We start from the raw sequence: 56811 nt of genomic DNA on the forward strand, positions 1-56811 counted from the left end.
GCCAGCTCGGGGGCACTCAGCGGATAGTGCGCACCCTGCTTCGTCAGCACCGGCAGACCCGCGTTGGGCATGCACGACAGCGGGATCCGCGCGTTGCGCGCCAGGTAGCGCAGGTGCTCGCTCATCTCCGCCGGACCCGTCGCACAGTTCAGACCGATCATGTCGATCCCCAGCGGCTCCAGCGCCGTCAGCGCCGCACCGATCTCCGAACCCAGCAGCATCGTGCCGGTCGCCTCCACCGTGACCTGGACGATCAGCGGGAGGTCTCCCATCCCGCACCAGTCCAGGGCCCGGCGGGCGCCGATGACGGCGGCCTTCGTCTGGAGGAGGTCCTGGGTGGTCTCGACGAGGAGGGCGTCCGCGCCGCCGCGGATCAGGCCCTCCGCGTTCTCCTGGTAGGCGGCGCGCAGACGGTCGTAGCCGATGTGCCCGAGGGTGGGGAGCTTGGTGCCCGGGCCCATGGAGCCCAGGACCCAGCGGGGCCGGCCGTCGTCCGCGGTGAAGGCGTCCGCCGACTCGCGGGCGATGCGGGCGCCGGCCTCGGAGAGCTCGTAGATCCGGTCCTCGACCCCGTACTCGGCGAGCGCGGACAGGTTCGTGCCGAAGGTGTTCGTCTCGACGCAGTCGACGCCGACCGCGAAGTAGGCGTCGTGCACCGAGCGGACGATGTCGGGGCGGGTGGAGTTGAGGACCTCGTTGCAGCCCTCCAGCCCCAGGAAGTCGTCCATGGTGGGGTCGGCCGCCTGGAGCATCGTCCCCATCGCCCCGTCCGCGACCACCACCCGGGTCGCGAACTCCTCCCTCAGTGACCGTCTCATCTCATCCCAGTCCCCTCAGGTGTTCGGACACTTCCTCTTCGCTCCGCGGGCCGTAGGCGGAACGCAGCCGGGCCAGGAGAGCCTCCCGGGTCAGCCGGTACTCCTGGGTGCCGGTGTGGTCGAGCACGGTCGCCGCGACCGCGCAGCCCAGCTGGGCCGCGTGCAGCTCGGGTACGCCCCAGGCCGTCCCGGCGAGGAACCCGGCCCGGAAGGCGTCGCCGACGCCGGTCGGGTCGGCCACGTCCGCGACGGGCACCGCCGGTACGGTCAGGTCTCCGCCACCGGCGGTGCGGAGGCGCACGCCGTCCTCGCCGCGGGTGGTGACCCACGAGCCGACCCGTTCCAGGACCTGTGCCTCGGTGAGCCCGGAGCGTTCGCAGAGCAGGGCGGACTCGTACTCGTTGGTGAACAGCCGGGTCGCCCCGTCGAGCAGTTCCAGCACCTCGTCCCGGCCGAGCCGGGCGAGCTGCTGGGAGGGGTCGGAGGCGAAGGGGACGCCCAGTTCCCGGCAGGCCCGGGTGTGGCGGAGCATGGCCTGCGGGTCGTCCGGGGAGACGAGCACCAGGTCGGGGCGGCCGGCGCGGGCGACGACGGCGTGCAGGTCGATCTCGCGCGCCTCGGCCATGGCGCCGGCGTAGAAGGTCGCGATCTGGTTCTGCTCCGCGTCGGTGGTGCAGACGAAGCGGGCCGTGTGGAGGGTGTCGCTGACGCGTACGGAGTCGGTGTCCACTCCGTGGTCCTTGAGCCACACCCGGTAGGGCTCGAAGTCCGCGCCCACCGCGCCCACCAGCAGGGGGCGCAGCCCCAGTACGCCGAGGCCGAAGGCGATGTTCGCCGCCACGCCGCCCCGCCGCACGTCCAGGTGGTCGGCGAGGAAGGACAGGGAGACCCGGTCCAGCCGGTCCGCCAGCAGCTGCTCGGCGAACCGGCCGGGGAAGGTCATCAGGTGATCGGTCGCGATGGAACCCGTGACAGCGATCCGCATGTCAGACCCCGGCTGCCTTGCGCAGGGCGTGCACGCGGTCGGTGCGCTCCCAGGTGAAGTCGGGGAGCTCGCGGCCGAAGTGGCCGTACGCGGCGGTCTGCGCGTAGATGGGGCGCAGCAGGTCCAGGTCGCGGACGATCGCGGCCGGGCGGAGGTCGAAGACGGCGGAGACCGCCTCCTGGATCCGCTCGTCGGGCAGGCTGCCGGTGCCGAAGGTCTCGACGAACAGGCCGACGGGCTCGGCCTTGCCGATCGCGTACGCGACCTGGACCTCGCAGCGGGCCGCGAGGCCGGCGGCGACGACGTTCTTGGCGACCCAGCGCATCGCGTACGCGGCCGAGCGGTCCACCTTCGACGGGTCCTTGCCGGAGAAGGCGCCGCCGCCGTGGCGGGCCATGCCCCCGTAGGTGTCGATGATGATCTTGCGGCCGGTCAGGCCGGCGTCGCCCATCGGGCCGCCGATCTCGAAGCGGCCGGTCGGGTTGACCAGCAGCCGGTAGCCGTCGGTGTCCAGCTTGATGCCGTCCTCGGCGAGCTGCTTCAGGACGTGCTCGACCACGTGGTCGCGGACGTCCGGGGTGAGCAGCCCTTCCAGGTCGATGTCCGCCGCGTGCTGGGTGGAGACGACCACGGTGTCGAGGCGGACCGCCCGGTTGCCGTCGTACTCGACGGTGACCTGGGTCTTGCCGTCGGGGCGCAGGTACGGGACCGTGCCCTCCTTGCGGACCTGGGTCAGGCGGCGGGAGAGCCGGTGCGCGAGGTGGATCGGCAGCGGCATCAGCTCGGGGGTCTCGTCGCAGGCGAAGCCGAACATCAGGCCCTGGTCGCCGGCGCCCTGGCGGTCGAGCTCGTCGTCCTCGCCCTCGACCCGGGACTCGTAGGCGGTGTCGACGCCCTGCGCGATGTCCGGGGACTGGGCGCCGATGGACACCGACACGCCGCAGGAGGCGCCGTCGAAGCCCTTCTTCGAGGAGTCGTAGCCGATGTCGAGGACGGCTCCCCGGACGAGTTCGGCGATCGGCGCGTAGGCGGTGGTCGTGACCTCGCCGGCGATGTGGACCTGGCCGGTGGTGATCAGGGTCTCCACGGCGACGCGGGAGGTCGGGTCCTCGCGCAGCAGGGCGTCGAGGATGGTGTCGCTGATCCGGTCGGCGATCTTGTCGGGGTGGCCCTCGGTGACCGACTCGGAGGTGAAGAGCCGCTTGCTCATGCCTTCACCTCGGCAGGGAAGAAGTGGGTGGCGATGGCGTCGAGGGTGCGGATCTCGTCGACCTCGAGGGTCTCCATCTGGATGGAGCGGCCGCTGTGCTGTTCGAGGAGGAAGACGAACTCGACGAAGGACAGGGAGTCGATCAGCCGGTTCTCGATGAGGTCCAGGTCGGGAGCGATGTCGTCCAGCTCCTCGTGGCGGGCGAGGAGCCAGTTCTTCACGAGCTGCAGGCCTTCGGACATGGTGTCTCTCCTTGGAGTGCTGTGTTCGGGTTGCGGGGTGTGCGCGGATCCGGCGGCCGGGTCCGGGAGTGCGGGCGGTGCGGGGGGCTGCGGCGGAGCGGGGTCCACCAGCGGGGCGGCGACCGCCACCGCGTAGTCCACGTCGTGGCTGATGGTGACGGTGATGCCGGAGATGCCGGAGTCGGCGGCCATGCCGGCCGCGGCCCCGCGCAGTTCCACGAGCGGCCAGCCGCCTTCGGAGCGCCGTACGACGATGTCCCGCCAGGGCAGGACCACGGCCCCGACGCGGAGGGTCTTGAAGGCCGCCTCCTTGGCCGCGATCCGCCCGCACAGGCTCAGTACGTCGAGCCGGGCGGAGGTGTGGCAGTCGGCGAGTTCGCCGGGGGTGAGCATGCGCTGGAAGAAGTCCTCGCCGTATGCGGCGAGCAGCCGGCGGACACGGTGGACGGACACGATGTCCATGCCGAGGTTCGCCCAGCCCAGGCCGCCCGCCGGCGGGGCGACGGGTCGGGTCTGCACGTCAGCTCGCCGGCCCCGCCGCGTTCGCGCTCAGGACGGCGGCGGTGGCCGCGCCCCAGCTGCCGTGGCGGCGGGTGAGCGCGGACAGCCAGCGCTCGAGGCCGAAGGCGACGCAGCTGGTGAAGGCCGGGCCCGCGCCGGAGGCGAGGGGGATGTCGCAGCGGTCGCCGAAGAAGTTGCGGTGGGTGTTGACGGAGGCGATGGCGAGGTCCTCGTAGAGGAACTCGTGCTTGACCGGGGTCAGTCGCTGGAGCACCGCCTTGGAGCTGCCCTTGTCGAAGAAGGGGTCGCAGGCGGCCTCCTTCGTCAGCGGCAGGTCCAGGGCCTCCGCGAAGGCGTGGATGCGCCGGGTGAAGCGGGCCAGGTGCTCCTCGGCGTGTTCACGGGTGCCGATGGCGACGATCTCCCGCATGCGGAAGCCGAGCTGGCGGCGCAGGCCCTCGTAGTGGGCCTCCTTGCGGAAGCACCAGCCGACCACGGTGACGAGCTCGTCGTCGGCGGCCGGGCGGCCCTGGTGGTCGATGTAGACGGCGTAACAGGAGGCGGAGGGCAGGCCGAGGGCGGCCGGCTCCAGCGCGTCGCAGGGGAAGCAGCCGGTGTCCGTGGAGAACTCGCTGGTCCCCCGGACGTCCAGGTTCAGCGGGGCGGCGACGACGGCCTGGTGGGGGAAGTTGTCGTAGTAGTCGAGCCGGGCCAGGTCGGCGGCCGGGAGCAGCGGGGGCATGGTCATCGGACGGGCCCCGGCGTGCACCCCCCAGCTCTCGAAGGTGTCGTCGAGGAGCCGCAGCAGCGCGGTGCCCTCGGGGCCGAGCGACGGCAGGCCCCGGGTTTCGGTGGTGGTGGGTGTCTTGACGGTCGTGACGCTCATGGGGGTTGTCACCTCTCGGGCGGCGGTGGGCCCTCTCAGACGACGGGCATGACGTCGTCCGTGAAGATCCCGGTCTTCAGGAAGAAGCCGAGCGGCTTGCGGATGGCCTTGCGCTCGTGGGGGCGGCGCCGTTCGTCGGCGACGAGCGCGTTGCGCAGGCCGATCGGGTCGGCGATGCCGGCGTCCCGGTACACGTGGGGGTTGTAGAGGGAGTTGATGCTGTAGACCACGTAGCGCTTGAGGTAGGCCTCGACCTCGGCGACGCGGGCGGCGGGAACGGCCTCCTTCATCCGGGTGAAGAGGAGGGAGACCAGCTCGCGGCCGAAGGCGATGTGGCGGGACTCGTCCTGGTGGTGGATGCGGTTGACCTCGCGGATGGTGTGGCACAGCGACTCGTCGCGCGCCATCCGCGTGTTGTAGTGGTCGACCAGCTCCTCGAAGAACAGGATCCGGGAGAAGACGAGGAAGTTCTCGACCTCGGGCTCCCAGGCGGAGTCGGCGCGCAGGGCGGTGGAGCCGTAGATCTTGTCGCCGTAGCGGCGGCAGAACTCGGCGAAGAACCACATGTGCTCGTTCTCCTCACCGATGAAGTGGTGGAAGAAGTCCGAGGGCACCTCGAAGCCGGGCATGTGGATGCGGCCGACGACCTCGATGAGCAGTTCGCGGATGCCGTGCACGTTGAGGCTGTAGAAGTTGATGCTCTCCCACTTCGAGAGGCGCTGGAGGGTCTCCTCGCCGAGCTCGTCGTAGAAGGGGGTCCCGTAGACGGTGAGCAGCTCGGGGGTCATCCACATGCGGCCCTCGTCGAGCTTCTCGGGCCAGTCGAACTGCTGGTACGGGTTGTAGTACTCCTCGATGGAACGGTGGCTCAGGCGCTCCAGGACTTCCAGGAACCGGTCGTTGACCGGCAGGGGGGCGCTGACGCCCATGGTGACTCCTCGGGGTGGTGGTGAAGGCGGGGGCGTGCGGGCCCCGGGGCCGGTGGGCCGGGCGCTACGGGCGGACCTCGTAGACCGCGTTGACCGGGGTCTCGGTCGCGCGGCGCCAGCGGGTGAAGCCGGCCTCTTCGGCGATGGCGCGGAAGGCCTGCTCGCCGGAGTGGTTGCCGAGCGCGTGGGGGCCGTGCTGGGCGACGGCCACGGGCAGGCACATCACGGCGGAGAGGGCCATGAACATGCGGGCGGCGGGGGTCTGGGTGTCGATGTCGTCGGGCGACACGTTGGACTCGACGAGCATCCAGGTGCCGTCGGCGTCCAGGGACTTGTGCACGTGCCGGGCGGCGGAGACCGGGTCGCCCATGTCGTGCAGGGCGTTGAAGAAGGTGACCAGGTCGTAGCCGGTGCCGGGGTAGTCGTCGGCGGAGGCGACCTCGAAGACGACGCGGTCGGAGAGGCCGGCCTCCTCGGCGAGGCCGCGGGCGATGGCGATGGCCTCTTCGGAGTAGTCGAAGCCGTGGACGGTCGCCTGGGGGAAGGCCTTGGCGATGAGCAGGGTGGTGTGGCCGACGCCGCAGCCCACGTCGGCGACGGTGCCGCCGGCGGCCAGCTTGCCGGTGACCCCGGTGAGGGAGGGCAGCCAGTCCGGGACGAGGCGGTGCTCGTAGGTGGGCTGGAAGAAGCTGCCCATGCCGGTGTCGAGGGCCGGGTCGTGGTCGGCCCAGCCCACGCCGTCGCCGGTGCGGTAGGCGTCGACGAGGAGGTCCTCGGTGCCGTAGAGGGCCTTGAGGGCGGTGAAGAACCCGGCGGCGAAGGTGATCGCGTTCGGGTCGGCCAGCACCGGGGCGTGGTCGGCGGGCAGGGTGTAGGCGCCGGTGGCCCGGTCGCGTTCGACGTAGCCGGCGCTCAGCTGGGCGTGCAGCCACTCCTCGGCGTAGCGGGGGTGGATCCCGGTGCGCTCGGCGAGGGCGGCCGGGGTGAGCGGGCCGGCCTCGGCGAGGGCGCGGTAGAGGCCGAGCCGTTCGCCGAGGGCGACGGTGAGGCCGCGTACGGCGGCGCCGGCGTCGCCGATGACGCGCTGGTGGAAGTCGTGGGTGGCGCTCATGCCGCTCTCACCTCGGTGGTCGGGAGGTCGCAGGTGAACAGGAAGGACCGCGGGACGCGCGGGACGCCGCGTGCGGGGACGGGGTAGGGCCAGCGGCCGAAGTCGGCGCCGTCCTCGCCGGGCTGGCGGACCTCGCGGACGTCCCAGCCGCATTCGGCGAGGAGTTGCTCGGGGGTCTCGGTGCCGAACAGCCAGGGGTTGCCGTCCTCTTCGAGGGACTTCAGGAAGGGGCGGGAGAGCGGGTTCTCCAGGGCGGCCTTGCTGATGACGTCGCCGAGCAGGACCGAGCCGGGCGCGGAGTGTCCGGCCAGGGTGGCGATCAGGTTGCGGACGGCGGCCTCGGGGAGGAAGAACAGGAGTCCCTCGACGACCCACAGCACGGGCTCGTCGGGGCGCCAGCCGGCCGCCGTGAGGGGGCCGGTCCAGTCCTGGGTGAGGTCGACGGCGACGGGGACGCGGGTGCGTCCGGCCGGCTGGGGCTCGTCGGCCAGCATGCCGGCCTTGGCCTCCAGGAGGGCGGGGCGGTCGAGTTCGTAGACGGTGACGCCGTCGGGCCAGGGCAGCCGGTAGAAGCGGGTGTCCATGCCGGCGGCGAGGAACACGACCTGGCGGATGCCGTGTTCCTGGACGGTGGCGACGATCTGCCGGTCCAGGTAGGTGGTGCGGATGGCGAGGAACGGCACGGTGCCGGCTCCGGCGTAGCGCTCCAGCAGCTCGAAGCCGATGGTGTCGGCGACGGTGCGGGCGTAGGGATCGGCGAACAGCCGGTCCTCGCGGTCGGTTTCCAGGGCCCGCGCTGCGGCGGTCCACTGGGCGGTGCGGGATACGGCCTCCACGGGAGGCTCCCTTCACTTCGGCGGACGGGGAGGGGGCGGGCGCGGTACGGGGCCCCGCGCCCGGCCGGGGCCAGGAAAGAGCCGGAAGAGACGGCCTAGGCCAGGGAGCTCGCGCGGACGACCGGGTCCTCCGCGGCGCAGGGGTGCGCCGGGGAGCAGGCGGCGGGCCGGCGCTGGAAGATGCTGTGCAGGACCATGCTGAAGACGACGTTCCCCTCGGCGTCGGACAGCGTGCACTTGGGCTGGACGACCCCGGTGGTGGGGTTGAACGGCGAGGGGCGCGAGCCGAGGATCTCGACGCGCGCCGTGAGCACGTCGCCGGGACGGACGGGCCGCAGGTAGCGGATCTCGTCGACGCCCGGCGATCCGGTACAGGCGCTGTAGGCGAGCAGTCCGTCGACGTAGCGGCGCATGAACATCGAGGCGCTGTGCCAGCCGCTGGCGATGAGGCCGCCGAACGGGGTCTGCGCGGCGAGCTCCGGGTCGGTGTGGAAGGGCTGCGGGTCGAAGCGCCTGCCGAACTCCAGTACTTCCTCCGTCGTGACGGTGATGGTTCCCAGCTCGTGGACGTCACCGGTCCGGAAGTCCTCGAAATAGCGCATCACGCGCCCCCCTTGACGTAGAGGAGTGGTTTTCCCTGGCGTGAACCAATCTACGAATCAGACGCTTATTTTGTCAACCCAAAAGAAGACCGCAGTGCCTGTTCAACGTCCTCCCAGAGGTCCTCCGGATCCTCGATGCCGACCGACATCCGCACCAGGCCCGGACCGATGCCGGCGCGCACGAGCGCGGCCTCGTCCAGCTCCCGGTGGGAGGTGCTGGCGGGGTGCGTGACCAGCGTCTCCACCCCGCCCAGCGACAGCGCGAGCCGGGCGAGGCGGACCCCCTCGGCGAAGGCGCGGCCCGCCTCCCGGCCGCCGTGCAGCTCGAAGGAGAGCAGCCCGCCGCCGCCGGAGAGCACCTTGCGGGCCATGGCGTACGAGGGGTGCGTTCTCAGCCACGGCCAGTGCACGGCCGCCACGGCGGGGTGCTCCGCCAGCCGCTGCGCGAGCAGGGCCGCGTTGGCACAGTGCTCGCGCATCCGCAGCGGCAGCGTCGCGATCCCGCGCAGGGTCAGCCAGACGGCGAACGGGTCGGCGCTGGCGCCGAGTTCGACCGTGCGCGGCCAGACCTCACGGCGCAGGGCGTCGTCCGCGAAGACGGCCGCCCCGCCGAGGACGTCGGAGTGCCCGGCGAGGTACTTGGTGGTGGAGTGGAGCACGATGTCGGCGCCGTGCTCGATCGGGCGGCACAGCACGGGCGAGGCCAGGGAGTTGTCCACGGCGCTGAGCACGCCCCGGCGCCGGGCCGCGGCCAGCAGCCCGGGCAGGTCGGGGACCTGTCCGGTGGGGTTGGCGATGGTCTCCAGGACGAGCAGCCGGGTGCGCGGCCCGGCCAGCGCCTCGAACTCCCCCGCGTCGTCCCCGGCGATGTGGTCGACCCGGATCCCGTAGCGCTCGGAGAGGTCCTTGAGGGCCGCGTACGTGCCCCCGTACAGGCAGCGCTGGGCGATCACCTGGTCGCCGGGGCGCAGCAGGGCGAGCAGCACCCCGCTGATGGCGCCCATCCCGGAGGCGAAGGCGATGGCCGAGGCCCCGCCCTCCAGGCCGGCGAGGGTGCGCTCCAGGGCGCGGACGGTGGGGTTGCCGCGGCGGCTGTAGACGTAGTCCCCGTCGGGGCCGGCCATGGCGCGCGCCAGGTCGTCGGCGGAGTCGAAGGCGAAGGCGGAGGACTGCACGAGGGGCACGGACAGCGGCCGGCTCCCGCGGACTTCGAGTTCGTGGGCCACGTGGACGGCGCGGGTGCGGATGTCCTTCATCGAGGGGTCTCCCTGTCTCGTTCGGGTACGGAAAAGGGGCCGCCCGACGTCCGGGGAGGACGTCGGGCGACCCCTGGGGCGTGCGCGGGGCCGTCCCCGTGCGTCAGACCCCCGCCGTCTGGCCCTTCGGCGCCGGGGCGTCGGCGGCCGGGGCGGCGGCAGCGGCGGCGACCGCCTTGTCGCCCTTCATGGCGAGGAGCGTGATCAGCGCGCCGGCGGCCGCGATGACGGCGGCGGCGATGAACGCGGAGCTGAACCCGTCGGTGAGGGCGGGCAGGTTGCCCAGTTCACCGGCGCCCTGGGTGGTGGCGAGGGCGGTCAGCGCGGCCAGGCCCAGGGCCGAGCCCACGTTGTAGGTGGTGTTGACGATGCCGGAGGCGAGGCCGGCCTGCTCCTGCGGGGCGCCGGACATCGAGGCGATCATCGCCGGGATGTAGGCGAGCGCCATGCCGAGCGCGGCGACGAGCGAGGCGGGCAGGACGTCGACCAGGAAGGTGCCGGTCGGCTCGACCGCGGAGAGCCACACCAGGCCGAGGGCGAGGGCCAGCAGGCCGGCGACGATCAGCGGCTTGGCGCCGAAGCGGCCCATGAGGCGGGCGGTGATGGCCGTCATGAAGATCATCAGCAGGATGGTCATCGGGAGCAGGGCCGCACCGGAGGCGAAGGCGCCGTAGCCGAGGACCTGCTGGAGGTAGAGGTTGAGGAAGTACCACATCGGGATCCAGGCGGCGCCCAGCAGGGTCATGGCCAGGTTGCCCGAGCCCAGGCGCGGGATCCGCCACACGCTGAGCGGCATGAGCGGCTCGCGGATGGTCTTCTGGACCACGAAGAACAGGACGAGGAGGACGGCGGCGCCGATCAGTTCCAGCACGGTGGCGGTCGAGCCCCAGCCGACCTCGGGGGCGCGGACGACGGCGAAGACGGCGAGCGCGAGCCCGGCGGTGACGGCGACGGCGCCGAGGACGTCCACGGAGCCGCGGCGGGACTGGACGGCGGGCAGCAGCTTCGTCAGGGCGAGGGTGACCACGCCGATCGGGACGTAGATGATGAAGCACCAGGGCCAGCTCACCCACTCGGTGAACACACCGCCGAGGAAGACGCCGGCGGTGCCGCCGGCCGGGGCGGCGGCACCGTAGAGGGCCATCGCCTTGCCGAGCTCCTTCGGGTTGTGCCCGAAGAGCATCATCAGGAGGGTCATGGCCGAGGGGGCGATCAGCGCGCCGCCGACGCCCTGGACGGCCCGGCCGACGATCTCCACGGAGGCGCTCTGCGCGGCGGCGGCGAGCACGGAGCCCACGATCATGACGACCCAGCCGGTGGCGAAGATCTTGCGCGCCCCGAACAGGTCGGAGAGCCGCCCGCCGAGCAGCAGTAATCCGCCGAAGACGATGACGTAGGCGTTGAAGACCCACTGGAGCTCGCCCTGGGAGAAGCCCAGGTCCTTCTGCATCTCGGGGAGCGCCACCCCGATGATCGAGGTGTCCATGATCACCATGAACTGAGCGGCGGCAAGCACCCCAAGTGCCCACCAGCGCCGGGGATTGACGGTTGACATTGCCCTGGCCCTTCCTCTGTCCTATACCCCCAGGGGGTACCTTCGTGAGGGAAGTTAGCATACCGGTGGGGGGTATGTAAGGCTGCCGTCAGGCGCTCGAGCGGGACTCGACCGGCGGGGTCCTCGCCCGTCACCCGCCCGGCCCTGCCCCGGGCGCGGGCGCGCTGCGGCGGGCCCGGCGAGGGGATATCAAGGACGTGAAGGTGAGCGCGCGGGCCCGGCGGTCGCCACCCCGCCCGGAGGAGTACGTCCCGTGGAGTTCGAGGTCAACGGCGTCCCGCACACGACGGACACGGACGACGACCCCGCCGCCGTGGAGGTGCTGCGCGACCGGCTCGGCCTCACCGGCACCAAGCTGGTCTGCGCGGGCGGCGTCTGCGGAGCCTGCACCGTCCAGGTCGACGGCGACCCCCGGGTCTCCTGCCTGACGCCCGCCGCCCTGCTGGCCGGACGCCGGGTCACGACCGCCGAGGGCCTGGCGGACCACCCTGTCGCCCGGGCCTTCGCCGGCCGCGACGCCCTCCAGTGCGGCTACTGCACCCCCGGGTTCGTCGTCGAGGCGGCCGCGTTCCACGACCGGTGGCGGGCCGGGCACGGGCGGACCGCGCCCGGCCGCGAGCGGATCGCCGACGCCCTGGCCGGCCACCTGTGCCGCTGCGGCGCCTACGAGCGGATCTTCGACGCGGTGGCCGCCGCCTGCGCGGGCGCGTACGACGGGGAACCGGACCCGGCGGCCCCGCCCCCGCGCGCCGAGGCCCCGGAGAAGGCCTGCGGCGCGGCCCGGTACACCACCGACCTGCGGCCCGAGGGGCTGCTGGAGGGGGTGGTCGTCCGCTCCCCGCACGCGCACGCCCTCGTCCGCTCAATCGACGCCGGCGACCTCCCGCTGGTGCGGCTGCTGCCGCCCGACGGGGTGGTGCGCTACGCCGGCCAGCCCGTGGCCGCCGTCGCGGCGCCGACCCGGGCGGCGGCGCGGGCGGCCGCCGCGAAGGTCGTCGTGGACTACGAGGTGCGCCCGGCCGCGCTCGACGTACGCGCCGCCCGGGCCGGCGAGGGCCCGCTGGTCTACCCGGACAGGGCGGCCCGCAAGCGGGCGCCCAGCTCCGGCGAGGGCGGCCTCGGGCTGCCCGCGAAGTGGGCGGGCAACCGGCGGGGCCCGGTGAGCGTGAACAAGCGCGGCGGGGAGGCCGTGCGCCGGATCCTCAAGGCCCGCGCCAAGACCCCCGACCGGCTCGTCGAAGGCCTGTACACGACCGCCGCCCAGAGCCACACCCCGCTCGAACCGCACACCGCGCTGGCCCACTGGAGCGAGGGCACCCTCCGGCTGGAGGTGTCCACCCAGGCCGTCCAGCGCGTCGCCCAGCTCGCCGCCGAACGCTGGGGCCTGCCCCCCGGACGGGTGGTGGCCGAAGCCCCGCACGTGGGCGGCGGCTTCGGCTCCAAGGTGGGGCTGACCACCGACGTCGTCGCCGCCGTCGAGCTCTCCCGGCTCTACGGCGCCCCCGTCCGCGTCTCGCTCGACCGGGACGAGGAGCTCACCGACGGCGGCTACCGGCCCGCCACCCGGATCCGGCTGGCGATGGCCGCCGACGCCGCCGGGGACCTGTCGGCACTGGCCGTCGACGCCGACAGCGACGGCGGGGTCTCCGTCGGCGGCTCCGTGGCCGCGCTGGCCCGGTTCATGTACGGCCGCTCCCCGCGCCGGCTCCGCGACTTCGACACCGTCACCAACCGGCCCCCCGGCGCCCCCTTCCGCGGCCCGGGCGGCCCCCCGCTGTGCTGGGCGCTGGAACAGGCCGTCGACGAGATGGCCCACCGGCTCGGCCACGACCCCATCGACCTGCGCCGCCAGTGGGACGGGAACCCCAAGCGCCGCGCCCTGTACGACTGGGCGGCCGCCCTGCCCGTGTGGACCGACGTCCGGCGCGGCGGCTCGGGCCGCTACCGGCGCGGCGTCGGCGTGGCGGCCGCCAACTGGCTCTACTTCGTCGACCCCGCCACCGAGGTCGAACTCACCGTCGAGGACGGGGCGGTCGTCGCCCGCTGCGCCGTCCAGGACATGGGCACCGGTGCCCGCAGCGTCCTGCGCCGGGCCGTCGCCGAGGGCCTCGGCATCGAGGAGGGCCGGGTCCGCGTGGAGATCGGCCGCAGCGGCCCCGTGCACGGCCCGACCTCCGGGGGCAGCCGCACCACCCCCTCGCTCGCCCCCGCCGCCCGGGACGCCGCCGACCGGCTGCGCGCCGCGCTCGGCGGCGGCGACGTCGCCTCCCGGCTGGACTCCGCCCACGGCACCCGCGTCACCGGCAGACGGCCGCGCGACCGGCGCGGCTTCGCCCTCCCCTTCACCCTGGGCGGCCTGGCGGTCGGCCGCGGGTTCACCGGATCGGTCCAGGTCGCCGAGGTCGAGGTGGACACCCGGCTGGGCCGGACGCGGGCGCTGCGCGTGTGGAGCGGCATCTCCGCCGGCCGGATCCACGAGGAACGCCTCGCCCGCAACCAGTGCGAGGGCGCGGTCGTCCAGGGCGTCGGCTACGCGCTGTACGAGGAGCGGCGCACGGATCCCCTGACCGGCCGGGTGCTGACCGAGAACCTGGAGGACTACCGGATCCCCGGCATCGGCGACACCCCCGAGATCACGGTCCACTTCCACCAGGAGGGCTTCGAGCACGTGCCCGGCGGGGGCGTCGGCCTCGGCGAGGTGGCCACCCTGCCCACCGCGGCAGCCCTGGCCAACGCCGTGTACGACGCCACCGGCTGGCGCCCCCACGACCTTCCCATCCGCCCCGACCGGCTCCTGGAAGGACTGCGTCCGTGAGCACCGAGCCCGCCCTCACCGATCTGTCGGCCGCCGTCCTGGCGCGCGGCGGGGAGCTGCGCGCCGGCGGCACCGACACCACCGCCCGGCAGCGCGCGGGCCTGTCGCCGGGGCCGTTCACCGACCTGTCCGGGGTCTCCCACCTGCGCGGCTGCACCGGCCTGCCCGGCGGCGGGCTGCGCGTCGGCGCCCTGACCACCCTCGCCGAACTGGCCGCCGACCCGCGGGTGCGGGAGGGCTGGCCGGCGCTGGCGCTCGCGGCGGGGAGCACGGCCACCCCGCAGGTCCGCTCCGCCGGGACCCTGGGCGGCAACCTGCTCCAGCGCAACCGCTGCTGGTACTTCCGCAACCCGCACATCGGCTGCCTGCAGAAGGGCGGCACCGACTGCCCCGCCCGCGAGGGCGACCACCACTACGGGGTGGTCGCCGGGGAGGGCCCCTGCGTGGCCCCGCACCCCTCGACCCTCGCCGTGGCGCTGCTGACCTACGACGCGGAGGTCGAGGTGCACGGCGAATCCCCGCGCCCCGTCGCCGCGTTGTACGGGGACGGCAGCGGGCTGCACGAGGCCGACCACCTGCTGCCGCCCGGCCGGGTCCTCACCTCGGTGCGGCTGCCCGCCGCGCTGCCCGGCGAGCGCGCCGCCTACCACCGGGCCATCAGCCGGGCCGGCGCCGAATGGCCGCTGGTCGAGGCCGTCGCCCGGCTCTCGCTGCGGGGCTCCACCGTCGTCCGTGCCGCCGTCGCGGCGGGCGGGGTGGCCCGGGTGCCGCTGCGGCTGCCGGAGGTGGAGGAGGCCCTGACCGGCCGCGAGGCCACCCCCGCGGTCCTCGCCGAGGCGGCGTCGACGGTCCTCGGGCGCTGCCGGCCCCTGCCCCGCACCGGCTACAAGACCACCCTGTTCCGCGACACCGTCCTGGAGGCGCTGGAACGGGCCGCCGACCCCGGGCCGCGCCCCGGGGAGGCCGTCAACGGGGCGCGCCCTCCGGGGCCGTGACCCGTTCCAGGTCGGTCATGAGGGAGTCCAGCCAGGAGGCCGCCGCGTAGTAGCGGCGCGGCGCGCCGGGCGGCTCCGCCGTGAACCCCCGGTACGCCGGGTCCCGCAGCGGCGCGGGCACCGGCGGGGTGTCCCCGCCCGGGTCCAGGTGCGCCGACACCAGCAGCATCCGCCCCGCCACCCGGTCCCCGATCCCGGCCAGCCCCGCCGCCGGCTCCGGGTCCAGCGGCGGGACGGCGGACGGTGCGGGTCCGTCGGGCGGGGCCGTCAGGCGGTCAGCGCCCCACAGGACGTGGTGGCCCGTCATCAGGGCCGCCTGCCAGTCGGGTCCGGGCGGGCGCGGGGCGGCGGCCCCGAAGTGCGCCGGCTCGCTCTGGAACTGCGCGTACGCCGACTCCGCCATGATCAGCGCGTGCCGCAGCGACCGGTAGCCCCGTCCGGCCACCGCGCCCTCCCCCGGGCCGCCCGCACCGCCCGCCGCGACGGCGGCGCTGGTGGCGACCACGGTCTCGGCGGCCCGGCGCAGCAGGCCCGCCGTGGCCCGGCCCAGCTCGTCGTGGGCGCCCCGGGGCCAGGCCAGCAGCCCGAACACCCCGCCGATCAGGCTCCCGATCAGCACGTCGGCCATCCGCACCTCGGCCAGCTGCCAGGTGGCCGGCGCCAGCTGCGCGAACACCATGGCCACCAGCACCGTGAACATCCCCTGCGCCCACCCCACCCCCCGCACGGGCCCCACCGTGAACGCGAGGAGCATCCACAGCGGCAGGACCACGGCGTACACCGGCGTGTGCGGGCCGACCACGGTGAGCAGGCCCGCGGTGAACAGGGCTCCGGCGAAGGTGCCGGCCAGGGCGATCCGGATGGTGCTCCAGGTCTCGCCGACGGTGGTCCGCGTCAGGGAGAGCGTCGCCAGCATCGCCCAGAACCCGTGCGGCAGCGTGTCCAGCCCGGCGACCAGCCGGGCCGCCGCCAGCGCGAGACCGATCCGCACCGCGTTCTGGAAGAACACCGAACGGCGCACGGCGTGCCCCCGGACCCGGTGCCACCACAGCAGCGGCGCGGGGGTCCGGGCGTACCAGAACCGCCCGGGCTGCACCCGGTCCGCCACCACCGGGCCCGGCACGGCGAGGGAGGCGGCCGTGGCCATGGTCAGCGCGGCGTCGGCCACCTCCAGCACCGCCGCGTCCCGGCGCAGCACGGCCGGGTCGGCGGGTCCGGGCGCGGCGGCGGCCAGCCGGGCCCGGGCCGCGGCGAGCCCGTCGTACGCGTCGCCCGGGCCGGTGTCCCCCCGCAGCCGCAGGCGGGCGGCGGTGCGCTCCGCGAGCAGCGCGACCCCGCGCAGCACCTCCCCGGCGCCGTCCCACGGACCGTGCAGCGCCGACAGCCGGCTCAGCAGGGTCCGGGCGGCCAGGCCCGTGTGCGTCAGCGCCCGGTCGCGCGCCCCCGGCCCGGCCGGCCGGTCGGCTTCGGGCACCTTCAGCGACCGCAGGCCCGTGCCCGCCTCGCGCGCCCGGGCGGCCGAGGCCGCCGACAGCGCGTACGGGGGCGCGGCCAGCTCCCGGGCGCAGTGCGCGGCGGTGTCGGCGGCCCGGGCCGCGAGCTCCCGGTAGGGGGGTGGAGCGGGCTCGGGGAGGAGGTGGCGCTCGGCCAGGACGAGCAGGGCGAGCCCGGCGGTGGTGCCGATCAGCCGGACGCCGAGCGAGCCCGGATCGTACGGGGGGAAGGACGGCAGGATGTACAGCAGTTGCAGTCCGGGCCCGGCTCCGGCCGGCCCGGGCCCGCCGACGGCGGCGAAGGCCAGGACGAAGCCGATCACGAGCATCCCGGCGACGGCGCTCCAGGTGCGCACCGACAGGAAGGTGCCGACGGCGACCAGCAGCCAGCACACCGGCACCAGCCGCAGCACCGTGGCGGCCCGCTGGGGCCCCGTGCCGGGGATCCGCGACAGCCCGGCGAGGGCCACCGCCGAGAACAGCGCGTACGTGGCGGCGACGGAGGAGCCGAAGCCGTAGAGGAACAGGTAGAACCCGGCGGCGGCGACCAGCGTCACCCGCACCGCCCGTACCCCCGAGGCCGCGTAGCCCTTCGGCAGCCGGCGCCTGGGCACACCACCCATCCCACCAGCATCACCTGTCCGGGGCCTGGCGGCACCACGACCCGCTCAGCCCGCGGCCAGCCGCCACAGCGGGGGGACGTGCCGCTCGGGGCCGGCCGTGCGCAGCCCGGCGAGCAGGGCGCGGGCCTCCGCGGCGGTCAGGTCGAGCTCCTCGGTGATCCGCCGGGTGGTGGCGTACGCGATCCCCCGCGCGAGCGTCTCGCGTTCCCAGGCGGCGAAGCGGTCCAGGAGCGCGGCGGGGTCCCGGTCCGGGCGGTGCGGGGCGGGCGGGGTGGCGGGGTCGGCGGCGCGGCGGCGTTCGCGGGCGATCTCCGAGAAGCCGCAGACGGCGCGGGAGGCCTCCTCGGCCTCCTCCAGGGAGGAGCAGCCGGTGAGCGCCCGGGCGAGCGGGCTGAGTCCGAGCACCCGGTCCAGGGTGAGCCGGTGGACCTGGCGGGCCGTGTCGTCGAGGAGTACGGGCCGGGGCGCGTCCCGGGTGCCGCAGACCCCGCGTATCCCGCGCGCGGCCGCGACCAGCAGGGCGCTCGCCTCGGAGGGGTGCCAGTCGAAGACGCCGGAGACGGCCTCGGTGTGGGCGGCGTCGAGGCGGAGGGCGGGCGGGCCGAGCCGGGGCAGCAGGTCGGGCAGGGGCACCTCGTTGTCGAGACCGGGGCCGGCGACGTACACGGTGGTGGGCAGGCCGGCCTCGGCGCAGGCGGCGACGGCTAGGGCGTCGCCGAGCGGGCTGCGCAGGGTGGGCTCGTCCCCGCGGGCGACGATGTCGCCGCCCACGTCCACGAGGTCGATGCGCTCGGCCCCGCACCAGCGGGCGGCCGCCGCGACCTGGCGGGCCAGGCCGAGCGTGCCGCCGTACGGGTCGAGCAGGCCGAGCCGCGGCCGCAGGGCGCCGGACAGCCGCGGGAGCAGGGAGCCGGCGGGGGCGCGCGGTGCGGTGGCGGGGGTGATCAGGGCGAGGCCGGGCGCGGCGGGTTCGGTGCCGGTGAAGTCGGCGGCGCGGCGGGGCCCCGGTACGGGGTCGACGACCAGGCGTTCCCAGGCGTAGGTGAGGACGAGCGCGGGGGTGTCCGCCCCGTGGAGGGCGGCGTGGACCATGGCCGCCGTGATCGGGTCGCCGCCGCCGCCCGCGGCGATGAGAAGTCTCTTCATACGGGAAACGGAACCCCAGCCGGGGACGGAATGGGCCGTTCCACCAAAAAGTGCATATGAAGCTCTACACGGTGAAACCCATTTTATGGGAATTGCACTACAGAAATGTGGCCGGGGCCGAGCCTAGGGTGACGAACTGTCACGAACAGTGATCTGACCGGTTTTTGAAAGAGAGTCAATTCCCGTCATGACCAAGCCTGTTCCGCTCCCCATGCCCACCGTCCCGGGCCGCGCCGCCGCGGCCGACGGCGAGCCGCGCACCCCGTACGAGCAGTACGTGTACGCCTACCCGCACCAGAAGGCGTACCGCCTGCTGGACGACGGCCCGCTCCTCTCCGAGCTGTGGGCGAAGGAGCGCCTCGACGCCCTCTCCCTCTACGTGCACGTCCCCTTCTGCGAGATGCGCTGCGGGTTCTGCAACCTCTTCACCCGCACCGGCGCCCCCGAGGAGGTCACCGGAGCGTTCCTCGCCACCCTGGAGCGGCAGGCTCGCGTCACCCGGGAGGCCCTCGACGCGAAGGGCGAGCCCGTCCGGTTCACCCTCGCCGCGTTCGGCGGGGGCACCCCGACCTACCTGACGGCGGACGAACTCACCCGGCTCTGCGACATCAGCGAGAAGGTCATGGGCGCCGACCTGAAGGCGGCGTCCTGGTCGGTCGAGACCTCCCCCGCGACCGCCACCGCCGACCGGATCGCCGTGCTCGCCGAGCGCGGGGCGACCCGGGTGAGCATCGGCGTGCAGAGCTTCATCGACGAGGAGGCCCGGGCGGCCGTGCGGCCGCAGAAGCGCGAGGAAGTGGAGGCCTCGCTCGCCCGGCTGAAGGAGGCGGCCTTCCCCGTCCTCAACATCGACCTCATCTACGGCATAGACGGCCAGACCGAGCGCACCTTCAAGGTCTCCCTCGACGCCGCCCTCGCCTGGGAGCCCGAGGAGGTCTACCTCTACCCGCTGTACGTGCGCCCGCTCACCGGGCTGAGCTCCCGCCACGCCAAGACCCTGGAGGAATGGAACGACCAGCGGCTGCGGCTCTACCGCTACGGCCGCGACCACCTCCTCTCCTCCGGCTACGAGCAGACCTCCATGCGGGTGTTCCGGCGGATCGGCACCGCCGCCGTGGACGACGCCGACGGCAGCAGCATCAGCGAGTACAACCAGCAGGCGGGCATGGTCGGACTGGGCGTCGGCGCCCGCTCGTTCACCACCGGACTGCACTACACCACCGACTACGCGGTGGCGGTGCCGGAGGTGCGGCGCATCATCGACGACTACATCGCCACCCCGACCGAGCGCTTCCGCCGGGCCCAGTGGGCGTTCCGGATGGACGAGGGCGAGCGGCGCCGGATGTACGTCCTCCAGCACCTCCTGGAGTCCACGGGCCTGCGCCCCGCCGCCTACGAGGAGGTGTTCGCCACCCGCTTCGAGGACGACTTCGGCCCGCAGCTCGCCACCCTGCTGGAGCGGCGCTGGCTGCGGGAGCGGGGCGGGGCGCTGGCCCTGACCCTGGAGGGCATGGCCTGGGCCGACGCGGTCGGCCCGATGTTCTTCTCCGACCGCGTGCACGAGAACATGCGCTCCTACCAGGACCGCTAGGCACGCCCGGCTAGGGCCTGGTCGCCGGCTGCGGCTCGGTGTGCGGGGCCGGGGCGGTCCGCGGCCGGGGGCGGCGCTCGGGGAGGGACACCAGGACCAGCCCGAGCAGCAGCAGCGCCGCCCCGGCCGCCGCGGACGGTCCCGGCCGCTCGCCCAGCACCGCCACCCCGAGCACGGTCGCGACCAGGGGCTCGGTCAGGCTCAGCGTCCCCGTCGTGGCGGCGCTGAGCCGGCCGACGCCCCGGGTGAACAGCAGGTACCCGAGGGCGGTGGTGCACAGGCCGAGCCAGCCGATCAGGGCGGCCGAGCGGACGGTGGCCAGGCCCTCGGGGGCCACCAGCAGGTACGGGGAGACCAGCAGCCCCGCGCACAGCACGCTCACGGGGGCCGCGGCGCCGAGGTCCGCGCCGCGCGCCCCCAGTTCCTTCGTGGCCGCGATGTACACGCCGAAGCTCGCCCCCGCCACGACCCCGAACAGCACGCCCGGCAGGTCGGCGGTGGCCCCGCTGCCGGGCAGCAGCAACAGGGCGATCCCGAGCACGGCGCAGCCGGTCCCGCCCAGCCGGCGGGGCGTCAGCCGCTCCCCGGACAGGACCCGGGCGCCCAGGCCGCCGACCACGGGCACGGTCCCGAAGGCGACCGCGGTCGCCAGGGCCGCGCCGCCGCGCTCGACGGCCTGCAGGAAGCACACCTGGAAGGCGGCCGTCACCAGCACGCTCAGCCCGAGCCACCCCCGCACCCCGGGCCGCCGCAGCGTGCGCAGCCCGGCCGGGCGGACCGTCAGCAGGCTGAGCGCCAGCCCGCCGAGCAGCATCCGGCAGGCCCCGAGCGCCACGGGGTGCACCCCGGTGTCCGCCCAGAGCTGGGCCGGCCCCACCGTCCCCCACAGCACCGCCGCCGCCAGCACGGACGCCACCGCTCCCATGACTACCCCCTCCACCACGTTCCGGTCGTGGTGAAGCTATCGGGGCGCGCCCGGGCAGACCTACTGGCCGAAACCATGAGATTCCGCCAGAAAGCACCGGCCGGTCCGTGCCTTCACACCAACCCGTCAGGCGGCGGGCGCGGGGCGACCGAGCGGGAGCAGGTACTGCAGGGGCTGTTCCAGGTCGTCCAGGCCGAGGAGTTCGTGGGCCAGGTCGTCGTGGAAACCGCCGAGCGGAGTGCCGGCCAGACCGAGGGCCGTGGCGGTGAGCAGCAGGTTCTGTGCCAGGTGCCCGGTCTCCAGCAGGGCCAGGCGTAGGGCGCGCAGCCCGTAGCGGCGGCGCAGCAGGCCGAGGTCCGCGTAGAGGGCGAGGACCACCGGCACCCCGTCGACGCCGATCCAGTGCGGGTCGCCCGCGGGCCGGGACAGGTACGACGACAGGGCGGCGATCTCCGCCGTGGCCGGGGCCGGGCCGACGCGCCGCAGCGTCCGCCGCTCGGGGACGCAGTCGTACGTGCCGGCCGGAACGCCCTCGACGTCGAGGACCAGCAGCCGTACCCGGACGGTGTACAGGGCCCCCGCGCTGGGGTAGGCCCGGTGGACCGGGAGGTCGGCCGGAGCCCCGGGCAGCGGCGTCCCGCCGCGCTCCCGGTCGGCCAGTGCGGGCCACAGCAGGGCGCCCAGCTCGGCGGCGGCGAGCGGCCCGCCGAGGGCCCCGCGCACCGAGGCCCGGGCCGCGAGGGCGGCGCCGAGCGGGACCTCGGGCAGCGGGCCCGCGGGCAGGGGCAGCTCGGGCCCGGCCGGGGCGTACCGGGGCGGCTCGGGCGGCAGGGCGCGCAGGGCCGTGTCCTCCTGCCGGCCGATCTGGAACTTGCTGCGCTCCACGTACTGGAGGTCGGGGGCGGTGTGCCCGGCCGGGAAGTAGTCCGCCGGCTCCCCGGTCTCCAGCAGGGTGCGGGCGGCCAGCCGGCACACGGCCCGCTCCTCGTCCGGGGTCACCCCGAGCCGGTTGAGCAGCATGTGCAGCTGCGAGCCCCAGATCCAGGCCGTCGCGTCGGGGGCCGCGTCCGGGTCCAGTCCGGCGCGGAGCAGGGCGTCGGTCGCGCGGACCCGCCGTTCCCAGTGGCCGAGCCAGGGTGCGGCGGTGCCCTGCGCGAGGCGTTCCCGCAGGCCCTGGGCGCGCCGCCGCAGGCCGGAACGCTGGGCGGCGTAGACGGAGTTGACGCGGGCGTGCACGGAGGCGCCGGGCAGCAGCTCCACCTCGGTGACCCAGCGCCAACCGGCCGCGTGCCGGCGCAACCAGCGGGCGGCGGTGAGCCGGTCCAGGCCGAGCGCGTGGACCGTCGTGTGGACCAGGTCCGCCGCGTGCGTCAGGCGGGCCGAGCCCCCGCCCGCGGCGGCGAGCTCGCGCAGGACTTCGAGCACGACCCGGGAGGAGTCCGCGAAGACCTCCTCGGCGAGGGGCAGGGCGCGCGGGCCACCGTACCGGTCGGTCTCGGGCAGGTACGGGACGGCGCGGACCTCGCCGTGGGCGGAGGTCCAGGGGCCGGGCATCGAGGGCACCTCCTTCGCCGCCCGGGCCAGTTCGCCCGGGAGCCGCGCGGCGGCGGCCGGGGCCAGCCCGCGCACCCGCACGCGTACGTGGGGGCCGTCCTCCGCGTAGCGGATGAAGAACCACCGGTCGGCCTCTCCGGCCGCCACCAGGCCGTCGAGGAGCGGGGCCGCCGCGCGGAGCAGGAAGGCGTCGGTGTCCTCGGTCCCGGAGTGCAGGAAGACGTGGTGGCTGTGCCAGGCGTCGGTCGTGGGCATCTGCGGTCCTAGCGGGAGGGGGCGGATCAGGGAAAGGGGTGCGGGTGGAGGGCCAGTTCCTCGTGGCGCAGTGGCCGCGGGGCGCGGCCCAGCCGGTGGGGCACGTCGAGCAGCCGGGGCAGGCCGCGGGTGCGCCGGTTGACGTGCCCGAAGGTCATCGGCAGCGACCCGGGCACGACGACCTTCACGCAGTGCAGGCCGAGCCGGTCGCGCAGGCCCGGTTCGGTCTGGTCGACGGTGACCACCTCCAGGCCGGCGCCGGCCAGCCGGTCCACGGTGGCCGTGAGCAGGGCGGCGAGGTCGGCGACCGGTTCCGGCGCGCCCGGCCAGGCCTTCGCGACCGGTACGGCCGGGGTGTCGGCGAGGAGGAACTCCAGGCGGGGGCCCGCCTCGGGAAGGGCGTTGACCCCGACGTGGTCGTCCAGGCCGACCACCAGCTCCGGCCGGTCCAGCATGGGCCGCAGCCGCCGCGGGTCGCGTGCGCCGTCCTCGGCGAAGGAACGCCCCGGCGACTCCAGGACGTTGGTGACCACCTCCGCGACGGCGGAGCGGATCGCGGACCGCGGATCGTGGTGGGCGCCGGCCGCGAGGAACATCCGGGGCGCGTCGGGGTGGGTGCCCTCGTAGCGGCAGACGGCCACGACGGCCGGGATCCCGAAGTCGTTGGTCGCGTCGAGCAGCAGCAGCCGGTAGCCCGCGACGGCGGCCCGGTCCGCGAGGAGGGCGGTGTCCGGGTCGTCCGGGGGCGGTTCCACGCGGCGCAGCGGGGTGGCGGCGTACCAGGCCATCAGGAAGGCGTCGCGCTCCGCGACCTCGAACAGGCCGTAGAGCGCGGCCTCTTCGGGGCTGTTGCCGAGACCGCAGCCGTTGGAGGACTCGTACACCACGCGTGGCCGGCCGGGGCCGGGCACGTCCCAGTAGGCCACGTGCTCGGGTACGAGGAGCGGGCGGCGGCGGGTCAGCGACCATCCGCGTACCCAGTCCAGCTCCAGATCGGGGGTGTAGGGGACGGTGGGCGAGGCCGGGTGGCCGTGGTGGGCGGGGTCGGGCAGGCCGAGCCGCCCGGGGTCCAGGGCCCGGTCGGGGCCGAGTGCGGCGAAAGGGGCGCGCAGGTCGGTGCGGCGGCCGGTGGGGCGCATGCCGGCGTACCGTTCTACGGCCTCGAAGAGGGCGACGCGCTCGCTGGTCGCGAAGTCGCCGGCCCGGCCGTACCCGCCGTCTTCGACGAGGCGGCCGTCGCTGACGAACGCGCTGGTGAGGGAGAAGGCGGAGTCCTCGGAGCGAACGAGGCGGCGCACCGGCCCGAACCGCTCGTCGTGCAGTTCCCGCCGCAGCAGCTCGGGTCCGGCGGTGCGGGGGTTGGCGGCGCGCAGCACGGAGGGGTCGGGCAGCGGGCGGGGTGCGGCGGGCAGCGGGTCCGGGGCGGTCGCGGAGTCGGCGGGCAGCGGGTGGCAGACGGCGCAGCCGCCGAGGGGGCGGACGCGGTGGGTGGACCAGGTGGCGCGGCCCTGGTGGACGACGTGCACGACGGCCGCCCCGTCCTCCCGGCCGGGCTCCTCCCCGTCCAGCAGGTCCTGGACCAGGGCGCCGAGGGCGGCGGACAGGGCCGGGGAGGGCACGCCGGCCAGCGCGAGCCCCGGGCTCCGCCAGGGCACGCGGCCGCCGGCGGTGGCCAGCCGCTGGTACTCGGTGCAGCACAGGCAGGCCGCCGCCCCCGGGGCCAGCACGGGCCCGACGACGGCGAGCGGCCCGTCGAAGCGGACGGGTACCAGTACGACGGGCTGCCCGAGCCCATGCCGGCTCACCTCCTCGGCGAGCCCCAGCGTCCACCGCTCCAGCAACACCACCGCCGCCCCGGCGGTGGCGACGAGCGCGGCTTCGGCCCCGAGGACCGGCACCGGGAGGGGGCCCAGGAGAGCGGGGGCGGTCATCGGGGCTCCTCGGGACCGGAGTCGAGCACGGCGAAACCGAACGCCCGCAGGCGGGCGGTCAGTTCACGGGAGCCGGGGATCCCGGCGGGACCGGACGCACCGGCGGGGCCGGGCACTCCCAGGGCGCCGGGCATCCCGGGAGCGTCGGGCGACCCGGACGCCCCCACTGGGCCGGGGGGATCGACCGTGTCGGCGGCTCCGGGGTCTCGGGCACCGCGGAAGGAGGCCCCGGTGAGCCGGTGCAGGGCGGCCTGGAGCCGCTCCTCGCGCGCGGCCACGTCCGCCATCCAGCCGTTGGTCCAGCCCGTGTCCTCCCAGGCGGCGATCCGCGCACCGGCAACGGCCAGGGGCGCGACGGCCCCGCCCGAGGGCGGCACGCGCGGTGCGCCCGAGCCGCCGGGATCGGCCGTTGCCGTTGCGGCGGCGGAGAGGGCCGCGAAGGCCACCGCGTCGCCCGGGGTTGCCTCGACCGCTTGCCCGATTAGCGCCTCGGCCGGGCGGGGTGTGGACGGGAGGGGGCCGTGGATCAGCGCGTGGTAGACCTCCTCGGCCGGGGCGGCCCGGACCAGCTCCAGGCGGGCGGGTACGCCGAGGCGGGCGGTCAGGGTGGTCCACCAGTGGCGGGCCTGCGGGTGCGCCGACCACGCCTCCTCGGGCACCACGGCCCCTCCGGTCCTGCGGGCCGCAGCCGCCCGCAGAGCCCTTCCCCGGGCGTGCCCGGGGTTGGCCCCGACGGTGAACTCCCCTTCACCCAAGGCGAGTTCCGCGAGCCGGCAGAACAGCTCCAGACGGGCCAGGTCCAACCGGGGCCCCCCGCCCGTCAGCCGCCCCCGGGGCACAGCGCAGGCGGCCAGCGGGACGGGCAGTTGCCCCAGCTCGGCCGGCTCCGGCCCCGGCAGGGCACCGCAGCGCCCGTCGCCGAGGGCGTCCAGCCGCCGCAGCGCCTCGCGCAGGGTCCGGGCGGGCGCCAGGCCGGTGCGCCGGTCGGGGTCGAGACGTTCGGGGCCGAGCCAGGTGCGGTAGTCGGCGCGCAGCGGCCGGGCGTCGGCGAGGAGCACGGCGGGCAGCCCGGCCAGCAGCCGCTCGTCCCCGCCCTCGGCCGCCGGATCGGCCAGCCCGGCGGCCGCGCACAGCAGCCGGTGCGCGGCGGCGCCGGCCAGCAGCGGCGGGAACGCGGCGGGCCCGGCCTCCCCGGCCGGCCCGAGCCGTGCCTCCAGGGCCCGCGCGTCGGCCCGGGCCTGGGCCGGGCTGCCGGGGGCGGTGGCGTAGCCGCCCGCGCCGCACCGCCCGGCCGCGACCGCCCGGTGCGGGCCGGCGCCGTGGACCCGGAGCAGGACCCGGTCCCCGGGGAGGTCCGGGTCGGCGGTGTACGCGACGGGCAGGCCTCCGTCGGCCAGCGCCCGCCCGGCGGCGCGGGCCAGCGGCGCGTCCGGATCGCCGGCCAGCACCTCCGCGCGGGCCGCGGCGAGTGCGGCGGCCGGGGCGGCGGGCCGGCCGGTGCCCTCGGCGAGCCACTGCCCGACGGGGCCGGGGGCGGCGTCCCCCGTGGTCAGCAGGCCGTGCTCCGTCAGCTGCCCCAGCAGGGTGTCCAGTGCCCGGCGCAGCGCCGACCCGGGCTCGATGCCGTCGAGGAGCGCTTCGAGCCCGCCCTCCCGCAGCGGTCCCTCCAGCAGCTTCCACAGGGCGGGCAGCGCGTCGCTCCCCTCCAGGGTGACGCTGCCGCCGCGGCCCCTCAGGTGCAGGCCGGCCCGCAGCGGGGTCACGGCCACCCCGGGGCGCAGCCTCCGTACGGCCGGGGGGCGTGCGACGGTGGTCATGCCCGGCCCTCCACCGCGTCGACGGCCTCGGCGATCTCCTGGCGCCAGTCGCTGCCGGTCAGCGCGGGGACGGCGCGGACGACCAGGTGCGCCGCCAGGTACCGCTCCAGCGGGCGGACGTCGCAGACGGCGAGGAGCCGGTACAGGGCGTTGGTGCAGGCCCGGTACACCAGGTAGTCGGGGCTGGTGAACATCGCGCCCTCCGGGTCGGAGCGGCTCAGCAGGCGGTGGAACTCGCTGTAGCGGGTGCGCAGTTCCCGGTTCCAGCGCTGCGCCGCCGCCGGGTCGCCGGTGGCGAGGGCGCGGGCCCCGTACGCGGACGGGGCGCCGTGCAGGTCCGCGCCGGCGTCGTAGCGGCCGCGCGCCGTCCGCCAGGCGCCCGCGCAGTACTGCGCCCACGCGCGCTCCCAGCCTTGCGCGCCGCCTCCGGCGATCCGTCCGACGAGGGCGGTCACCGCCTCCGCGGTGCGCTCGCCGTGCTGTTCGAAGCGCTCGCGCAGCCGTCCGTCGGGGTCCTCGTGGACGAGGAAGTCCTCCAGGTGGGAGACGTAGGACCAGTGGCCGCCGGCGAGGCCGCCGGGGTGGGCGCCCGCGTGGGCGGCGAGGGCGGTCACCGCGAGGCGGATCCGGGCCCGCGAGCCGTCGCCGTGGTCGCCGAGGAAGCCGGCGCCGGCCCGCAGCGCGCCCAGTCCGGCCCGGAGCAGGTCCTCGCGGAGGGCGGCGCCGTCGTCGCCGAGGAGGCCGCGTACGGACGAGCGGTCGGCGGGCTCGGTCCGGACCGTGTTGTCGGGCTCGATCGGCCCGTAGGGCGGGGGCACGAGCTCGGCGCGCCCGGCCTCGGCGGCCCGCTCCAGGAGCTGCGCCTCGGTGAGGTCGGCGTGCGAGGGGTGCTCGCGGAGCCAGGCGCGGAGCGCGGCCGCGGCGGACCCCGCCTCCCGGGCCACCTGCGGGGCGGGGCCCTGGAGCCGCAGCCTCAGGTGGGGGCCGTGCAGCCAGTGCCGTTCCACGTGGGCGGCCAGTCCGTGCGCCGCGGCCGACTCGGCGAGGGGCAGCAGTGCCCCGCGCAGCAGGGGGGCCTTGTCGGGGTGGTGGTAGTAGGCCACCACGTCGAGGGCGTGGTCGTGGGGAGGCATCCGCTCCGTGGTCCCTTCCGTCGTCGTCCGGTACCGGTTCATCGCCCGACCGCCCCGGCCGTCCCGGCCGCCTCGTCCACCCCGACCGCGCCGTCCCGGCCGGTCCGGTAGACCTCCAGGACGAGTTCGACCGCGCGGGCCGGGGCGTCCAGGCCGCCGGGGGCGGGCAGGGCCTCTTCGAGGACGGCTCCGCCGCCGTGGCGGGAGAGCCATTTGGGCAGGCAGCGCAGGTGCAGGGCGTTGCCGAGGTCCACGAGGTGCGGCTTGGGGCGGCTGAGCCCGGTCAGGAAGTCCTCGGCGGCGCGGCCGGTGGGGGCGGCGCCGGCGGGGTGCAGGAAGAGCTGCTCGGGGAGGTCCAGGGCCGCGCGCCAGCGTGCGGCGGCCTGGGCCGGGACGGGGCCGCCGGCGGTGAGGTCGGCGCGCAGCCGCTCGACGGTGGCGGGCGGCAGCAGCCAGCGCCGGCGGCGGAGCACCACGTCGCGGTGGCGCAGCCGGGGGACGTGGGTGACGGGGCCGCCGCCCGGGGCGGTGAGGGCGCCCCGGGGGAGGAGCGGGCGGAAGTCGACCAGGCCGTGGGGTTGGTCGGCGAGGTGGGCGCCGAGGCGGCGCGGCAGCAGGACCGGGGAGAGGAAGCCGGGGTAGAGCACGTCGAGGAGTTCGCCGGTGCCGCGCAGCCGGACCCGTACCTGGTCCGCGCCCTCGTCGTGGACGAGTTCCAGGTCGGCTTCGCCGAGGGAGGACCAGCGGCGGTCGGGGCCGATCTCGTCCGGGACGAGGAGGGGGTGCAGGTTGGCGTTGAACCCGCCGACGGGCCGGATCTGGGCGGCGCGGGCGCCGGGGCCGAGGGCGCGGCGGATCTGCCGGGACACCGCGGTCCGGGCGGCCGGGTCCAGGGCGTCCAGGAAGCGGCTGGTGAAGCGGCCCCAGCCGCCGTAGACCTGGTTGACGCACAGCAGGCCGCGGCGGGGGTCGCGCTGGAGGAAGTACGCGTAGCTGAGGGGGCGGGCGAGGGCCCAGCCGGGCAGCCGGTCGCCGAGGCCCTTGAGGAGGTCCGGGGGCAGGAGGACCTCGGGGGCGGTGGCGGGGTCTCCCCGCAGGGCGTCCCGGACGGCGGCGACGGCCTCGGCGCGCAGTTCCGCGAGTGCGCCGGTGCCGCTGGGGAGGGGGTCGCGGGGGTCGAGGGCGGTGAGCCGTCCGGCGTCCTCCCAGGCTTCGGCGATCTCGGCGCCGAACTCCCACGGGTGCGGGCAGCGGCCGCCGGGGCCGTAGCGTGCGACGAAGCGGTCGCGGACGATGCGGCGCAGCGGGTGGCCGAGGTCGAAGAGTTCCGCGAGGGCGGTGGCCTCGCCGAGCGCCTCGTGGTCCGCGGGGGCGAGGAAGCCGTCGAGGTCGAGCGGGCGAGGGGCGACGACGTCCTCGGAGACCGGGCTGAGCGGGGCGGACAAGGCCGGGACGGGTCGTCCCGCCGCGGCCAGGGCCCGCGTCCAGCGGTGGGACAGGTCGGCCAGGAGGGCGGGGCGTGCGGCGGGCGGGGCGGCGGCGAAGTCGGCGGTGGTCCGGGCGAGCCCGTCCAGGCGCAGGGCGTGGGCGGCGTCCTCGGCGGCCCCTTCGGCGGTGGGCGCGTCGAGGGAGCGCAGCCAGCCGGCGATGCGGCCCAGCGGGTCGGGGTCCTGCGGGGGGACGGGGTCGGCCGGTACGAGCAGGCCCGCCTCGGTGAGCCGGCCGAGGAAGCCGGCCGCGGCGGCCGGTCCGTCGGCGCCGCCCGCTGCGGTCACGGCGGCGGCCAGCAGGGCGGTCAGCTCGTCGAGGGGCAGGGGGTGTTCCGCGCGTTCGGTGACGAGGGCCAGCGGGCCGGTGGCGGGCAGCCGTGCCTCGTCCTGCGCGGCCACCAGGTAGCGGCCCCCGGCGAAGGCGGTGCGGTCGCGGGAGTACGCCGTCCGTCCGTCGGTGGTGCGGGCGGTGCTGGTGATGCGGTGGGGCAGGGCGGCCCGGCGGTGCGGGGCGTCCAGCAGGGCGAGGGTGAGGGCGGTGGTCAGGGTTCGGCTGGGCTGCACGACCGCGCGCAGGGGGGCTTCGAACAGGGGCGCCCGGCCCCAGGAGGGGACGGCGGGGCCCGGGACGGCGGGCAGGGGTCCCCACCCGACCGCCGTGAACCAGGACAGCGGGCTGGTTTTGGTGCTGGCCCGCAGGGCGTACCGCAGGACGGCGGGCTCCTCCTTGCGGGCCCTGCGGTCCTGGGCGCCGGTGCCGGCCCGTTCCACGGCGCGCAGCAGGTCGGCGCTGGTGAGGGCGACGGCCTTGGCGAGGGCCGGTTCGCGGCACAGGGCGGCCAGGGCGCCGCGTTCGGCGGTCAGGGCCGCCTCGGAGGCGGGGGCGAGTGCGGCGAGGAGGGCGGCGCGGCGGGTGCGCAGGCCGAGCCACGCGTCGAGTCGGGGCACCCGCCGGGGGAGGTCGCCGAGGCGCTCCAGCAGGGCGGGGCGGGGTTCGCGTCCGTTGTGCAGGGCCCGGCGCAGCGGGAGGACCACGTCGCGGTGGAACTCGTCGGGGTGGCCGCCGCGGCTGTCGTGGAGGGCGTCGCACAGGGGCGCGGCGCTCTCCAGCAGTTGCCGGTCGAGGCGGCCGAGGCGGTCGAGGAGGGTGCGGAAGCCGGCGGCTTCGGGGGTCTGGGCGGGGTGGGTCAGCACGGTGGCGCGGACCAACGCGTAGGGCGCGGACCACACCCGGTGGGCGTAGGCCCCGGCCTCGGCCGGCGTGCGGTGCGGCTGCTGCATGCGGGTCCCCGTCCTGTGGGTGGTGGCGCGGGCTTCCCGCCGCACTCGGGGTGCGGCGGGAAGCGGGTGTGCGTCGCGGGATGGCGGGTTACACGGGGGTCGGGTGGGTCGGCTGCGCGCAGGACGAGGAGCCCTGGCAGGAGCAGGAGCCCCAGGAGGCTCCGCCCTCGGGCAGCGCGACCGTGTCCCGCATGGCGGTGACGGTCAGGTCGCCGAGGTCCAGGTCGAGGTCCTGGAGGTCGAGGTCGGGGGTGTGGTTGCCGGGGGTCATGGATGACTCCTCTGGTGGAAGGCCGGTGGTCCGGGTGCCCGAGGGGTGCGCGGCGCCCCGGTCAGTCGGTGAGCGAGTCCATGACCGGCGGCTTGTTGCACGAGGAGGAGGCCTGGCAGGAGCAGGAGCCCCAGGAGGCGCCGCCCTCGGGCAGCGCGACCGTGTCCCGCATGGCGGTGACGGTCAGGTCGCCGAGGTCCAGGTCGAGGTCCTCGAAGCCGAACTCGGGGGTGCGTGCGGTGTCGGACATGCGTGTCTCCCTCAGGTGGAGCGATAGCCGAATGTGCACTGAGCGGAATCCCGCGGGCAGGCGAAAGGAGGCGGCCCGCGGAAGGGAATGCCGGATGTGCTCGGATGTCGGCCCGGCCGGATATCGATCCTGCCCGGCTCTTTCTGTCGGCCGATCCGGAACTCAGGATCACCCGGCCGCTCGCAGGACCGCTAGAGCCGAGATCCAGCCGTGCTTCCGAACCCGCACGGTCCTTGGCTCGTTTGCGCGCACCTCAGCGCCCCGCGAAGGCCCGTTCGCGGAATTCAGGCCACTCCGGCCTGAAATCCCCCCGTGGAAACGGCCCCGGACGCGACGACGCCCCCGTCCACCGGGGGGTGGACGGGGGCGGAAGTCGGTGGAATGTCAGTCGGAAATCAGCCTTTCCGCACCACGCTCGACTTGAGCTGCATCGATCCGAAGCCGTCGATCTTGCAGTCGATGTCGTGGCCGTCGACCCCGTCGACGAGGCGGATGTTGCGGACCTTGGTCCCGGCCTTGATGCCGGTGGGGTGCCCCTTGACCTTGAGGCCCTTGACGACGGTCACGGAGTCGCCGTCGGCGAGCACGTTGCCCACGGCGTCCTTGATCACCCGCTCCCCGGGGACGTCCGCGCTCTGGGCGGCGGGGGTCCACTCGTGGCCGCACTCGGGGCAGACGAGCAGGGCGCCCATCTCGTAGGCGTACGCGCCGGAGCATTCGGGACAGGGGGGAGGTGCGGTGTCGTTCACCCCGCCAGTCTAGGGAACGCGGCGGTGCCCCGCCGACGGCTGTCGACGGGGCACCGGAGCACGCTCTGCCTGGTGGGGCCGGTCAGGCGACCGGGACCGGGTAGGTCGGGTACTCGACGCCGGACACGTGCTGGACCACACGGATGACCTGGCAGGAGTAGCCGAACTCGTTGTCGTACCAGAGGTAGAGGATCGCGTTGTCGCCGTCGACCTTGGTGGCGCCGGCGTCCACGATCGAGGAGTGGCGCGAGCCGACGAAGTCCATGGAGACGGCGTCGGGGGCGGTGGTGAAGTCGATCTGGCGCTTCAGCGGCGAGTGCAGGGAGACGCCGCGGAGGTATTCGAGGACCTCGTCGCGGGTGGTCTCGCGGCCCAGGCGCAGGCTGAGGATGGCGATCGAGACGTCCGGGACGGGGACGCGGATCGAGCTGCCGGTGATCGGCGCCTTGAGGTCGGGCAGGGCCTTCGCGACGGCGGAGGCGGCGCCGGTCTCGGTGATGACCATGTTGAGCGGCGCGGAGCGGCCGCGGCGGTCGGCCTTGTGGTAGTTGTCCAGGAGGTTCTGGTCGTTGGTGAACGAGTGGACCGTCTCCACGTGGCCGCGCAGCACGCCGTACTCGTCGTCCATGGCCTTGAGCGGCGGGACGATGGCGTTGGTGGTGCAGGAGGCGCAGGACAGGATCCGCTCGTCCGGCTTGATCGTGTCGTGGTTGACGCCGTGCACGATGTTCGGGACGTCGCCCTTGCCCGGGGCGGTCAGGACGACCTTGTCGACACCGGGGCGCAGGTGCTTGGAGAGGCCCTCGCGGTCGCGCCACTTGCCGGTGTTGTCGATGAGGATGGCGTCCTTGATGCCGTACGCCGTGTAGTCGACCTCGGAGGGGTCGTTCGCGTAGATCACGCGGATCGCGTTGCCGTTGGCGACGATCGTGCTGTTCGCCTCGTCGACGGTGATCGTGCCCTGGAACTGGCCGTGGATCGAGTCGCGGCGCAGCAGGGAGGCGCGCTTGACCAGGTCGGCCTCGCCGCCCCCGCGGACGACGATGGCGCGCAGGCGCAGACCGTTGCCGGAGCCGGCCTTCTCGATGAGCAGGCGGGCGACGAGGCGGCCGATGCGGCCGAAGCCGTAGAGGACGACGTCGCGGCCGGAGGAACGCTCCAGCTTGTTCTCACCGGTGGCGCCGGAAAGGGCCTCGGCGGTGAAATCGGCCACGGACAGTCCGCGGTCGTCGCTGTTGTAGTTCGCGGCGAGCATGCCGATGTCGATCTGCGACGGACCGAGATCAAGGGCGGCCAGGGCCTGCAGGAACGGCATGGTCTCGGTGACCGAGAGCTCCTCGCCGTCGATCTGCCGGGCGAACCGGTGGGTCTTGAGGATGCTGACCACCGACTTGTTCACCAGGGAGCGGCTGTGCAGCAGGATCGTTACATCCCGCTCGCGGTGCAGCTTCCCGATGATCGGGATCATCGACTCCGCGATCTCCTCGCGGGTCTTCCAGTTGCTGAACGAGTCCTCGTTGACAGTCACAGAGTTATCTTTCGAGCTAGGCGGCGCTCATATGGTAACCCGACTGGAATCCGACCCCTCGGCAGGGGTCAGCCGAGGCTCGGGTGGGCTTCCGGGTGGGCGTCCCACCATGTCCGGTGGAAGGCGTTGTTGTCCACGTTCGCCAGGTACGCCTCGACCGCCGCGCGGTGGAGCAGCTCGCCCTGGCGGGCGGAGACCGAGGCCCGGTTCCAGGCCAGCCGGATCCGGCCGGTGACGGGGGTCCCGGCCAGGGGCCGCATGACCGTGCCCGGTACGGCCGGGGCGGTGGGCTGGCTCAGCGAGACCGCCCGGCCCGCCGCGATCAGGTCGTGCTGCATCTTCCGGTCGGTGATCCGGTAGCGCAGCGAGGGGGCGAACCCCGCCCTGGCGCAGGCCTCGACCAGGGCCTCGGGGCCGCCGTCGTCGTCCGGGACGAGGGTCATCCACTGCTCGCCGGCCAGGTCGGCCAGGTCCAGCCGGCTGCGGGAGGCCAGCGGGTGCCGTTCGGACATCCGGATGCAGAACGGCTCCCTGGGCACGACGGTGCGCGCCTGGACGCCGCCCGGCAGCGGGACCTCGTAGTCGTTGACCTCGCCGTAGACGATGGCGTCGTACCGGCCGGCGCCGAGCATCCGGACCAGGGTCGTCACCGAGTTCTCCAGGTCCACGGCCACCTCCCGGCCGGACGGAGCCAGGTCGGTGCGCGCGAGCAGCCCGTCCAGCAGGACCAGCAGGATGCAGCCGAGCCGCAGCGGCACGTCCGCCGACAGGGCCCGCGCCTCGGCGCCCAGGGCGTCCATCTCGCCTAGCACCCGGCGGGCCTTGGCGAGGACGAAGTGACCCAGCGGGGTGGGCTCCACCCCGCTGCGGCAGCGCACGAACAGCTCGCCGCCCGTGACCCGCTCGATCCTGCGCAGCTGGGCGGAGAGCGCCGGCTGGGAGACCCCGAGCCGGCGCGCCGCCGCGCCCAGACTGCCTGCTTCCGCTATCCGGCAGACGGCTTGCAGGTGCCTCAACTCCAGCTGCATCCCGGCAGCTTACGAATCGTGACCGCGCGGCACCATAACCCGCGCCTTATCCCCGCAGGGATGTCCCAATCTCGCCATGTCCACGCCCATACTCGGCGACGGCGTACAGCCAGACACCCCCCACACACGATCGGAGTGGACTCGTGCAGCCCACCAGATGGACGGCGTCCGTGGCGGCCTTCGCGCTGACCGCGAGCCTCGCCGGCGCTCTGGCCGGCACCGCGTCGGCCGCGCAGCAACCGGATCCCGTACCACCCCGGCCCTCCCGGGCCGACCGGGCGGTGGCCGCCGCGGACGCGGCCGTCCGCAGCGGCCTGGACAGCCTGGTCAACCAGCCGCAGCAGCAGTACGACCGCCGCCTGGTCACCCCCTGGGTGCAGGACCTGTTCTCCGTCGCGTACGAGCGCAGCTACCGCGGCCTGCCGGTCGTCGGCGGCGACGCGGTCGTCCTCGCGGACGGCGAGGGCAAGGTCCGCGCCCTCCAGTCGGCCTCCTCGACCGTGATCGACGTGTCGGTCACCCCGACCGTCACCGCCAAGGCGGCCGAGTCCTCCTCGCGGGCCGAGCTGGCGAAGGTCGACAAGGTCGAGAGCAGCCGCCTGGTCGTCCGGCTCAAGGACGACAAGCCGGTGCTGGCCTGGGAGACGGTCCTGACCGGCTCGACGAAGACGGCCCCCAGCCGGATGCACGTCTACGTGGACGCCCGGACCGGCAAGGTCGTCGACCGCTGGGACGAGGTCGTCGCGGGCACCGGCAACAGCAAGTGGAACGGTCCGAACCCCCTGACGATCGACACCACCGCCTCCGGCGGCACGTACTCCCTGCGCGACCCGAACCGCCCGGGTCTGAGCTGCCAGGACTACAGCACCGGCACGGTCTTCTCGAAGTCCTCGGACTCCTGGGGCACCGGCAACCCGACCTCCAAGGAGACCGGGTGCACGGACCTGATGTTCGCCGCGCAGAAGCAGTGGGACATGCTCCGCCAGTGGCTCGGCCGCAGCGGCGTGGACGGCAACGGGCGCAGCTTCCCCGGCAAGGTCGGGCTGAACGACCTCAACGCGTACTGGGACGGCAGCTCCGTCACCATCGGCCACAACAGCGCCAACGAGTGGATCGCCGGCATCGACGTGGTGGGCCACGAGTACGGGCACGCCATCGACACCAACACCCCCGGCGGCACCAGCGGCCAGGAGTCCGGGCTCGGCGAGGGCACCGGCGACATCTTCGGCGCCCTGACCGAGGCCTACGCCAACGAGCCCGCCCCGTACGACACTCCCGACTACACCGTCGGCGAGATGATCAACCTCCAGGGCCGGGGCCCGATCCGCAACATGTACAACCCCTCGGCCGTCAACAACGACCCCTCCTGCTACAGCTCCTCTATACCGAGCACCGAGGTGCACGCGGCCGCGGGACCGCTGAACCACTGGTTCTACCTGCTCGCCGAGGGCAGCAACCCCGGCGGCGGCAAGCCGAGCAGCAGCACCTGCAACCAGTCCACGGTGACCGGCGTGGGCGTCCAGAACGCCGGCAAGATCTTCTACGGCGGCATGCTGCTCAAGACCAGCAGCATGTCGTACAAGAAGTACCGGACGGCGACGCTGAGTTCCGCCAAGTCCCTGGACAGCAGCTGCGACCTGTTCAACAAGACCAAGGCCGCCTGGGACGCCATCAGCGTGCCCGCCCAGTCCGGCGACCCCACCTGCTCCCCCAGCGGACAGGGTGACTTCTCGCTCACCCTCAACCCGGCCTCGGGCAGCGTGCAGCAGGGCGCCTCGGTGACCACCACCGTCGCCACCAGCACCACCACCGGCCAGGCCCAGCAGGTCACCCTCTCCGCGAGCGGCCTGCCTGCCGGGGTCACCGCCTCCTTCAACCCGGCCACCGTGCAGTCCGGCCAGTCCTCCACCCTGACCCTGACCGCGAGCTCCACCACGGCCCCCGGGCCGTCCACGGTCACCGTCAAGGGCCAGGGCGCCACCCTCGCCCACACCGCCGACTACGCCCTGACCGTCGGCGGCGGCCAGCCCGACCCCACCACCCCGCCGGACATCGGCGCGGCCAACGTCCAGGCCCACCTGAACCAGCTGGGCACCATCGCCTCGCAGAACGGCGGCAACCGCCGCGCCGGCAGCGGCGGCCACACCCAGTCCCTCGCCTACATCAAGGGCAAGCTCCAGGCCGCCGGCTACAACGTCACCGAGCAGTCCTGCACCTCCTGCACCTACCCCTCGAACAACCTGATCGCCGACTGGCCGGGCGGCCCCGACGACCAGACCGTGATGTTCGGCGCCCACCTCGACAGCGTCTCCGCCGGCCCGGGCATCAACGACAACGGCTCAGGCTCGGCCACCCTGCTGGAGAACGCCCTGGTCCTGGCCCAGAAGAACCCCACCATGACCAAGCACGTCCGCTTCGCCTGGTGGACCGACGAGGAACAGGGCCTCAACGGCTCGAAGTTCTACGTGAACCAGCTGAGCAGCGCCCAGCGCTCCGCCATCAAGGGCTACTACAACTTCGACATGGTCGGCTCGCCCAACGGCGGCTACTTCATCAACAACCTGAACTCCACCACGGCCGCGCCCCTGAAGGCGTACTGGACCTCACTGAACCTCGCCCCCGAGGAGAACACCGAGGGCCAGGGCCGCAGTGACGACTACTCCTTCCAGCAGGCCGGCATCCCCACCTCCGGCTACGCGGCCGGCGCCAGCGCCCGCAAGACCTCGGCGCAGGCCTCCAAGTGGGGCGGGACCGCGAACGCGGCGTACGACTCCTGCTACCACAGCGCCTGCGACACCCCGAGCAACATCAGCGCCACGGTCCTGGACCGCAGCGCCGACGGGGTCGCCTACGCCATCTGGAAGCAGGCCGTCGGCAGCGGCACCCCCGCCGCCGACTTCTCCCTCGCCACCTCCCCCGCCGCCGGCACCGCCGCCCCGGGCGGCAGCGCCACCTCGACGGTGAACACCACCACCGTCAGCGGCAGCCCCCAGAACGTCGCCCTGACGGTCTCGGGCGCCCCGGCCGGCGTCACCGCCGCCGTCAGCCCGGCCTCCGTGCAGTCCGGCCAGTCCGCCACCCTCACCGTCCAGGTCGCCGCGGGCACCGCCCCCGGCACGTACACCCTGACCGTGACCGGTACCGGAACCGCCACCCACAGCACCACCTACACCCTGACCGTCAGCGGGGGCGGCGGCAGCTGCACCCCGGCCCAGGTCGTCGCCAACGGCGGCTTCGAGAACGGCGCGAGCCCCTGGAGCACCACCTCCGGGGTCATCACCAACCAGGCCGGGGAGACCCCGCACGCCGGCGCCTACATGGCGTGGCTGAACGGCTGGGGTTCCCCGCGCACCGACAGCGCCTCCCAGTCGCTGACCCTCCCGGCCGGCTGCTCCTCGGCCCGCCTCGCCTTCTACCTGCACATCGACACCGACGAGACCGAGCCCACCGTCTACGACACGTTCACCGTCTCGGTGGGCGGCCAGACCCTGGAGACCCTGTCCAACGTGGACGCGGGCTCCGGCTACGTGCTCAAGAGCTACGACGTCTCCCAGTTCGCCGGGCAGACCGTCACCCTCGGATTCCAGGGTGTGGAGGACCAGTCCCTCCAGACCTCCTTCGTGGTCGACGACGTCACCCTCCAGGTGAGCTGACCGACCCCGCGGCACCCCCAGGGGCCCGGTCCGGCGCCGCGCCGGACCGGGCTCCGCCGTGTCCACCCCTGTCCACGGCGTAGCGAAGCACGCCCGGCTTTGGACACCGCGGCGCATCCCGGGCCGGGGCGCTCCGGCAGGATCGGTTCCCCGTACACCCACCCCGGGAGACACAGGAGACACCGCACATGTCCGACATCTTGGTCCGCGCCGCCCAGCCCGCTGACTTCAGCCAGTGGCGCGCCCTCTACCGGGGCTACGCCGACTTCTACGGGGTGGAGCAGACCGAGGAGGCCGCCGCGACGGTGTGGGCCTGGATCAACGACCCCGCGCACGAGACGGACGCCCTGGTCGCCGAGGACGCCGACGGCCGACTGTTGGGCCTCGCGCACTACCGCCCGTTCGCCCGCCCGCTGTCCGCGACGACCGGCTGCTTCCTGGACGACCTGTTCGTGGCCCCCGAACACCGCGGCTGCGGCGCCGCCGACCTGCTGCTCGGTGCGCTGCGCGGGCTCGCGGCGGAGCGCGGCTGGAGCGTCGTGCGGTGGATCACCGCCGACGACAACCACCGGGCCCGGTCCAAGTACGACCAGGTCGCCACCCGCACCATGTGGGTCACCTACGACATGGCCCCCGGCCGCTGACCGTCCCCCCTCATCCCCCGTCGGCGGCGTCCGCGCAGGCGGGGCAGACCCGGTCCGCGTACGCCTCGGGGTACCAGGACGAGCCGGGGTGCTCGGAGGGCCGCCAGGAGGCCGTCTCCATGGCGAAGGTGTCCTTGCCGCAGAGGGTCCTGGGTCCCCGCACGTCGTGCCGGCCCGGGGCGGTGGGCGCCGCGTGCACCCGCAGCACGTCCCCGGGCGCGGGCTCCCCGGCGGGGTGCGCCGCGCCGGGCCGGCCGTACTCGTACACCACGACGGTCTCGCTCATACCTCCGACGATAGGCGGCAGCCGACCGCGCGGCACTCGTCAGCGGCAGGCCCCGGCCGCCAGCTCCAGCTCGTCCGCCCACACGGCCGCGTCCCGGGGGCCGGCGTGCGGGGCGGCCAGCGAGCGGACGCGGAAGCGGTTGCCCGGGGTCGCCGCGTCCGCCTCGCGGATCATCAGGTCCTGGAGCGGGAGCGGGAGCGCGCGGTCCTCGGTGAACCGCAGGAACGTGCGCGGCACCCTCCCCCACGTCTCCCGGAGCCCCCGGGCGTCGGCGGTCGCGATCGCCGCCGACTCGTCGGGCTCCAGGGTGGCGAGCAGCGCCCGTACCGCGTCGTCGGGCCGGTCGGCGGCGAACGCCTCCTTGGCCGCCGCGAAGAAGGCGGGGTCGGCGGAGCGCCAGTTGAACCGGTGGACGCCGAGTCCGGGCGGGGTCCGGACCGCCTCCAGCCGTGACAGGGCGCTGGTGGAGGCCTCGGGGGCGGCCATCAGCCGCGCGGCGGAGGCGTGCCCGGTGGGACAGAACGCGGAGGCGTACACCAGGTGGGAGAGCAGCTCGGGGACCCGGTTGGCGACCGCGTTCAGGGTCACCCCGCCCATGCTCCGGCCGACCAGCACCACGGCGCCGAGGCGGGCCGCCCGCCGGACGACGCCCACGACGTGCTCGGCGAAGTCGTCCAGCGTCACCTTGCCCAGGGGCGAGGGCTCGCCGCGCAGGGCCGCCGGGTCCTGCGGGGCCTGGTAGGAGAGCGGGCAGTGGGCGCCGGGCCCGTGCCCCGGCAGGTCGACGGCGACCGCCCGGTGCCCGCGCAGGGCCAGCTCGGCGAGGACGGGCGCCCACCCGTAGGAATTGCCCCACGCCCCGTGCACGAGCACGAACACGGGCGCCATACACCGCCGCTCGTCGGCCCGCGCGACCGCTCCGCCGCCCCCGACGGCGGCCACGGCCCCGACCCCGGCGACGGCGGCCGCCTTCAGCACCCCGCGCCGGGAGCGCGCCCCGGATTCCCTGCTGTCATTCGATTCGCTCATGCGGCGACTTTAGGAGCACCCCCGGGAAAGCCCGCCGCATTCCGGCCACGCCAGCGCCGCACCGCGTCAGCCGGAACGGCCCGAATCGGTCGGCTTGGGCTCCGCACCGCCGGCAGGACTCTTGTCCTCGGCCTCCTTCAGGAGCTGCGCGTAGGTCTTCTGCGTCATCGACCCTTTCACTTTCTCCAGCCCGTACCGCTCATTGGCCTTGTCGCTCGCGACAAGCTTTTCGACATGGAATGGCGGCTTCTCGCCGGGCGCTGTCACAGCCACGGCCAGGTACGGGTATTTATCCTGATACACCCACCACAGGGTCACCCGCGGCCGCCCCCGGGTCTCGTTGAGAAGCTCGTTGCTGTTCGAAAGGTCGGCCTGATACCTGAAGTAGTAGGCCGGCGGACCCGGGGGGTCTTCCGACTTTCCCAGCTTCTTGAGGGTTCCACGCCCGGCCTTGGAGAGTTCATAACTGGGATTGATGGTCGTCTTGTCCTTTCTGACCATATACAGCTCGACCTTGGCCTCGACGGACTTGAATCTGTCAGGCTGCGGGATCTCGACGTACTCGTCCTCCGAAAATTCCTGGCCCGGGCTCAGCGACATTCCCGGGGGCTGGATGAACTCGCCACTGTCGATCAGCCGGAACGTCGCCTGAGGCTGCCCGGGCCCGGCGTTGACCGGGGTCATGCCGTTGATCCAGTAGATGGAGCCGAGTACATAGACGGGGATCTGGCCCGAGTTCACCACGTGCAGGCGAACCGTCATGACCATCTTGTTCCGCCGGCCGTCCCATGACGCCGTCCCGAGTTGGGCGGATGCCTGCACCAGCGGATATGTGACGGAGGGGAGATAGATCAGCGTATACGCCATGTTGGCAACAGCCAGGAGGACGGGGACAACCGCTCCGGCCACGATGCGCACGGGGTACCGGATCCCCTTCCACGGCCGGCTCCGGAAAAGGATCCACAGAGCCCATATACACCAGGCCACGAGCACGACCCGGATCCTCAGATAGGGCGTGTACCCCCGGGAGCTCATGTGCATGAGAAGCAGCAGCACGTTGACCATCAGGGCGATCAGGACCCCGATGAAGACGACCATCCCGGAGTAACCCTTCCTGCGCTTACGCCAGTAGTCGAAGGTCGCCGCCGCAGCGGCAATCACCGCCACCGCGGCTCCGAGGAAGATCATCCCCGTGATACGTCCGGCGTAGGTCAGCGCATGGAAGGAGTCCACCCTGCCGATCAGGACGAGTTCCCACGCCGTAGCCAGGAGTCCTGCCGCCATCAGGATGCCGACGGTTCGTCTTCGCCAGTTGCATCCCGGCCAGACGGTACAGTCGCCGCCGATCCATTGGATGCCCTCAAACGCCACACCGGCATGACGCAGAATTTTCTGCAGGTCCCCGGCGGAACATGCCTGGCCCACGAGCTTTCCGTCGACCGTGACCTTCCGCAATCCAGAACCATCCGGTCGCCCCACGACGACCGCGGGTGCGTTCGCCATGACACCAGTCTGCCGCCGCAGCCAGGTGAACGCCCCCCGAGCGCCACGGCATGCGACGCGACACGGGGCGCGGGATGCTGAGCGTGACCCATAGCTCGCGTCAGGAGGTACTTCCCATGCGTACGCGACTTCTCGGATTCGCCACGGCCGCGATAGTGGCCGCCCTCGGGATCGTGGGCCCCGTCGCGCAGACCACGGCCGCGCCCCGGGTCGACGGGGACACATGCGTGCAAAGCGGCGGCGCGGTGCAGTACGACTCGGTAGCCGGCCAGTGGAAGTGCATCGGCGGCTCGCACGCCGACGAACCGATCAACTGACACACCCGACGCCCCATCAGGTCAAGCGTCCCGGACTCTTGACTCCTTACGCGCCAGTAGCGATTCTCATGCCCACCATTGTGCCGGGCATGACAAACCATGCCTCGGTCCGACCGCGCTCTCCGCCGACCGAAGGCATGAGTGATCACCTTGACCCCTCACCCTCCGCCGCGCCCGCGCCGCCGCCGCGGGCGTCCCTTCGCACTGCTCTCGCTCCTCCTCGCCGTGATCGCCATGGCGCTCGCCCCCTCCCCCAGCTCCGCCGCCGACTCCGCGGCCGACCCGGGCTGGTGGAACCCGACCGCCCGGCCGCAGCCGGACTCCGGCGTCGACGTGACCGGTGAACCCTTCAAGGGGACCGACGCCGACGGCAAGGTCCGCGGCTTCGTCGACGCCCACGACCACCTGATGTCCAACGAGGGCTTCGGCGGCCGGCTCATCTGCGGCAAGCCCTTCTCCGAACTGGGCGTCGCCGACGCCCTCAAGGACTGCCCCGAGCACTACCCCGACGGCACCCTCGCCGTGTTCGACTTCATCACCAAGGGCGGCGACGGCAAGCACGACCCGGTCGGCTGGCCCACCTTCAAGGACTGGCCCGCCCACGACTCGCTGACCCACCAGCAGAACTACTACGCCTGGGTCGAGCGGGCCTGGCGCGGCGGCCAGCGGGTCCTCGTCAACGACCTCGTCACCAACGGGGTCATCTGCTCGGTCTACTTCTTCAAGGACCGCGGCTGCGACGAGATGACCGCCATCCGCCTTGAGGCCCAGAAGACCTACGACATGCAGGCGTTCGTCGACAAGATGTACGGCGGCCCCGGAAAGGGCTGGTTCCGGATCGTCACCAGCTCCGACCAGGCCCGCGAGGTGATCAAGCAGGGCAAGCTGGCCGTCGTGATGGGCGTGGAGACCTCCGAGCCCTTCGGCTGCAAGCAGGTCCTCGACGTCGCGCAGTGCTCCAAGGAGGACATCGACCGCGGCCTGGACGAGCTGTACAGGCTGGGCGTGCGCAGCATGTTCCTGTGCCACAAGTTCGACAACGCCCTGTGCGGGGTGCGCTTCGACGAGGGCGCCCTCGGCACGGCGATCAACGTCGGCCAGTTCCTGTCGACCGGAACCTTCTGGCAGACCGAGCAGTGCACGGGCCCGCAGAAGGACAACCCGATCGGCCTCGCGCCCGCTCCGGGCGCGCAGAAGGAGCTCCCGGCGGGCGTGACGGTGCCCTCGTACGCCGCCGGCGCCCAGTGCAACACCCGCGGACTCACCGCGCTCGGCGAGTACGCCGTGCGCGGCATGATGAAGCGGAAGATGATGCTCGAGGTCGACCACATGAGCGTCAAGGCCGCGGGCCGGGCCTTCGACATACTGGAGTCCGAGTCCTACCCCGGCGTGATCTCCTCGCACAGCTGGATGGACCTCGGCTGGACCGAACGCCTCTACAAGCTGGGCGGTTTCGCCGCCCAGTACATGAACGGCTCGGAGGGCTTCAGCGCGGAGGCCAAGCGCACGGACGCGCTCCGCGAGAAGTACCACGTCGGCTACGGCTACGGCACCGACATGAACGGCGTCGGCGGCTGGCCCGGCCCGCGCGGCGCGAACACCCCCAACCCGGTGAAGTACCCCTTCCGCAGCACCGACGGCGGCTCGGTCATCGACCGGCAGACCGCCGGGCAGCGTACCTGGGACCTCAACACCGACGGGGCCGCCCACTACGGGCTGGTCCCCGACTGGATCGAGGACATCCGGCTGGTCGGCGGCCAGGACGTGGTGGACGACCTGTTCAAGGGCGCCGAGTCCTACCTCACCACCTGGGGCGCCTCCGAGAAGCACCAGGGCAGCGTCAACCTCGCCACCGGCGCGTCCGCCTCCGCGTCCACCTCGCAGTGGTGGAACCCCTTCGTGGACTACTCCCCCGCCCGGGCCGTGGACGGCGACTCCGGCACCCGCTGGGCCAGCGAGTGGAACGACGACCAGTGGCTGCGCGTCGACCTCGGCTCCGCGCACCGCGTCGGCCGGGTCACCCTCGACTGGGAGCAGGCGTACGGCAAGGCGTACCGGATCGAGACGTCCACGGACGGCTCGAACTGGCAGACGGTCTGGTCGACGACCGACGGCGACGGCGGCCTGGACACCGCCCGCTTCGACGGGGTGACGGCCCGCTACCTCAGGATCCAGGGGGTCCGGCGCGCCACCCAGTGGGGCTACTCCCTGCACGAGGTGGGCGTCTTCAGCAGCTGAGGCGGCGGGGGCCGGCCGGACCGGCCGGCCCCCGCTCCGGCCTCGTCAACGAGAGGGGTGCCATGGCCCGGATGCCGTCGGCGGAGCGGCGGACCCAGCTGACCGAGGCTGCGATCCGCGCGATGACCCGCGACGGCGTCGCCCGCACCACGACCCGGTCGATCGCCGCCGAGGCCGGGGTGTCGCTCAGCGTCTTCCACTACTGCTTCGACTCCAAGCAGGCCCTGCTCGAAGCCGTCATCGAGGCGATCACCGCCCACTCCCTCACCGTGGTCCGGGAGGCCATCCGCCCGAAGCCCACCCTGCGCGAGACGATCCGGGCGGGCTTCCAGGCGTACTGGGACCACGTGTGCGCCCAGCCCGGCGAGCACATGCTGACCTACGAGCTCACCCAGTACGCCCTGCGCCGGCCGGGGTTCGAGCACCTGGCGCGCCGCCAGTACGCGCTGTACCGCGACACGTACGCCGAGCTCATCCGGCAGCTGGGCCGCGACACCGGTGCCGTGCCCCGGGTCCCGGTCGGCGTACTGGCCGGCTACCTGGCCGCGATGACGGACGGGCTGACCCTCGGCCTGCTGGTCCTCGGCGACGAGAAGGGTGCCGCCGAGATCCTCGACGTGATCACCGACCATGTCGAGGGCCTCATGGACGCCTGACGCTCAGGCGGGGTCCGCCGCCTGCCAGACGGTGGTGATGTTGCAGAACTCGCGGATGCCGTGCCCGGACAGCTCCCGCCCGTAGCCCGAGCGCTTGACGCCGCCGAAGGGCAGGGCGGGGTGGGAGGCCGTCATCCCGTTGACGAAGATCCCGCCGGCCTCCAGCTCGCGGACGAAGCGGTCCAGGTCGGCGTCGTCCCGGGTCCAGACGTTCGAACTCAACCCGAACGGCGTGTGGTTGGCCCGCTCCACGGCCTCGTCGAGGCTGCCCACCCGGTACAGGGTGGCGACCGGCCCGAAGGTCTCCTCCAGGTCGATCCGCATCGCCGGCGTGACGTCGGCCAGCACGGTGGGCTCGTAGAACCAGCCGTCGGGGTGTCCGGACGGGCGCCGGCCGCCGCACAGGACCGTGGCCCCCTGCCGGACGGCGTCGTCGACCAGTTCCTCCACGTCGGCGCGGCCGCTCTCGGTGGCCAGCGGGCCGACGTCGGTGGACTCCCGCATCGGGTCGCCGACGGTCAGGGCCGCCATGCCCTCGGTGAAGAGGCGGGCGAACTCCTCGTAGACGTCGGTGTGGACGATGAACCGCTTGGCGGCGATGCAGGACTGGCCGTTGTTCTGCACCCGCGCGGTGACGGCGGTCTTCGCGGCGCGGGCGACGTCGGCGGAAGGCATCACGATGTACGGGTCGCTGCCGCCGAGCTCCAGGACGGTCTTCTTCACCTCGTCCCCGGCGACCGAGGCCACCGCCCGGCCGGCCGGCTCGCTGCCGGTCAGGGTGGCGGCGGCCACCCGGGGGTCGCGCAGGATGCCCTCGACCGGGCCCGAGCCGATCAGCAGGGTCTGGAAGCAGCCCCGCGGGAAGCCGGCCCGCTCGAAGAGGTCGCCCAGGTAGAGGGCCGTCTGGGGGACGTTGGAGGAGTGCTTCAGCAGGCCCACGTTCCCGGCCATGAGCGCGGGCGCCGCGAACCGCACGACCTGCCAGAGCGGGAAGTTCCACGGCATGACGGCGAGGACCACCCCGAGGGGCCGGTAGCGCACCCGCACGGCCGAGGCGCCCGCGTCGCGGACGTCGGAGTCGGCGGGGTGCTCGTCCGCGAGGAGGCCCTCGGCGTGGGCGGCGTACCAGCGCATGGCCTTGACGCACTTGGCCGCCTCCGCGCGGGCGGCGGCCAGCGGCTTGCCCATCTCGATGGTCATGGTGCGGGCGATGTCCTCGCCCTCGGCCTCAAGGAGGTCCGCCGCGCGGTTCAGCAGCGCGGAGCGCTCGGCGAAGGTGGTGCGCCGGTAGCTGACGGCCGTGCGCGCGGCTTCGTCCAGGCAGCGCTCGATGCCGTCGGCGTCGAGCGCGTCGAAGGTGCGCAGGGTCCGGCCTGTCGTGGGGTTGACGGTGGCGATGGGCATGGTCCGACCTTCCTGGGAGGGAGCCGCCCCACCGACCCTGCCCGTCCGCTCCCGCGGGCGCAACGCGAGGACCGGCCGCCCCCGCCCCGCGCCGGCGGCCCCGGGAGCCGCGGGCCGGGCCGGTGGCGCGGCCACCTGCTGAGACGTTTCCGCGAGGGGTGCGCCGCGGTCGCACAATGGGATCGGGGGACCCCCGGAGGACCCGGAGGATGCGGGCGGGAGGCACACGGACCGTGGACGAGCGGGCACAGGACGAACCGGAGCGCCGCCGGGAGTGGGCCCGGGAGCTGGTGGCCGGCCTGGCCGCCGCCGAGGACGTCGACCGGGCCCTTGCCGCCGTACTCGACCCGGACCCCGATCTGCAGGCCGAGAACGGCGTCCGCCGGGCCCGCGCCGTGCACGCGGCTGCCATGGGCCTGGGGCCGGCGGGCTGCGCGGCGGCCGCCGGGATCCCGGAGGCCCTGCTCGCCGGGTGGCGGGCCCAGGACCCCGCCTTCGAGGCCGCGCTGGCCGCGGCGACCGCGCTGGCTGCGGCGCACCGGGTTCCGGGCCGGGGGCGGACCAGCGGGCTGGGCCTGCGCCTGTTCCTGCAGTCGGTGGCCCGGGGCGCGCACGCGGGCACGGCCGCGGCGATCATCGGTCTGCGCTCGGACCAGCTGCTGCGGCTGCGCCGGGCGAACCCCCTGGTGGCCGCGCTGGTGGACGCGGCCGTCCAGCAGGCCCGGGGACTGCGCGCGGGCGAACGCCGGCCGAAGCGGACCCCCTCCTACCGGCTGGTCACCCTCCGCGACCCGGCCCCGCACCAGGACGGCCCGGACCGCCCCTGACCAACCGCGACCACCCCTGACCTGCCCTGACCGGGGCTTAGCGGCCGCGGCGGGGCTTGCCTCGCTTGGGGGTGGCGGCGCCGCGGGCGTTCGGCTTGCCCCCGGACCTCGCCGCCGGCTTGCCGGGCGTGCGCGGCTTGGCCCCGGTCTTCTTCGCCGTCGCGGCCTTGCGGTCCTGCTGGGGCTGCGGCTGTGCGCCCTGGCGGCCGCGCGAGCTGTTGACCGTGCGGCCCCGGACGATCCCGATGAAGTCCTCGACCATGTCGGTGGTCTTCTCCTCCGGCCAGGACAGCGCGACCCGCGAGGCGGGGGCGTCCGTCACCGTCCGGTAGGTGAGGTCCTTGCGGTGGTGCAGCCGGGCGAGGGACTGCGGGACGACGAGCACGCCGATGCCGGCCGCGACCAGCTCGACGGCGTCCGCCGTGGTGGCGGGCCGTTCGAACGCGGGCTTCCCGGGCGGGGTCTCCCAGCCCAGGACGTCGTCCAGGGGGTGCAGCACGATCTCGTCGGCCAGGTCCTCGGTCGTCACCTCCTCCACGGCGGCCACGACGTGGTCCTTGGGGACCACGACCACGGTGGTCTCGGTGTAGAGCGGGATCGCGCTGAGGTCCGCGCCGTCCACCGGCAGCCGGACGAACCCGGCGTCGGCCTCGCCGGCGCGCAGGGCGGCGAACGCCTCGCCGGCGGTCACGCCGACCAGCGTCAGCGGGATGTCGGGCAGCCGCTCGTTCCAGATCCGCACCCACTTGGTGGGCGTCACTCCCGGGACATAGGCGAGCCGGAACGAAGGGGTTGCATCCGAGCCTGTCACCCCGCAAGGCTACCGGTCGTGGTCGGAGCCCGTGCACATGCTCGATACCCTTGAGGCATGACGTCGCACCAGAGCACCCAGACGATGAAGCCCGCGACCGCGGCGAAGAAGCTGGGTGTGTACCTTGAGGCCACCCCCGCAGAGTTCCAGGAGGGTGTGGTCTCGCGCACCGAGCTGAACGCACTCCAGGCCGAGCCGCCCGCCTGGCTGGTGGAGCTGCGGCGCAACGGCCCGCACCCGCGCCCGGTGGTCGCCTCGAAGCTGGGCGTGTCCATCGCCGGTCTCGCGCGCGGCGGGGTCACCGAGGCGCTCACCACGGAGCAGATCGAGGCCCTGAAGCAGGACAACCCGGAGTGGCTGCAGAAGGAGCGCGCCACGCAGGCGGAGGTCCGCAAGGAGGCCGTCCGCATCAAGGAGAAGCAGGCGGAGAAGGCGCAGAAGGACGCGGACAAGCGTTCCTGACCCCCTCCTCCCCCACACGCACGACGGCCGGGCCGGGTCCCCTCAGGGGGCCCGGCCCGGCCGTTCTCGACCCGGAAATCCGATGGATAACGATCTTGCGTGCCCGACGGCGACACGGCGTGGTGGCGGGAGCACCACGACCGGGTGGAGCGGGCCGCCCGCGAGGCCGCCAGCGCCGACGGCTTCCTAGCGCCCCGGGTCGGAGGGGGAGACCAGGCCCGTCTCGTACGCCGTGATGACCAGCTGGACCCGGTCGCGGGCGCCCAGTTTGGTGAACAGCCGGGCCACGTGGGCCTTGGCGGTGGCGACGGAGATGAACAGCTCCTCGGCTATCTCCCCGTTCGAGCGGCCCCGCCCGACGAGGGTGAGGACCTCCCGCTCCCGGTCGGTGATCCCCTCGACCGGCCGCGCCCCCCGGCCGGGCTCCGTGCGCGGACCCCGGACGAAGTCCGCGATCAGACGGCGGGTGACGCCCGGGGCGATCAGCGCGTCCCCCGCGGCGACCACGCGGACGGCCGCGAGGATGTCGTCCAGCGCCATGTCCTTGACCGCGAACCCGCTCGCGCCGGCGCGCAGCGCCCCGTAGACGTGCTCGTCCTCGTCGAAGGTGGTCAGGACCAGCACCCGGGGCGCCCCGGGCGCCGCGGTGATCCGCCGGGTGGCCTCGATGCCGTCCATCCCGGGCATCCGGATGTCCATCACCACCACGTCCGGACCGTGCGCGGCGGCCCCCTCGACCGCTTGGGCGCCCGTGCCCGCCTCCGCCACCACCTCCAGGTCGGCCGTCTCGCCGATGAGCACCCGCAGTCCGGAGCGGACCAGCGGCTGGTCGTCGACGAGCATGACCCGGACGGGACCCCCGGTCATCGCCCGTCCCCCGGTGCCCCGGCGGGCAGCGGGATCTCCGCCGCCACCCGGAACCCGCCCTCGGGGCGCGGTCCGGCGCTGAAGCGGCCGCCGAGGAGGCCGACCCGCTCGTACATGCCGGTGATGCCGAAGCCGGGCTTCCCCGGGCGCACCGCCGCGCCCCTGCCGTCGTCGGCCACCTCCACGCGCAGCTCCTCCTCCCGGAAGTCCACCGTCACCCGGGCCCGGGCGGACCCCCCGGCGTGCCGGACGACGTTGGTGAGGGCCTCCTGCACGATCCGGTAGACGGACAGGTCGATGTCCGGCGGCAGCGGGCGCGCCGCGCCGGTCCGGCGGACGTCCACCCCGACCCCCGAGCCCGCGAGCGAGGCGGCCAGCGCGTCGAGGTCGGCGAGTCCCGGTGCGGGCCCGGTCGGGGCGGGGCCCGCGCCCCCGTCGGGTTCGGCCCGGCGCAGGGCGACCAGGGTCCGGCGCAGACCGGCGAGGGTCTCCCGGCTGGTGTTCTCGATGACCTCCAGCGCGCTGCGCGCCTCCCCCGGCCGGGTGTCGATGACCCGCCGGCCCACCCCCGCCTGGATGGCGACGACCCCGATGCTGTGGGCCACCATGTCGTGCAGCTCCCGCGCGATGCGCAGCCGTTCGGCGGTCACCGCCTCCGACACGGCCTGGGCGTGCAGTTCCCGGGCGTGGACGCGCCGCTGGCGCACCAGCAGCCCGGCCATGCAGCTGGTGCCCAGGGCCAGCACCGCGGTCAGCAGCGCGGGGACGAGGAGGCCCCCGGCCGCGAACGCTCCGACGGACAGGACCTGCACCACCGCGACGGCGGCGCCGGCGGCGATCGCCTGCCAGCGCGGGCGCACGGCCACGACGAGGCCGAGGACGAGGTCCGCCGGAAGGTAGCCGAGCAGCCGCTCCGGGCCGTGCGGCCCCATGGCCCCGAAGCCGACGAGCGTGGCGGCGAGGACGGTCAGGACCAGCGCCACCAGCGGCCGCCGCCGGAGCAGGCCGGCCAGCAGGCTCACCGCGAGCAGCAGCACGACCGCCGCCGCCAGGCCGGTGTTCTGGGGGCCGGAGCCGATGAGCAGGCCGGCGACGAGGAGGTAGAGGAGGGCCGCGCCCCCGTCGAGGAGGGCGGTCCGCACCGCCCACGCTCCCGTGTCCGTTGCGAGGGGCGCCCGTGGCAGCGCTGTTGTGTTCATGCCGCGACAGTAATCACCGCACTCCGCGCGGGCATCGGCCCGCGGGCTTACGCCCCCGGGCGGGGCCGTGCCGTCGCCGGGCCCGCTGAAACCCGTTCGGCGGTGGCGCGTTAGCAGGGCGGGCCGGCGCGCGCGCCCGCGCTCACGAGCAGCCGTACGAGTACGAGGAGACAGATGACCGACACCGCGCACGCCGGACCCGGCCGCAGGAGACTCGCCGCCCACTGCCGGCGGATCACCGAGGCCCCCTCCTTCGGCATGGGCGTCTTCCTCGTGATCCTGGTCAACGCGGGGCTGATGGGGGCGGAGACGTACAGCGGCCTGGCCGCGTCCCAGGGGCGGGTCCTGCAACTGGCCGAGGACGGCTGCCTGGTCCTGTTCACGCTGGAGATGGTGCTGCGCGCCGGCTCCTACGCGGACCGGCCGAAAGCATTCTTCCGGGACCCCTGGAACATCTTCGACCTGCTGATCGTGGCCTCGGCCTTCCTGCCGTTCCTGCGGTCGAACACCACCGTGCTGCGGCTGCTGCGGCTGGCCCGCGTGCTGCGCACCGCCCGCTTCCTGCCCCACCTGCGCATCCTGCTGCTCGCCGTCGGGCGCAGCCTGCCGGGCACGGCGAGCTTCCTGTTCGTCGGGGCGCTGGTGGTGTACGTGTACGCCATGGTGGGCTGGGTCTGCTTCGCGCACTCCGATCCGCAGCACTACGGCTCGATCGGCCGGGCAGCGCTCACCCTGTTCCTGCTCACCACCCTCGACGGGCTCACCGACGCCGTCCGGGCGGGGCTGGAGATCTCCCGGTTCAGCGTCCTCTACTACGCCTCCTACGCGCTCCTCGCCTCGTTCGTCCTGGTCAACGTCCTGATCGGGGTGGTCCTCAACTCCCTCGACGAGGCCCGGGAGATGGAGGAGGCCGATGCCCGGGCCCGGGAGCGGGCGGACCGGGAGGCGGACGCGGCCGACGAGGTCCGGGAGCGGATCGCCGCGGCCCGTGTCGCCCTGGACGACCTGGAGGCCAGCCTCGACCTGGTGCGGTCGGCACCCCCGGCCGCGCCCGGCCCCCGGGACCCGAAGGAGCGCGAGCCCGGCCGGCGGCCGGGTCAGCCGCCGTCGCGCACGGCGACGATGCCGTTGAACACGCCGATGTAGGCCGTGCCGTCGGGGCCGAGGGTGATCGGCGCCCAGTTGTTGTCGTACAGCGGGCCGGTGCCCGTCAGCTGCCGCCAGCGGCGCTCACCGGTGCGGAAGTCCACCGCCGTGAGGTACCAGGCGTCGATCCCCCAGGAGTTGGGCTCCTTCTCGTAGAAGTAGAGCAGCCCGTTCCCGGTGGAGAGCTTGGGGACCACGGACGGGGAGCGGATCGCGCTCTGCCAGACCGTGTCGCAGCCGCTGCCGTCGGGGCGGACGTCGATGCGGCTGGCTCCGCCGACGACGGACTTGCCCAGCAGCAGCGAGGTGACGTTCTCGTAGCCGTAGTTGTTCTCGACGACGAGGCTGTTGCCCCAGGTGATCAGGGAGTTGTCGGTGGTGGAGGCGCCGGAGCCGAAGACGGGTACCTTGCAGACCAGCCGCCGGTCGGCGGGGACGTCGGTGCCGCGCCGGTAGACCAGGACGTTCATCCGGTCGTCGGCGTTGTCGGTGATGGCGACGTAGCCGTCGCCGAAGAGGTCCGGGGTGGTGCCCGAACCCTGGTTCACGGAGCCGGGCTTGGTCCCGGTCCCGCGGTCGTAGGTCTGGCGCCACTGCGCCTCGGGGGTGCCGTCGGCGGTGGCGCGGAAGCTGTAGAGGGCGTGGTCGGAGACGATGGAGACGCCGTCCTCGGCGACCGAGAAGGAGTTCTGGATCTCCTCGCCCTCCAGCCGGATCGAGCGGATCCGCGAGGTCCGCGGGTCCACGGTGCCGACGCGGCCCTGGCGGGTGACCCACCAGATCAGGCCGTTCCAGTCGGGCATGACCGAGGTGACGGGGTCGCAGGTGCCGCTGGGCCACAGGTCGGTCCAGCTGACGCAGTCGTGCGGGACCTGTCCGGTGAGGTCCCAGTCGTTCTCGACGGTGAACTTCCAGCTCCCGTCGGGGTTCTGGGAGTGGGCCAGGCGCAGGACGTGCTGGCGGGAGTCGGCCAGCACCGCGCGGTCCTCGTTGTCGAGGTAGAAGTAGGCGCCGCCGGAGGTGTCCTTGAAGATCTTCGAGAAGTCGAGCGAGGTGATCGCCTCGACCGTCGAGGAACGCTGCGGGAGCTGGTACTCCGCGAGCGTGGCCAGCGTCCGGGGGTCCAGGAGTTTGGCCTTGAAGCCGGAGAAGGTGCCGCAGACGGTGACGATGCGGCCGCCCGCGTCGAAGGTGGCGGTGGCGCACTCCCCGCCGAGCGCGGCGATCTTCTCGCTGGTGACCTGAGGGTTCCTGCCGAGCGGCCCGGACCAGGGGGAGGTGGCGCTGCCGCCCGCGTCGGAGTGCATGCCGCTGCGGCCGTTGGGCGCGAGGAAGGGGTGCTGCGCCGGGGCGCCGCCCGGCAGCGGTGCGGCGGTCGCGGGGGCGCCGTCGTAGTGGGCGACCAGGCGGTGGCCGGGTGCCTGGGGGATCTCCTCGGCGTGGGCCGGGGAGCTGGTACCCGCCAGGACCGTCAGGGCGGCGATGGCGGGGGCCACGGCGCAGTTCAGCGTTCTTCGGAACATCGGGGCGTCCTCCTTCTGGGTGCAGTGCTGTTGACATCACGTCTGACATCGCGCCGCCGCCAGACGCTAGATCGCACCGCCCGAGGAGTCCATGGACGGGAGGGAGGATTCACGAACACGCAACAGTGGATCAACCGCCCGCGATGTCACTCCAGTTCACCGTGCGCCCACACCATCGGCCGAGCAGCACCGGATCGTGCCCGACGGCCAGCAGACCGGCTCCGGTCTCCCTCCGGTACTCCTCCACCACACCGACCAGGGCGGCCGTGGTGGAGGCGTCGAGCATGGCCGTCATCTCGTCGCAGACCAGCCAGCGCGGCCGCAGCACGAGGGCCCGGGCCAGGCAGGCGCGCTGCAGCTGGCCGTCGCTGACCTCGTGGGGGCGCCGGGCGAGGAGGTCCGCCCCCAGCCCGACCCGGTCGGCCAGGGCCGCCACGGCCTCGTCCGCCTCGTGACGACGGCCCGTTGCGCGGAGCGGTTCGGCGACGAGGTCGCGCAGCCTGAGGCGGGGGTCCGCCGAGAGCCGGGGCTGCTGGAAGACCACCCCCACGCTGACGCGCAGGGAGCGCGGGGCCCGGTGCCGGAAGCCGGTCACCGCGCGGCCGTCGAGGAGCACCGTCCCCCGGTCGGGCCGGTGCAGCAGGGCGGCGACCCGGGCCAGGGTGGACTTGCCGCAGCCGCTGGGTCCGAGCAGGCCGAGGGCCTCGCCGGGGCGCAGGGCGAGGTGGGCGTCGCGGACGACGGGGCTGCGGCGGTCGTAGCCGGCGGTGACGCCGTGGAGCTCAAGCACGGTGGCAGGCCACCCCTTCGGTCAGCGGCGGCCGGACGGTCCGGCAGGTGGCGTCGGCGAGGGCGCAGCGGGGCGCGAAGGCGCAGCCGGGCGGCAGGTCGCCGAGCTCGGGCGGGCTGCCCGGGATCGGGGTGAAGGCCCGCTCGGGCAGGGCGTCGAGCAGACCGCGGGCGTAGGGGTGGCGCGGGCCCGGCTCGCCGAAGAAGGTCTCGGCGGGGGCCAGTTCCACGATCCGGCCCGCGTACATGACGGCGACGGTGTCGGCGATGCGCCGGGCGGCGGCCAGGTCGTGGGTGATCATCAGCAGGGCCCGGCCCGATTCCCGGGTGTGGGCGCGCAGTTCGTCGGCGGTGCGCTCGACGAGGTCGCGGTCGAGGCCGGTGGTCGGCTCGTCGGCGAGCAGCAGGGGGGCGTCGCCGATGAGCGCGAGCGCGGTGGCGGCGCGCTGGGCGAGGCCGCCGGAGAGCTGGTGGGGGTGGTGGTCGAGGTGGCTCGCGGGGAAGGCGGCCCGGGCGGCGGCGGCCTCGGCGGCCGCGCGCGGGCGGCGGGAGCGGGTGAGTTCCCGGACGGTCTCCTCCAGGTGGGAGCGGACGGTGCGGACCGGGGTGAGGTGGGCGGCGGGGCTCTGCGGGACCAGGGCGACGCGGCGGCCGCGGACCGTGCGGGCCAGGGTCTCCTCGTCGGCGGCCAGCAGGTCGAGCCCGTCGGGCAGGAGGGCCGAGCCCGCGGTCTCGGCGTTGCCGGGGAGCAGTCCGAGCAGTGCGGAGGCCAGGACGGACTTCCCGCAGCCGCTCTCCCCGACGAGCACCAGGCACTCCCCCACCGCCAGCGCGAACTCCGCGCCGGTGACGGCCTCGACATGGCGGCCACCGCCCGTCCGGAAGCGCACGCAGAGCCCTCGGACCCGCAGCACGGGGGTGTCGGGGTCTGCCGAGCCGGGCTCGGGCGCGGCCCCGGGGCACGGCGCGGCCCCGATACCGGACGTGCGCCCGCCGGCGGCCCGTACGGGGGCGGGGCCCGGCGCGGGGTCCGCCTGCCCGGTGCGGCTGCCGGCGCGGGTCGGCGGGAGCGGGGTGGGATCGGGGCGGGTCACAGGGCGGTCTCCGAGCGTCGGCGGGGGTGGAGGCGGTCGCGCCAGGCCCCCGCGAGCCCGGCGATGGCCAGGGTCGGCAGGATCAGCAGCAGGCCGGGGAAGAGGGTGGGCCACCAGTCACCGGCGAGCAGCGAGCCGCGGCCGCCCTGCACGAGGGTGCCCAGGCTGGCCTGGTGGGCGGGCAGGCCGAGGCCGAGGAAGGACAGGGCGGACTCGTGCCACATGGCGTGCGGGACCATCAGCACGGCCGCGAGCCCGGCCTGCGGCAGCACCCCGGGCAGCAGGTGGCGGACGGTGACCCGCCACCGCGAGGCCCCGCCGGAGACGGCCGCGTCCACGTAGGGCCGGCCGCGCAGCGAGAGCACCTCGGCGCGCACGATCCGGGCGGTGGACAGCCAGTGGGTGACCGCCACCGACACCACCACGGGCCAGACGCCGGGCCGGAACAGCGCGACGACGAACACGCCCAGCAGCAGGTGCGGCACGGACGACAGGGTGTCGACGGCCCGCATCAGCAGCCGGTCGCTCCACCCGCCCAGCGCACCGGCGGCCGCGCCGACGGCCGTGCCGACGACGGTGGCGACGAGCGCGGCGACCAGGCCGACCAGCAGGGACACCCGCAGCCCGTAGACGCAGCGCAGCAGCAGGTCCCGGCCCAGGTCGTCGGTGCCGAAGGGGTGCTCCCAAGAGGGCGGGAGGAGTTTCGCGGAGAGGTCGACGGCCTGCTGGTCGAGCTGGACCAGGGGTGGCACCACCAGCACGGCCAGGACCAGCACCGCCGCCACGGCGGCCGAGGCGCGCACCCGCAGGGCGCGGGTGGAGCGGCGGTCGCGGCCGCGGCCGCGCCAGAGCACGGCTTCAGCCATCGAAGCCCACCCTCGGGTCGGCGAGCCCGTACAGCAGGTCGGACAGCAGGTTGCCGGCCAGGACCGCGGCGGTGGCCAGTACGGTCAGCGCGGCCAGCAGCGGGAAGTCCACCGAGGTGGCGGCCTGCACGGTGGCGGCGGCGATCCCGGGCCAGCTGAAGACGGTCTCCACCAGCAGGGCTCCGGTGATCAGCTCGGGCACCCGGGAGCCGACGAGCGTCAGCATCGGCAGCATCCCGGAGCGCAGGGCGTGGCCGAGGAGGACCCGGCGCTGTGACAGGCCCCGGGCGCGGGCCCCGCGTACGGGGTCCTCGTCCAGGGCGTCGGCGACGCCCTGGCGCACGTAGAGGAAGAACCAGGGCAGCTGGGAGATCCCGAGGACCAGGGCGGGCAGCACCAGGTGGGTGGCGACCTGGCCGGGGGTGATCTCGGTGGAGGCGGCGTCGGTGAGGCCGCCGGAGGGCAGGACGCCCAGCCGGACGGAGAACAGCCAGACGGCCAGCAGCCCGAGCCAGTAGGCGGGGGCCGCCTCCAGGGTGTAGGCGAGGCCGCTCACCGTCCGGTCCAGGATCCCGCCCCGGCGGCGCGCGGCGAGCACGCCGAGGCCGGTGCCGAGGAGGACCGCGACGGCGAAGGCGCAGCCGGCGAGCAGCGCGGACCAGCCGAGCCGTTCGGCGATGGCGTCGGCGACGGGCTGCCGCAGGGCGGTGGAGTCGCCGAGGTCGCCGGCGAGGGCGGAGGTGAGCCAGTCCCACCAGCGGTCGAGGAGCGGCCGGTCCACGCCGAGGTTGGCGCGCAGCCGGTCGAGTTCGGCCCCGGAGGCGGTGAGTCCGGCGGTGCCGGCGTAGGCCTTGACGGGGTCGAAGGGGGAGAGGGCGGCGACGGTGAAGACGCCGAGGGTGACGGCGAGCAGGACCGGGGCGGCGGACAGGATCCGCCGCCCGGTCATGCGGGCCATCGGCCCCCAGGGCAGGCGCGGGGGACGGGCGGTCACCGCTGCTTCGGCTTCCAGGTCTCCACGTTCCACCAGGGGCCGGAGCCGAGGCCGTGGTCGTGCGGTTCGACCTGGGTGCTCAGGCCCTGCCACTTGTCGCCGACGACGTAGAGGTGGTCGATGTGGGTGAGGAAGACGTAGCCGGGGTTCTTGGCGAGCTCGCGCTGCACGGTGTCGTAGGCGGCCTTGCGGGCGGCCGGGTCGCCGCTGGTGCGGCCGTCGGACACGGCGCGGTCGACGGCCGGGTTGTCGTACCGGGCCATGTTGTTGAAGCCGTCGCCGCCGAGGGAGGAGGTGAGCAGCTGGTACTGGTCGAAGTCGGGGTCGGCCGGGGAGCCGCCGCCGGCGAGGACCGCGTCGGTCTTCATCCGGGGTTCGATGACCTCCCAGGTCCCGGCCTCGGTCCTGACCTCGATGCCCGCCTTCTTGGCGTCGGAGGCGAAGGCGAGGGCGTGGTCCTGGCGGATCTTGTCGCCGGAGGTGTACCAGAGCGGGAAGGCGGCGCGGACGCCGTCCTTGACGCGGATGCCGTCCCCGCCGGTCTTCCAGCCGGCCTCGTCGAGGATCCGCCGGGCGCGGTCGAGGTCGTGGGGGCGCTCGGTGCCGGGGGTGAACCAGGGGCTGTCGGTGGGGACGGGGCCGTAGGCGGGCTTGCCCGCGCCGTCGAGGAGGGTGTCGACCATGGCCTGGCGGTCGA

Annotated in this window: 48 protein-coding genes (1 of these 48 only partly in view); 11 read left to right on the top strand and 37 right to left on the bottom strand. The window is 74.4% G+C overall.

Going from position 1 to position 56811, the window contains the following annotated elements; translation table 11 throughout:
* The 11 genes from ACFY0O_RS31800 to ACFY0O_RS31850 all read right to left on the bottom strand — a co-directional run.
* A partial coding sequence (locus ACFY0O_RS31800) for a homocysteine S-methyltransferase family protein (protein ID WP_388953103.1) occupies positions 1-818 on the bottom strand: 818 nt, incomplete at its 3' end.
* A 1-nt stretch (position 819) separates the two neighbouring features.
* On the bottom strand, positions 820-1803 hold the full coding sequence (locus ACFY0O_RS31805) for a carbohydrate kinase family protein (protein ID WP_388953107.1): 984 nt from the start codon (positions 1801-1803) through the stop codon (positions 820-822).
* Position 1804: 1 nt separating this feature from the next.
* Positions 1805-3013, bottom strand: a complete 1209-nt coding sequence (metK, locus tag ACFY0O_RS31810; RefSeq protein ID WP_388953110.1) for a methionine adenosyltransferase — start codon at positions 3011-3013, stop codon at positions 1805-1807.
* Positions 3010-3774: a holo-ACP synthase gene (acpS, locus tag ACFY0O_RS31815; RefSeq protein ID WP_388953112.1), complete on the bottom strand. Its 765-nt coding sequence runs from the start codon at positions 3772-3774 to the stop codon at positions 3010-3012. Before acpS ends, metK begins: the two co-directional genes overlap by 4 nt.
* Position 3775: 1 nt before the next feature.
* Entirely contained in the window at positions 3776-4642 is an 867-nt protein-coding gene (locus ACFY0O_RS31820; RefSeq protein ID WP_388953114.1) for a hypothetical protein, read from the bottom strand.
* 35 nt (positions 4643-4677) lie between these two features.
* A complete protein-coding gene (locus ACFY0O_RS31825) occupies positions 4678-5571 on the bottom strand; it encodes a diiron oxygenase (protein ID WP_388953117.1) in 894 nt (297 codons plus the stop codon).
* A 64-nt stretch (positions 5572-5635) separates the two neighbouring features.
* Complete coding sequence (locus ACFY0O_RS31830) at positions 5636-6682, bottom strand: methyltransferase domain-containing protein (protein WP_388953120.1); 1047 nt, start codon at positions 6680-6682, stop codon at positions 5636-5638.
* On the bottom strand, positions 6679-7518 hold the full coding sequence (locus tag ACFY0O_RS31835; RefSeq protein WP_358896601.1) for an SAM-dependent methyltransferase: 840 nt from the start codon (positions 7516-7518) through the stop codon (positions 6679-6681). Before ACFY0O_RS31835 ends, ACFY0O_RS31830 begins: the two co-directional genes overlap by 4 nt.
* A 95-nt stretch (positions 7519-7613) precedes the next feature.
* Positions 7614-8120 carry a MaoC family dehydratase gene (locus ACFY0O_RS31840; RefSeq protein WP_388953123.1) on the bottom strand — a complete coding sequence of 169 codons (507 nt, stop codon included), beginning with the start codon at positions 8118-8120 and terminating at the stop codon, positions 7614-7616.
* Between the two features lie 65 nt (positions 8121-8185).
* The gene (locus ACFY0O_RS31845) at positions 8186-9376 is read right to left on the bottom strand and encodes a trans-sulfuration enzyme family protein (protein WP_388953126.1); all 1191 of its coding nucleotides are present in this window, start codon (positions 9374-9376) and stop codon (positions 8186-8188) included.
* Positions 9377-9479: 103 nt separating this feature from the next.
* Positions 9480-10931 (bottom strand): MFS transporter, encoded by a 1452-nt coding sequence (locus ACFY0O_RS31850; RefSeq protein WP_388953128.1) that lies wholly within the window; start codon positions 10929-10931, stop codon positions 9480-9482.
* A gap of 253 nt (positions 10932-11184) precedes the next feature.
* Between ACFY0O_RS31850 and ACFY0O_RS31855 the strand changes: the two genes are divergently transcribed.
* Positions 11185-13746 carry a molybdopterin-dependent oxidoreductase gene (locus tag ACFY0O_RS31855; RefSeq protein ID WP_388953131.1) on the top strand — a complete coding sequence of 854 codons (2562 nt, stop codon included), beginning with the start codon at positions 11185-11187 and terminating at the stop codon, positions 13744-13746.
* A complete protein-coding gene (locus ACFY0O_RS31860) occupies positions 13743-14741 on the top strand; it encodes an FAD binding domain-containing protein (protein WP_388953134.1) in 999 nt (332 codons plus the stop codon). Before ACFY0O_RS31855 ends, ACFY0O_RS31860 begins: the two co-directional genes overlap by 4 nt.
* On the opposite strand, the gene ACFY0O_RS31865 is transcribed toward ACFY0O_RS31860, so the two are convergent.
* Positions 14713-16857, bottom strand: coding sequence for an FUSC family protein (locus ACFY0O_RS31865; RefSeq protein ID WP_388953136.1), 2145 nt, complete (start codon positions 16855-16857; stop codon positions 14713-14715). The genes ACFY0O_RS31860 and ACFY0O_RS31865 overlap by 29 nt on opposite strands.
* A 45-nt stretch (positions 16858-16902) precedes the next feature.
* On the bottom strand, positions 16903-18003 hold the full coding sequence (locus ACFY0O_RS31870; protein ID WP_388953139.1) for a DUF1152 domain-containing protein: 1101 nt from the start codon (positions 18001-18003) through the stop codon (positions 16903-16905).
* Between the two features lie 211 nt (positions 18004-18214).
* Here ACFY0O_RS31870 and ACFY0O_RS31875 point away from each other — a divergent pair, with 211 nt between their 5' ends.
* Entirely contained in the window at positions 18215-19594 is a 1380-nt protein-coding gene (locus tag ACFY0O_RS31875; protein ID WP_388953412.1) for an STM4012 family radical SAM protein, read from the top strand.
* A 10-nt stretch (positions 19595-19604) separates the two neighbouring features.
* Here ACFY0O_RS31875 and ACFY0O_RS31880 read toward each other — a convergent pair whose 3' ends face one another.
* The 11 genes from ACFY0O_RS31880 to ACFY0O_RS31930 form a co-directional block, all read right to left on the bottom strand.
* Complete coding sequence (locus ACFY0O_RS31880) at positions 19605-20519, bottom strand: DMT family transporter (RefSeq protein ID WP_388953142.1); 915 nt, start codon at positions 20517-20519, stop codon at positions 19605-19607.
* A 126-nt stretch (positions 20520-20645) separates the two neighbouring features.
* Positions 20646-22328: a thiopeptide-type bacteriocin biosynthesis protein gene (locus tag ACFY0O_RS31885; RefSeq protein ID WP_388953145.1), complete on the bottom strand. Its 1683-nt coding sequence runs from the start codon at positions 22326-22328 to the stop codon at positions 20646-20648.
* 26 nt (positions 22329-22354) lie between these two features.
* The gene (locus ACFY0O_RS31890; RefSeq protein ID WP_388953147.1) at positions 22355-24259 is read right to left on the bottom strand and encodes a TOMM precursor leader peptide-binding protein; all 1905 of its coding nucleotides are present in this window, start codon (positions 24257-24259) and stop codon (positions 22355-22357) included.
* Positions 24256-26076, bottom strand: coding sequence for a hypothetical protein (locus tag ACFY0O_RS31895; protein WP_388953149.1), 1821 nt, complete (start codon positions 26074-26076; stop codon positions 24256-24258). Before ACFY0O_RS31895 ends, ACFY0O_RS31890 begins: the two co-directional genes overlap by 4 nt.
* Positions 26073-27209 (bottom strand): lantibiotic dehydratase C-terminal domain-containing protein, encoded by a 1137-nt coding sequence (locus tag ACFY0O_RS31900; protein WP_388953153.1) that lies wholly within the window; start codon positions 27207-27209, stop codon positions 26073-26075. Before ACFY0O_RS31900 ends, ACFY0O_RS31895 begins: the two co-directional genes overlap by 4 nt.
* 38 nt (positions 27210-27247) lie before the next feature.
* On the bottom strand, positions 27248-29980 hold the full coding sequence (locus ACFY0O_RS31905) for a lantibiotic dehydratase (RefSeq protein WP_388953156.1): 2733 nt from the start codon (positions 29978-29980) through the stop codon (positions 27248-27250).
* Positions 29981-30068: 88 nt separating this feature from the next.
* Entirely contained in the window at positions 30069-30251 is a 183-nt protein-coding gene (locus ACFY0O_RS31910) for a thiazolylpeptide-type bacteriocin (protein ID WP_388953159.1), read from the bottom strand.
* Positions 30252-30312: 61 nt separating this feature from the next.
* A complete protein-coding gene (locus ACFY0O_RS31915) occupies positions 30313-30501 on the bottom strand; it encodes a thiazolylpeptide-type bacteriocin (RefSeq protein ID WP_388953162.1) in 189 nt (62 codons plus the stop codon).
* Between the two features lie 395 nt (positions 30502-30896).
* Positions 30897-31250 carry a zinc ribbon domain-containing protein YjdM gene (locus ACFY0O_RS31920; RefSeq protein ID WP_388953164.1) on the bottom strand — a complete coding sequence of 118 codons (354 nt, stop codon included), beginning with the start codon at positions 31248-31250 and terminating at the stop codon, positions 30897-30899.
* A gap of 82 nt (positions 31251-31332) precedes the next feature.
* Complete coding sequence (locus tag ACFY0O_RS31925; protein WP_388953167.1) at positions 31333-32778, bottom strand: glyceraldehyde-3-phosphate dehydrogenase; 1446 nt, start codon at positions 32776-32778, stop codon at positions 31333-31335.
* 68 nt (positions 32779-32846) lie between these two features.
* Positions 32847-33806 carry a LysR family transcriptional regulator gene (locus ACFY0O_RS31930; RefSeq protein WP_388953170.1) on the bottom strand — a complete coding sequence of 320 codons (960 nt, stop codon included), beginning with the start codon at positions 33804-33806 and terminating at the stop codon, positions 32847-32849.
* 143 nt (positions 33807-33949) lie between these two features.
* On the opposite strand from ACFY0O_RS31930, the gene ACFY0O_RS31935 reads away from it, so the two are divergent.
* Together ACFY0O_RS31935 and ACFY0O_RS31940 are read left to right on the top strand one after the other, a co-directional pair.
* Complete coding sequence (locus ACFY0O_RS31935; protein WP_388953172.1) at positions 33950-37459, top strand: M28 family peptidase; 3510 nt, start codon at positions 33950-33952, stop codon at positions 37457-37459.
* Positions 37460-37647: 188 nt separating this feature from the next.
* On the top strand, positions 37648-38103 hold the full coding sequence (locus ACFY0O_RS31940) for a GNAT family N-acetyltransferase (RefSeq protein ID WP_388953175.1): 456 nt from the start codon (positions 37648-37650) through the stop codon (positions 38101-38103).
* 10 nt (positions 38104-38113) lie between these two features.
* On the opposite strand, the gene ACFY0O_RS31945 is transcribed toward ACFY0O_RS31940, so the two are convergent.
* From ACFY0O_RS31945 to ACFY0O_RS31955, 3 genes are all read right to left on the bottom strand, one after another.
* Positions 38114-38389 carry a hypothetical protein gene (locus ACFY0O_RS31945; protein ID WP_388953177.1) on the bottom strand — a complete coding sequence of 92 codons (276 nt, stop codon included), beginning with the start codon at positions 38387-38389 and terminating at the stop codon, positions 38114-38116.
* Positions 38390-38428: 39 nt separating this feature from the next.
* A complete protein-coding gene (locus ACFY0O_RS31950) occupies positions 38429-39418 on the bottom strand; it encodes an alpha/beta fold hydrolase (RefSeq protein WP_388953178.1) in 990 nt (329 codons plus the stop codon).
* Positions 39419-39484: 66 nt separating this feature from the next.
* The gene (locus ACFY0O_RS31955; protein WP_388953180.1) at positions 39485-40921 is read right to left on the bottom strand and encodes a hypothetical protein; all 1437 of its coding nucleotides are present in this window, start codon (positions 40919-40921) and stop codon (positions 39485-39487) included.
* A gap of 116 nt (positions 40922-41037) precedes the next feature.
* Here ACFY0O_RS31955 and ACFY0O_RS31960 point away from each other — a divergent pair, with 116 nt between their 5' ends.
* The 3 genes from ACFY0O_RS31960 to ACFY0O_RS31970 all read left to right on the top strand — a co-directional run bounded on the left by ACFY0O_RS31960 (position 41038) and on the right by ACFY0O_RS31970 (position 44132).
* Positions 41038-41238 carry a hypothetical protein gene (locus ACFY0O_RS31960; RefSeq protein ID WP_388953182.1) on the top strand — a complete coding sequence of 67 codons (201 nt, stop codon included), beginning with the start codon at positions 41038-41040 and terminating at the stop codon, positions 41236-41238.
* Between the two features lie 234 nt (positions 41239-41472).
* On the top strand, positions 41473-43476 hold the full coding sequence (locus ACFY0O_RS31965; RefSeq protein WP_388953415.1) for a discoidin domain-containing protein: 2004 nt from the start codon (positions 41473-41475) through the stop codon (positions 43474-43476).
* A 62-nt stretch (positions 43477-43538) separates the two neighbouring features.
* Entirely contained in the window at positions 43539-44132 is a 594-nt protein-coding gene (locus ACFY0O_RS31970; RefSeq protein ID WP_388953184.1) for a TetR/AcrR family transcriptional regulator, read from the top strand.
* Positions 44133-44135: 3 nt separating this feature from the next.
* Here ACFY0O_RS31970 and ACFY0O_RS31975 read toward each other — a convergent pair whose 3' ends face one another.
* Positions 44136-45536, bottom strand: a complete 1401-nt coding sequence (locus ACFY0O_RS31975) for an NADP-dependent succinic semialdehyde dehydrogenase (protein ID WP_388953185.1) — start codon at positions 45534-45536, stop codon at positions 44136-44138.
* A 233-nt stretch (positions 45537-45769) separates the two neighbouring features.
* Here ACFY0O_RS31975 and ACFY0O_RS31980 point away from each other — a divergent pair, with 233 nt between their 5' ends.
* The gene (locus tag ACFY0O_RS31980; protein WP_388953188.1) at positions 45770-46363 is read left to right on the top strand and encodes a hypothetical protein; all 594 of its coding nucleotides are present in this window, start codon (positions 45770-45772) and stop codon (positions 46361-46363) included.
* 37 nt (positions 46364-46400) lie between these two features.
* On the opposite strand, the gene ACFY0O_RS31985 is transcribed toward ACFY0O_RS31980, so the two are convergent.
* Positions 46401-47174, bottom strand: a complete 774-nt coding sequence (locus ACFY0O_RS31985; RefSeq protein ID WP_388953190.1) for a LysR substrate-binding domain-containing protein — start codon at positions 47172-47174, stop codon at positions 46401-46403.
* Positions 47175-47231: 57 nt separating this feature from the next.
* Between ACFY0O_RS31985 and ACFY0O_RS31990 the strand changes: the two genes are divergently transcribed.
* On the top strand, positions 47232-47636 hold the full coding sequence (locus ACFY0O_RS31990; RefSeq protein WP_388953192.1) for a DUF5997 family protein: 405 nt from the start codon (positions 47232-47234) through the stop codon (positions 47634-47636).
* 186 nt (positions 47637-47822) lie between these two features.
* Here ACFY0O_RS31990 and ACFY0O_RS31995 read toward each other — a convergent pair whose 3' ends face one another.
* Both ACFY0O_RS31995 and ACFY0O_RS32000 read right to left on the bottom strand, forming a co-directional pair.
* A complete protein-coding gene (locus tag ACFY0O_RS31995; RefSeq protein WP_388953195.1) occupies positions 47823-48503 on the bottom strand; it encodes a response regulator in 681 nt (226 codons plus the stop codon).
* Positions 48500-49702 carry a sensor histidine kinase gene (locus ACFY0O_RS32000; protein ID WP_388953197.1) on the bottom strand — a complete coding sequence of 401 codons (1203 nt, stop codon included), beginning with the start codon at positions 49700-49702 and terminating at the stop codon, positions 48500-48502. The genes ACFY0O_RS31995 and ACFY0O_RS32000 overlap by 4 nt, the downstream gene beginning before the upstream one ends.
* Before the next feature lie 174 nt (positions 49703-49876).
* On the opposite strand from ACFY0O_RS32000, the gene ACFY0O_RS32005 reads away from it, so the two are divergent.
* Positions 49877-50848: an ion transporter gene (locus ACFY0O_RS32005; protein WP_388953200.1), complete on the top strand. Its 972-nt coding sequence runs from the start codon at positions 49877-49879 to the stop codon at positions 50846-50848.
* On the opposite strand, the gene ACFY0O_RS32010 is transcribed toward ACFY0O_RS32005, so the two are convergent.
* The 6 genes from ACFY0O_RS32010 to ACFY0O_RS32035 all read right to left on the bottom strand — a co-directional run.
* On the bottom strand, positions 50800-52371 hold the full coding sequence (locus ACFY0O_RS32010) for a hypothetical protein (RefSeq protein WP_388953203.1): 1572 nt from the start codon (positions 52369-52371) through the stop codon (positions 50800-50802). The genes ACFY0O_RS32005 and ACFY0O_RS32010 overlap by 49 nt on opposite strands.
* 130 nt (positions 52372-52501) lie before the next feature.
* A complete protein-coding gene (locus ACFY0O_RS32015) occupies positions 52502-53161 on the bottom strand; it encodes an ABC transporter ATP-binding protein (RefSeq protein WP_388953206.1) in 660 nt (219 codons plus the stop codon).
* Entirely contained in the window at positions 53154-54137 is a 984-nt protein-coding gene (locus tag ACFY0O_RS32020; protein ID WP_388953418.1) for an ABC transporter ATP-binding protein, read from the bottom strand. Before ACFY0O_RS32020 ends, ACFY0O_RS32015 begins: the two co-directional genes overlap by 8 nt.
* A gap of 113 nt (positions 54138-54250) precedes the next feature.
* Positions 54251-55120: an ABC transporter permease gene (locus ACFY0O_RS32025; protein ID WP_388953208.1), complete on the bottom strand. Its 870-nt coding sequence runs from the start codon at positions 55118-55120 to the stop codon at positions 54251-54253.
* Entirely contained in the window at positions 55113-56078 is a 966-nt protein-coding gene (locus ACFY0O_RS32030) for an ABC transporter permease (RefSeq protein WP_388953211.1), read from the bottom strand. The genes ACFY0O_RS32025 and ACFY0O_RS32030 overlap by 8 nt, the downstream gene beginning before the upstream one ends.
* Before the next feature lie 32 nt (positions 56079-56110).
* Positions 56111-56811, bottom strand: partial view of an ABC transporter substrate-binding protein gene (locus tag ACFY0O_RS32035; RefSeq protein WP_388953214.1) — the 3' end only. The gene runs 886 nt beyond the window's last position; only the last 701 of its 1587 coding nucleotides appear in the window; its start codon lies off the right edge, out of view; it ends in the stop codon at positions 56111-56113.

This window comes from Streptomyces sp. NPDC001594, from assembly GCF_042893675.1.
Classification (GTDB): domain Bacteria; phylum Actinomycetota; class Actinomycetes; order Streptomycetales; family Streptomycetaceae; genus Streptomyces.

What these genes read in the sequence shown, in the direction of transcription:
- ACFY0O_RS31805 (WP_388953107.1), bottom strand. Translation starts at nt 1,803, where the DNA reads ATGCGGATCGCTGTCACGGGTTCCATCGCGACCGATCACCTGATGACC.
- metK (WP_388953110.1), bottom strand. Translation starts at nt 3,013, where the DNA reads ATGAGCAAGCGGCTCTTCACCTCCGAGTCGGTCACCGAGGGCCACCCC.
- ACFY0O_RS31820 (WP_388953114.1), bottom strand. Translation starts at nt 4,642, where the DNA reads ATGAGCGTCACGACCGTCAAGACACCCACCACCACCGAAACCCGGGGC.
- ACFY0O_RS31825 (WP_388953117.1), bottom strand. Translation starts at nt 5,571, where the DNA reads ATGGGCGTCAGCGCCCCCCTGCCGGTCAACGACCGGTTCCTGGAAGTC.
- ACFY0O_RS31830 (WP_388953120.1), bottom strand. Translation starts at nt 6,682, where the DNA reads ATGAGCGCCACCCACGACTTCCACCAGCGCGTCATCGGCGACGCCGGC.
- ACFY0O_RS31840 (WP_388953123.1), bottom strand. Translation starts at nt 8,120, where the DNA reads ATGCGCTATTTCGAGGACTTCCGGACCGGTGACGTCCACGAGCTGGGA.
- ACFY0O_RS31845 (WP_388953126.1), bottom strand. Translation starts at nt 9,376, where the DNA reads ATGAAGGACATCCGCACCCGCGCCGTCCACGTGGCCCACGAACTCGAA.
- ACFY0O_RS31850 (WP_388953128.1), bottom strand. Translation starts at nt 10,931, where the DNA reads ATGTCAACCGTCAATCCCCGGCGCTGGTGGGCACTTGGGGTGCTTGCC.
- ACFY0O_RS31865 (WP_388953136.1), bottom strand. Translation starts at nt 16,857, where the DNA reads ATGGGTGGTGTGCCCAGGCGCCGGCTGCCGAAGGGCTACGCGGCCTCG.
- ACFY0O_RS31870 (WP_388953139.1), bottom strand. Translation starts at nt 18,003, where the DNA reads ATGAAGAGACTTCTCATCGCCGCGGGCGGCGGCGGCGACCCGATCACG.
- ACFY0O_RS31875 (WP_388953412.1), top strand. Translation starts at nt 18,215, where the DNA reads ATGCCCACCGTCCCGGGCCGCGCCGCCGCGGCCGACGGCGAGCCGCGC.
- ACFY0O_RS31880 (WP_388953142.1), bottom strand. Translation starts at nt 20,519, where the DNA reads ATGGGAGCGGTGGCGTCCGTGCTGGCGGCGGCGGTGCTGTGGGGGACG.
- ACFY0O_RS31885 (WP_388953145.1), bottom strand. Translation starts at nt 22,328, where the DNA reads ATGCCCACGACCGACGCCTGGCACAGCCACCACGTCTTCCTGCACTCC.
- ACFY0O_RS31890 (WP_388953147.1), bottom strand. Translation starts at nt 24,259, where the DNA reads ATGACCGCCCCCGCTCTCCTGGGCCCCCTCCCGGTGCCGGTCCTCGGG.
- ACFY0O_RS31895 (WP_388953149.1), bottom strand. Translation starts at nt 26,076, where the DNA reads ATGACCACCGTCGCACGCCCCCCGGCCGTACGGAGGCTGCGCCCCGGG.
- ACFY0O_RS31900 (WP_388953153.1), bottom strand. Translation starts at nt 27,209, where the DNA reads ATGCCTCCCCACGACCACGCCCTCGACGTGGTGGCCTACTACCACCAC.
- ACFY0O_RS31905 (WP_388953156.1), bottom strand. Translation starts at nt 29,980, where the DNA reads ATGCAGCAGCCGCACCGCACGCCGGCCGAGGCCGGGGCCTACGCCCAC.
- ACFY0O_RS31910 (WP_388953159.1), bottom strand. Translation starts at nt 30,251, where the DNA reads ATGACCCCCGGCAACCACACCCCCGACCTCGACCTCCAGGACCTCGAC.
- ACFY0O_RS31915 (WP_388953162.1), bottom strand. Translation starts at nt 30,501, where the DNA reads ATGTCCGACACCGCACGCACCCCCGAGTTCGGCTTCGAGGACCTCGAC.
- ACFY0O_RS31930 (WP_388953170.1), bottom strand. Translation starts at nt 33,806, where the DNA reads ATGCAGCTGGAGTTGAGGCACCTGCAAGCCGTCTGCCGGATAGCGGAA.
- ACFY0O_RS31940 (WP_388953175.1), top strand. Translation starts at nt 37,648, where the DNA reads ATGTCCGACATCTTGGTCCGCGCCGCCCAGCCCGCTGACTTCAGCCAG.
- ACFY0O_RS31945 (WP_388953177.1), bottom strand. Translation starts at nt 38,389, where the DNA reads ATGAGCGAGACCGTCGTGGTGTACGAGTACGGCCGGCCCGGCGCGGCG.
- ACFY0O_RS31950 (WP_388953178.1), bottom strand. Translation starts at nt 39,418, where the DNA reads ATGAGCGAATCGAATGACAGCAGGGAATCCGGGGCGCGCTCCCGGCGC.
- ACFY0O_RS31955 (WP_388953180.1), bottom strand. Translation starts at nt 40,921, where the DNA reads ATGGCGAACGCACCCGCGGTCGTCGTGGGGCGACCGGATGGTTCTGGA.
- ACFY0O_RS31960 (WP_388953182.1), top strand. Translation starts at nt 41,038, where the DNA reads ATGCGTACGCGACTTCTCGGATTCGCCACGGCCGCGATAGTGGCCGCC.
- ACFY0O_RS31965 (WP_388953415.1), top strand. Translation starts at nt 41,473, where the DNA reads ATGGCGCTCGCCCCCTCCCCCAGCTCCGCCGCCGACTCCGCGGCCGAC.
- ACFY0O_RS31970 (WP_388953184.1), top strand. Translation starts at nt 43,539, where the DNA reads ATGGCCCGGATGCCGTCGGCGGAGCGGCGGACCCAGCTGACCGAGGCT.
- ACFY0O_RS31975 (WP_388953185.1), bottom strand. Translation starts at nt 45,536, where the DNA reads ATGCCCATCGCCACCGTCAACCCCACGACAGGCCGGACCCTGCGCACC.
- ACFY0O_RS31990 (WP_388953192.1), top strand. Translation starts at nt 47,232, where the DNA reads ATGACGTCGCACCAGAGCACCCAGACGATGAAGCCCGCGACCGCGGCG.
- ACFY0O_RS31995 (WP_388953195.1), bottom strand. Translation starts at nt 48,503, where the DNA reads ATGACCGGGGGTCCCGTCCGGGTCATGCTCGTCGACGACCAGCCGCTG.
- ACFY0O_RS32000 (WP_388953197.1), bottom strand. Translation starts at nt 49,702, where the DNA reads ATGAACACAACAGCGCTGCCACGGGCGCCCCTCGCAACGGACACGGGA.
- ACFY0O_RS32005 (WP_388953200.1), top strand. Translation starts at nt 49,877, where the DNA reads ATGACCGACACCGCGCACGCCGGACCCGGCCGCAGGAGACTCGCCGCC.
- ACFY0O_RS32010 (WP_388953203.1), bottom strand. Translation starts at nt 52,371, where the DNA reads ATGTTCCGAAGAACGCTGAACTGCGCCGTGGCCCCCGCCATCGCCGCC.
- ACFY0O_RS32025 (WP_388953208.1), bottom strand. Translation starts at nt 55,120, where the DNA reads ATGGCTGAAGCCGTGCTCTGGCGCGGCCGCGGCCGCGACCGCCGCTCC.
- ACFY0O_RS32030 (WP_388953211.1), bottom strand. Translation starts at nt 56,078, where the DNA reads ATGGCCCGCATGACCGGGCGGCGGATCCTGTCCGCCGCCCCGGTCCTG.